This window comes from Nostoc sp. (assembly GCF_036917395.1).
In the GTDB taxonomy this organism is placed as follows: Bacteria; Cyanobacteriota; Cyanobacteriia; order Cyanobacteriales; family Nostocaceae; genus Nostoc.
This window is the reverse complement of sequence record NZ_JBALDI010000002.1, coordinates 113,368-171,038: the sequence shown is the minus strand read 5'-3', so window position 1 is coordinate 171,038 and position 57,671 is coordinate 113,368. Positions and strand designations below refer to the sequence as shown.

Sequence of the window (57,671 nt, the reverse complement as noted above, 5' to 3'; positions counted from 1 at the left end):
AGAGTCAGTTTTACCTGCGGGGACAGAGTGCCACCATATTTTGCTAGAAGATTGGGAAAAGATGACAGCAGCAGAAGGCACAGTTTTTGTTTCGATTCCCACATTGCTTGACCCAGATTTAGCACCAAGTGGATATCATATCATTCATGCCTTCACGCCTCACTGGATTGATGATTGGCAAGAACTTTCTGTGAGTGAGTATGAAGCGAAGAAAGAAGAGGCTGCTGGGCGAATTATTGACCGTCTAGAGAAGATTTTTCCCGGCTTAGATGCAGGATTGGATTATCTGGAGGTAGGCACACCCCGCACCCATCGCCGCTTTTTGGGTCGTGAGGATGGCACATATGGACCAATTCCCCGACGCAAGTTGTGGGGGTTATTGAAGATGCCCTTTAATCGCACAGCTATTCCAGGACTTTATTGTGTAGGGGATAGTACCTTTCCGGGTCAAGGATTGAATGCAGTCGCTTTTTCTGGGTTTGCTTGCGCCCACCGCATTGCTGTAGATTTAGGATTTTAACGTGCATCAATCAAGGTGATTACACCAACAGCTAGGACTACTATAGTAACCACTACATGATGATCAGGCGGTATCTTTTGAAAGAATCAGACTAGCACAAATTGCTAAATCTTTAACTCGTAAATGAAGCAGTCACAGCAAATTCACAAGCACATACAATTGACTAAATGATTAAAAAAAACTTGATTTGATATAAACCGCGTCTACCTTGAAAACCGTAGTTTTTGTGAATTAGGGTAAACCTCAGAACTCGAGCCACGAGCGAATAATACACTTCCCTTAAAAACTCCAGGTTTCAAAATAGACGGGGTTTGAATATTACTCGTTTGGATACGTCAGAGATTTAGATGGTATTTTAATTGAGATTGCAAGTCAAACGCAGACAGTTAATTTTTGGAAGTTGAAAAGTTCAATTGCTGTTGAATGCTTTGAGCGTCATTATACAGAGTTGTCACTCTCAAATCATTACTTGGACAGCTAATATCTGGAGAAGTTTGCCATTGATACCTGACTTGAGTTGACGTACCGAATGAAGCAGATTTTGCACATGCTTTATATGGTAATTTTGACAATGGTTTAGCTACTGAAATATCATTGAAAAATTTCGTAGCTGTGCTCACTTTTATTTCACCTGCACCTTTTTTGTCACAAACAGTGTAAGTTGCTTTTCCAGATGGCAATACGTGAATTATATATTTGCAGGTATTTGTAGAGCCACTATTGATAATAACTGCTGGCTGTTTTGGATTTGGAGTTTGTGCAAGTATTCTCAGAGGAAAAACACATAAGGGTGTACCTAACAATACCGAAACTAGACTAATTTTATATATGTTAAGAATTTTCACTTTCACCTCACATTAATTTTTTTAGTTACCTAAGTAGGTCAGAACTGATTTGAGATATCTTATGCAACAAAGAATTCTTTTATAGCACTTACTTGGTTAATACTTGATTAATTAATATTAAATTTGTGAGCAGTGCAATTATTAAAATTATAGTTGATTGTATACTTTTTAGATATGTCATTATGATGTCAATGTTGTGTCAGGATTACACTCATTTTTTATGTGGTATTCCTGTCGAATATCTACTCTGGATTTTGCAATAAAAGCCTTCAGTGACACAATTGTGGCATTGCAGCTCGCGCCGGAGAAACAGTCATCAGCCGCGATACGCAAACGGATTCGCACGTGGATGTGGAAGTTTACGCCACGCTCAAAATCGATACCATGCCTTTTCACCGCAACCGAGAGTGGGCTGCTTCGCTGTCTGTCTGCGATTGGCACTCTGACGAAATCGAATTGTTTCAGGAACTGACCAATCGAATTTTCCCGCGACTCGAACACGCCCGCGCTGAAATGGATTTACGTAAGTCGGAAGAAAAATATTGATCGCTGTTCGAGTCAATCAACGATCGCTTTTGCATCGTCCAGATGCTATATGACAACCACAATACGCTGATCAATGATTGCTTTCTGGAAGTGAATCCATCGTTTGAGACACAGACCGGAATCACTCAAGTCAAAGGCAAAACAGCCAGAGAAATCGATCTGAATAACGAAGCAGGATTTTTAGAGAATTACAACCGTGTTGCTGTAATGGGCGAATCCATCCATTTTCCATCCTTGTCAGGGGTACAGGAAAAATATAAATAAAGGTGGCAGTATAGACCAGTAAAGCAGTGTTTCCATATTTACAAAACTTTTCATAATTGTGCTTTAATGGTGAGCGGTTTTTGTTTTCCAAGAATCTTCCTCACACACAAAGCGATTACCGATGCTCCTCACACACAAAGAAAACATTTTAAAATTTAGCTGGCTTCTACCCAGCTTCTTAAGCTTGTTTCTGTTTGGCTCCACTGTCAAAGCTAGTGCGATCGCTAATTGGCATTTTGATAGCAATCGTAATCATCTGGATTTCACTACAGATGAGAATGTTCAACCAAAAGTAGAATTACTTACCAATCCTACCCGTCTAGTAATTGATTTACCTGGAGTTACACTAGGATATCCACAGACTAGTCAAAGAGTGGGGTTAGTAATTAAAGACATTAGCATCGGGCAGTTAAACGCAGAGACTACCCGCATGGTAGTTACTTTAGCAGCTGGTTATACCTTCGACCTAGCACAGGTGAAGCTGCAAGAGGAATCTGCAAATCATTGGTCTGTGCAGTTACCTAAACCAGTACCACTGACTGCAACCCAGCCGAAATCTCTGGAAATAACTCCTAGTATTTTTCCAACAGTAAATGATAATAGCACTCTCTTTGCTGGTGTGGTTCCCATGCATTTACCGATGAAAGTGCTGGAACCTCAAATTAAAGCCTTGATGAGTCGCTATAGTTTTCTCAAAACAGGAATGTTTTTCCTGGATTTGGATACTGGGGATTATTTGGATATTGGAGGCGATCGCGTTTTCCCCGCTGCTAGTACGATTAAATTGCCAATTCTCATCGCCTTTTTCCAAGATTTAGATGCTGGTAAAGTCAGCCTAAATGAAATGCTCACCATGCGGCGTGACTTAGTAACTAATGGTTCTGGAACTATGCAGTATGAGCGACTTGGCAATAAATATACAGCTTTGGAAACCATCACTAAGATGATAACCATCAGTGACAATACTGCCACCAACATGATTATCGATCGCTTAGGTGGAGCGGCGCGACTAAATCAGCGCTTCCATAACTGGGGACTGAAAGACACAGTAATTCGGCATCTTTTGGCTGACTTGAGAGGAACCAACACCACAAGTTCTCAAGATATGGCGCGGGTGCTGGCTTTAGTTGTGAATAACAAGCTAGTTTCTCCACAGAGTCGGGAGCAAGCCTTGGATATTCTGCGTCACACCACAATTCACACATTGCTACCCGCAGGTTTGGGGAAAGGTGCTGTCATCGCTAACAAAACCGGAGATATCGGGTTTCTCATCGGCGATGCAGGATTTGTGACTATGCCAAATGGTAAGCGTTATCTGGCGGCTATCTTCGTCACACGTCCGTATAAAGACACGAGGGGAAGAGACTTTATCCGTCAAGTTTCCCAACTTGTTTACAACTACCTGAATCAGACAAATCCAGTTGCTGCGGTTAATTCGCCTAATAGTGCTACGAGATAACAGTTCAAAATAGATATTGGTAAGGACGCACAGTTGTGCGTCCCTACGGTAATTAAATAATTTTAATTTTACTTGCGGCTCTAGTAGCTTTTTCTCTAGCCTCTTGGACATTTACACCTTTCGCTAAAGCTACTCCCATTCGCCGATATGGATGAGCATTAGGTTTACCAAATAATCTAATATCTACATCTTTTTCTGATAAAGCATCGGCTATACCACCAAAAGCAATAGAATCAGATTTTTCGGAAGCTAAAATAACGGCACTGGCTGATGCTCCTAGCTGTTCTATATGAGGAATTGGCAAGTCTAAAATAGCTCTTAAATGTAGTTCAAATTCATTAAAATTTTGTGAGATTAATGTCACCATACCCGTATCGTGCGGTCTGGGAGAAAGTTCGGAAAAAATCACTTCATCTTTGGTAATGAAAAACTCAACGCCAAAAATTCCGGCTCCTCCTAAAGCATCAGTGACTTTGATGGCTATTTCTCTTGCTCTTAATATCTTGTCTTCAGAAATTAGTGCGGGTTGCCACGATTCTTGATAATCGCCTCGTTCTTGGCGATGACCAATAGGAGAACAGAAAATAGTGGGTGCATTCCACTGTTTAATTGTCAGTAAAGTTATCTCAATTTCAAAGTTAATAAATTCTTCTACAATCACCTTTTGACTGTCACCTCTAGAATTAGCGATCGCATAATTCCAAGCTTTCTCAACTTCACTTTTTTCTTGCACCACAGACTGACCTTTACCAGAGGATGACATCACAGGTTTAACAACATTACTAAACCCAATTTCATCAGAAACTGCAATCAATTCTTCTAGAGTTGTTGCATAACCATATTTAGCCGTTCTGATGCCTAATTCTTGATGTGCCAGTTCCCGAATTCTATCGCGATTCATTGTATAGTTAGTAGCAGCTGCAGTCGGTATAACTGTAATCCCTCGCTGTTCAAATTCGAGCAGTTTTTCTGTTCTGATTGCTTCAATTTCTGGTATAATAATATCTGGCTGATGTTTTGTCACTACAGCTTCTAAATCATCAGCACTGAGCATAGAAATAACTTCATAAGCATCAGCAACTTGCATCGCTGGAGCATTAGCGTAACGGTCAACAGCAATCACATAATTACCAAGACGTTGAGCAGCGATCGCAAATTCCTTACCTAGTTCTCCTGAACCCAGCAACATCAATTTTTGGGGCAACTTAATACTCATTAACTTATCCAGGTCAATCTCAATTTAATCATCTTATAATTTGGTGTGTTTTAATTACTATCTTTTCAAGAATTAAATTTAGCTCCACGCAGTTGTAAATCTTGATGTTGTAGCTGAGTTAAACCAGTACCTAAGCCAAGCTGACACTTATTTACTAAAGTCTCGAACCAAATAGTTTCATTAAGAGTTGTACCTTGTAAATCTGCATTTCTCAAATCGGCTTTCGTAAAATTTGCAAATAAGAGGTCTGCATTGACTAAACTACTACCTTGTAGATTTGCTTCTGATAAATTTCCTCGAATCAAGTTTACCCCATCTAAAATTAAACCAGATAAATCTGCTCCTATAAGATTAGGAAACTTTAGCTGACTTGGAGATTTAAAAAATCGCATTATACAGATGATGTTTGCTTCATTTAGTCGTACTTTGGTTAAAAATTCATAACGAGCTATGCCCAGATTATTAAGAATTTCTAGACGCTGTGGGGGACTTTGTTCTAAAAACTGAATAGCTATGTTGCGTAAGTCTTGAGTCGGGAGATTTAACATGATTCTCAGATTGTCGTGCTGATTAAAAATTTAACAGCAGATGTAGGCAAATAATAGATAATATAGCAGTCTTAAATCATTCATAAAAAACAAGATCCCCGACAACTTTTACAAAGTCGGGGATCTAACATTTAACGTGTATCGATAACTACTTACCTAACGTCCTGCCAATAATGCTTTCGTAGCAGATTCGCCTGCTAATCTCACTTGCCTTGTCAACTGGAAGTTTAATAACGCTAGAACACTCAAATCAGCTAACAGTGCCATGAAAACTGTTGTCACCCCAGCAGATTCTACAGCTGCCCAAGGAAAAGTTGTAAACATCCATACAGTAGAATGTTTCCACGAGGAGATACCGATAAATTCTAGAATCATCGGTGGTAGGAACACGGCTGCACCTAAAGTCCCAATTGCCCAGAAAGAACGCTTAGGAGTTTTCAGCAAAAGTATTAATTGGGTGATGGTAGCGTAAATCATCATTAAGCTGATAGACAAAGCTATAGTTAAAAGTACTTTAAACCTGTCAATCTCGTTAACGATCCAAGTTCGGCCATCGTTTGCGTCAACAATAGATGCAAATGAAAGCCAAACTAACCAGGGAATAGTAACAATTATTAAATTAATTGCGATCGCCACGAGTGCAGGGCTTTTTTCGGCCCAAATTAAATCCTGCCAAACACTCTTGTGGCTAGAAACTCCCTGATGTCGATATCTTGCCCAATCTTGTACATCTTGACGCTGAGGGGAAAGAACAGCAATTAAACTTAAAATCAACACCAAGTTGTACAGTGCTAGCAAAACGAAATTTTCCCCAACCTGTTGATCCCATGTGTCATTATTTTTACCATTTTGTAGGGTAGCTCCCCAGATCATAAATTGGTAAAAAGTTACTAACAAATAACTTTGTTTCTTGCTGATTATTGAGGTTTTAGGATTACGGAAGCAACGTTTAAGAGCTTGCAAAATACCGTAACTGCATAATCCCAAATTTAATAAATGGAAGACAACAATACTAACAACACTTGTCCCCAGTGGAAAATAGAAAAACTGCAACTTTTCCATTATAGAACCATCGGAGAAGTGGAACAAGTTAGGAAACAAATAATTTGTTGCATCCCAAGGAGCGAACAGCCTCAACCAAGCTGTTGAATTATGCCAAGCCGTTGAATTATTAAATGATGCTATCTGAAACGTTATGCACAAGAAAAGGAAAACTGCACCACTACCTAACCAAGGCTGAAAACCACTAAACCAACGACTAACTAAGCCAAATAGTAGTGCAGCACTGTAAACGAAAACACAGCTAGCAGCAATAATAGCGTAGTAACTCAAAATGTAACTAAAGGCAATATTGGCAGAACGCCCAGCCCACAAATGTAAAGGAACTGCTACTAAGATAATGAGATAAATTAAACTCGGAACTCCTAGTAACTTGCCAGTCAATATACTTGTTTCTGATTGAGGACTGAGACGGATGAAATTCAGCGTACCGCAAGTTTCTTCTTTGGCTAAATCGTTGATTAACAAATAAGTTCCTGCAACTAATAGTGTAAATACAAAAATTACACTAAATGTTAGAAATATATATTCCCAGTGGTTTTGCCACCACAACTCCCAATCAATTTCGTTTTGAGGACAATAATTATTTGAAAGGAAATCATTTAAATGAGCAATTTGAGATTGATTTGATTGTCGATAAACCCCATTTTGCTGCTGTTCGTATAGTTTACGCAAACGACAGTATGTTCCAGTTAGTGAGTATTTATCATCAGGAAATTCCCGTAACTGATATAAAAAAACTACCAGTTGCAGCAGTAAGGACGTTGCAACCGCGATCGCTACATTAAAAAATTTCAGCCGTCCTTTGAGTTCCCGCAATAATTGCGGATTCCAATCGCCAATCTTGTCTATTAAATTGGGCATCATAGGAAAAAATTCTCCAAAAATGGGGAGTGATATTTATTGACTAATCAAGATGCTTGTTTGTGACCTAATTTTAGGAAAATACTTTCTAAGTCTTCTTGCTTACAGTGAAAATCAGTCAGGGTAATGCCTGCTTTGATCAGCGATCGCAACAACTCAGCACTATCTTCTTCTTTCCCCGAAAAATTTACCCGCACGCTATTTTTTCCTGGAATCACCTCCCACTCTTCTACTAAATGATGATGTTTCAATTCTCTTAAAAGTGCCTCTAGGTTTCCCAAAGTTGATATCACAATTTGCTGATGGGCAAGACGTTGATAAAGTTGTTGTAACGAGGTACTTTCTACCAAAAAGCCGAGTTCCATAATTCCTACAGAAGTACACAGTTCCGCTAAATCACTGAGAACGTGGGAGGAAATGATTACAGTCATCCCAGCTTCTTGCAAAGCTTTAATGATTTCGCGAAAGTGCATTCTAGCAATGGGGTCAAGTCCTGAAACAGGCTCATCCAGTAGTAGTAAAATCGGTTCGTGGATAATGGTTCGCGCTAAACTTAAGCGCTGTTTCATCCCCCGCGACAGAGTAGCTATTTGGCTATTGCGTTTATTACCAAGTTGGATTAGTTCTAAAACTTCATGCAGGCGTTGAGTACGGCGTGGTTCTCGCAAGCGATAGAGACGCGCAAAATAATCTAGGTAGTCCCAGACTGTCAGATCCTCATACAGCGGGTAGTCATCGGGTAAGTAGCCTAGACGACGCTTAAGTTTGGAATTACTCTTGTCACGAAGTAGGCGATCGCCATTAATATAAATCTCACCCGTAGTTGGTTCCTCAGCAGTTGCCAACATTCGGATGAGAGTTGTTTTACCCGCACCATTCGGCCCAATCAGTCCATATACTTCCCCCGCCTGGATTTCTAAATCAATATCATTGACAGCAATATGCCGGTCAAATTGCTTAGTTAGTCCACGGGTGCAAATTGCTAATTCTTTTACCATCGCTGCTGGGGTGCGGCTTGTAATTAACACTTAACCTAACTTTTTTTACAGCTTTTGTCAGGCTTGTTTCAGAAATTGAAACTGGCTTTAAGGGACTTCCAAAGAATAAGTTATCCCAAGAAAATCAAGAAACAATATTTAACTGATAATGATAATCATTAAAAAATTGGAAGAAAGGGTTAGCGGGAGCGATCGCTATGGTTTTTGGTCAAATTAAATCTATGATTTTCATAACTTCCACTTGCCCCAAAGGCATGAGGGCTATGACCCACTATGCCTTGTTAAAGCAATTTATACAGTTATATATCAAAAATATTAAAAATCAGATTCATTTACAGCAAAGTTTACAAGTATAAAGAATTTGGCTTAAAGAACTGCCTCTTTGTTAAAAAGCTGGAGACATGATACCAAGCGTTATAAATTTGACACAAGTTGAATCAGGGGAATACGAATAATAAACTCAGCACCAACTCCTGATTGCGAAATGCATTCTAAAGAACCGCCATGTTTTTGTGTGATAATTTGGTAACTAATAGCCAGTCCCATCCCTGTACCTTGTCCAACAGGCTTGGTCGTAAAAAAGGGATTAAATATTTGCTTTAAAGTATCTTCTGGTATTCCTAGCCCATTGTCGGCAATGCTAATAATGACTTGATCTGGTTCTAGCAATTGGGTGCGAATATAAATTCGGGGATTATCCATTAAATTGTATTTTTTTGTTGTCCACCGACCTTTAACTACTGAATCTTCTAAAGCATCGAGTGCATTCACTAAAATATTTAAAAATACTTGGTTTAACTGCCCAGGATAACATTGAACTAAGGGGAGGTTACCGTATTCTTTGATCACCTCAATTTGTCGGCGCTGGCTAGCAGGGTTGAAGCGGCTTTGAATGAGCATTATCGTACTATCAATTCCCTCATGAATATCAACTGCTTTCATTTCAGCCTCGTCTAAGCGTGAGAAAGTCCGCAGGGAAAGAACAATATCTCGAATCCGCTCTGCTCCCATGAGCATCGATTTGAATAATTTGGGGAAGTCTGACCTTAAAAAATCTAGTTCAATGAAATTTGTAAACTCCTCAATTGCCTTGATTGATTGGGGATAATGTTTTTGGTAGATATCTAATAGTGAAAATAAATTTTGGGTGTATTCATCAGCTGATTTCAGATTGCCGTAAATAAAGCTAACTGGGTTGTTAATTTCATGGGCAATTCCAGCCACTAATTGCCCCAAACTGACCATTTTCTCATTTTGAATTAACTGAGCTTGAGCCTGCTGTAAGTCTTTGAGAGCTGCGGCGAGTTCTTCTTTCTGACTTTGAGTTTGTTTGAGTAATTCCGCTTGCTGTAATGCTACACCTAGCTGAGAAGCAATTTGGCTAAGTATATATATCTCATCTGTTTGCCATTTTCGAGGTGCATCGTTTTGGTAAACTGCTAGTAGTCCCCAAAGTTGTTGACTTTGATAAATAGCAGTAATTACGTAAGCTCTTGCCTGGCATTGCTGTAAAATTTTCAGGTAGCACTTACTAAAGCCAGCACTGGAAACATCGTCACAAACACGATAAGTTTCATTTTGAGAAAAGCGTCCTCCCTGTGTGTTTTGTAAATAAGTATCCACAATTGGAGGAATAGATAAATTTTTCAAGCTACATTCGCTGACATTTTCTACTATTTCTGGTTGATCCACTTGCTGCTGAATTAGAGGTAACCACCCTTGTGCGAAAGATTCAGAGACAAATGTTCCACTCCAATCTGGATTGAAACGATATAAAATTACGCGGTCAGAGTTGAATAATTGCCTAATTTCTTGAGTAGTTGTCTGAAAAATATATTCTAAGTCAAGAGATTGACGGATTTTTTCAACGGTGATAGCAACAATCCTCTGAGAATTTGCTGCTTCGAGTGTTTCTATTTGTAGTAATTCTACAGGCTGATAACTGGCTTTTTCTAAGTTGTTATTGGGCTGTAACATGATTTTAGATAAGAGTTTAAGAGAATTAACAATCAGTCTAGTATTAAAGTTTTAAAAAGGAAACTGGCGGCAAATCTAAGCCTTGATTGTGTGAAGCCATAATTATACTAGACGCGACAAAGATCAACTCTTACCTATAGTTCCCTTATTCTGCTTCAAAATTAAAATTCTACTAAGATTGGCTTATTGATGAACTCCAAAAATCAAGATTTAGGAGTGGTCAAAGTCTTACGCTTTGCGCAAGCTCCATCTAACGACTAAGCGCACCCGCCGTCGGAAGCACAGTGAGGAACAGCAAAGCTATAGGCGGTCGGGTATAGCGCTTTGTTAAGCTGCGGTTGGGTAAGTTGCTGTTGCCGCGCCTGGTGTTTCAAAATTATGTCCCAATTTGCAAAACAATTTTGCCGCGTGTACGCCCACTTTCGGAAAGTTGGAATGCCTTTCTCACTTCTACGAGCGGCAAAACGGTTGCGACGTGCGCTTTCAATCTGCCTTCGTCAACCAATGCGCTGATGGCAGCTAATTGGTCTGCGTTTGGCTTGCAGTGGACCCGCGCGGCCTTGACGCCTAATTCCTGCGCTTTTTCTTCGGACGGAAACGCTACTGACGTTACCAGGAAGCCACCTTTTTTCAAAGTTTGGAACGCTTTCTCAAACGTGTCGCCGCCGACCGCATCGAAGACAACATCAACGTCTTTAACGACTGCTTCAAAGTTTTGCTTTGTGTAATCAACGAATTCATCCGCGCCTAAATTTCTGACGAAATCTTCATTGCGTCCTGAAGCCGTACCAATGACGTATGCGCCTTTTGCTTTGGCAAGTTGAACAGCCAGCGAACCGACTCCGCCTGAGGCACCGATGATCAAAATTCTTTGCCCACTGCTGAGATGGGCTAAATCAAAAATCGCCTGCCATGCGGTCAACGCGCCGAGTGGAACCGCCGCTGCGTTCTCGAAATCGAGACTTTGGGGTTTAGACACAATATCACCTATTTTGGCAATCGCGTATTCGGCGAAACCTCCAGAGCTTATGATGCCGTAAACCGCATCACCTTCTTTGAAACCTCTGACATTATCGCCGATTCTTTCGATTGTTCCGGCAATCTCGCCGCCGAGCATGATGGGTAGTTTCAGACCGAGCCTTTCGCCCAAACCGTTGCGGATTTTCCAGTCAACCGGATTAACCCCCGCGACGTGAACTTTAACTAAAACTTCGTCCGCCTTCGGCTTTGGGCGTTCGACATCGGCATAATTTAGAACGTCATCGTTGCCGTATTCTTTGATTACTATTGCTTTCATTTTCCTCGCTCCTGTTTAATTCAATAGATATGGACAGAGAAGAGTGTAATAAGAATGTTCAGCTTGATTATTTGCGTGCTGGTCAACGACTATAAGACTATCTATTCTTAAAGAGGTTACAGGTGTCAAGCAAAAAAATAGGTTTTTGGTCTGTGTGGGCATTGGGTGTAGGAGGCATCGTCGGTGGACTTTTTCCAGCGCTGGGAGTTGTAATTCAAATAGCTGATGCAGGCGCACCACTAGCATTTGCGATCGCCGGGACAATAGCTTTGATAACTACTTATGCTTATGCAAAACTTTCAGTAGCTCATCCATGCCGAGGCGGGACAGTAACCTTCTTAAACCAGGCTTTTGGTCTAGGGCTGTTTAGTGGAACACTGAATCTTTTACTATGGTTTAGCTATGTAGTCATGCTTTCCTTTTACTTGCAGGCTTTTGGTAGTTACGGAATTAGCCTATTCACATCTACTCAACCTATTTGGAAGCACTTACTGATTAGCTTGGCAATTTTAGGGACAACTGGACTAAATCTACTGACTGCTAATCATATTGGTAAATCTCAAATCTGGATTGTCAGCTTCAAACTGGGGATTTTGATCCTGTTCATTCTTATGGGGAGCAGTCATATCGACATTTCCCATATACAACCAGCTTCAGTGTCGTCGCTACAGTCAATTTTCGCAGGAGCAATGGTGATTTTCTTGTCTTATGAAGGCTTTGAGCTAATCGCCAATACAGCAGAGGATCTTGTCAATCCCAAGTACACTTTGCCACGAGTTTATTACTCTGTAATCGGGTTCGTTATTTTGCTTTACGTTTTAATAGCACTCGTCACATTGGGAGCAGAACCAATAGAACAGATATTGGCAGCAAAAGATTATGCTTTGGCTGAGGTTGCCAAACCAATTATGGGGCAATTCGGATCTGTTTTGATGACTATTGCTGCTCTTTTATCAACTCTCTCAGCTAGTAACGCAACACTCTACGGTTCAGCTCGTTTTAGCTCTGTTATTGCTAAATCTAGAGGGTTTGATGGCAGCGAAATAAATGGCCGTGACCAATCTTCAATTGGCTTATTTATTACTAGTGGTATTACTCTAATAATCGCCAATTTCTTTGATATAAGTCGAATCTCAACGATGGGTAGTGCCGGGTTTCTCCTGATATTTGCTGCGGTTAATTTAGCTAATGCTCGGATGCATCGTTATACCAAAAGTAAGCAGTGGATTTCACTTCTAGGTGTTGGAATATGTTTGGTAGCACTAGGAATGTTAATTTGGTTTGCTTTGCAAACAGATCCACAAACCGTCTGGGTTTTAGTGTTCATGGTAGCAGTAGCCATAGGTATCGAAGTAATCTACTACTTGTCCAAGAACCGACAGTTACACCTTTGAAGAAGCTTTGCTTAAATCTAGGACGCATTTCAAAAGTGAATCTGGGAACAGATAATGTTGATGATACGACTTACGCAAAAAACCTCTCAAACTCTTATTCCTCCGTGTTCTCTGCGTCCTCTGTGGTTCGTTCCATTACCTGTGCGTAAGTCCTGGATGGGTCTGACTCTGTTTTTCCTGGTTTTCCTTTCCTCGTTTTGGCCATTGGGGGCGAATACCTCCGAAAGCATAGGGCAGCACGTTTTTCTTTGGATCAAAAGAGCCGCACCCAAATAAATTAAAAACTCCATCGGTACATTTTGCTAGGTATGATATTTAATCTGCAAGCATTTACCGAGTAAAAACCAGTTATGACCCAGAACTACCGGATTACTCTACTCCCCGGCGATGGCATTGGCCCTGAAATTATGGCAGTGGCGGTAGATGTGCTGAAAGTCGTAGGGAATCAATTTGATCTGAAGTTTGAATTCCAAGAAGCCCTCATTGGTGGTGCAGCAATTGATGCTACAGGCGAACCCCTACCATCTGCCACTCTAGAGACTTGCCGTAACAGTGATGCTGTGTTACTAGCCGCCATTGGTGGTTATAAATGGGATTCCCTACCATCTAATTTACGCCCAGAAGCAGGTTTGTTAGGACTACGTGCAGGTTTGGGATTATTTGCCAATTTGCGCCCAGCGAAAATTTTGCCCCAGCTAATCGACGCCTCGACTTTGAAACGTGAAGTTGTGGAAGGCGTGGATATTATGGTGGTGCGCGAACTCACTGGTGGAATTTACTTCGGTAAACCTAAAGGGATTTTTGCCACAGAAACTGGTGAGAAACGCGGTGTAAATACAATGGTTTACACCGAATCAGAAATTGAACGTATTGGGAGGGTGGCCTTTGAAGCAGCGCAAAAACGCGGCGGAAAACTTTGTTCAGTAGATAAGGCGAACGTATTAGAAGTATCTCAGTTGTGGCGCGATCGCATCACCCAACTTAGTACGGAATATCCTGATATCGAACTCTCTCATCTATATGTAGATAATGCTGCTATGCAGTTGGTACGCGCTCCCAAGCAGTTCGATACCATCGTCACAGGCAATTTGTTTGGTGATATTCTCTCTGATGCTGCTGCCATGCTCACGGGTAGTATTGGGATGTTACCCTCAGCTAGTTTGGGCGCTTCAGGGCCTGGTGTGTTTGAACCAGTTCATGGTTCCGCCCCAGATATTGCCGGACTTGATAAGGCAAATCCTCTAGCACAGGTTTTGAGTGCGGCGATGATGTTACGCTACGGTTTAGACCAGCCAAAAGCAGCAGATCACATCGAACAAGCCGTATTGCAAGTTTTAGAGCAAGGCGATCGCACAGGGGATATAATCTCTCCAGGAAAAAATCTCTTGGGTTGCCGTGCTATGGGCAATGCACTGATTCTAGCTCTTGAAACAAAATAATTTCATTGTAATTAAGCATAGCGTTTGGGACCTCTACTCCCACAGGTAGTTAAGTTTTCAAGTGGGGTCTAAATCCCCTTTTTGTTACAGAATTACGAATTACGAGTTTTTAAAGTGCAACCTGGGCAATTTGGCAACCTTTGCTATAAGTTTCGGGTAAACTAGAGGGAAATCTAGCAATCAAAGAACAGTCGATAGTGTACGCATTACGACAAGGTCAAGTAAATTTTACCGCCCCGAAGAACCAATCGCCTTTGATTGATCCCGCTGTAATCAGAGCTGCTGGGCAGATATACTATACTCACTGTGAAGTACATCCCGAAATTGCTGGGCAACCTTCCGGTGTAGCAATTAATCGTGTGAATCATCGAGGTAAGGTTATTTTTACTAACCAACCAGTTCTCTTACCTCAAGAATGTTTTGTGCCCTTGAGTCAAATTGAATCGCATATGTATTAGTCATTGGTCATTGGTCATTGGTCATTAGTCATTAGCCATTGGTTAAGAGTCAATATTGATTAACTCTCGACAAAGGACAAAAGATAAACGACAAATGACACAGGACAAATGATAAAGGACTATATGGACATTTTGTTCGCCGTTTTGGCGAGTGTAATGGTCTTTGCTTTAGGTACATCTATTGGCAGTTTTATCAACGTTATTGTTTATCGGCTACCTGCTGGATTATCAATTCTTTGGCCGCCTTCTCGTTGTCCCCATTGCTTAAACCAGCTAAAAGCTTACGATAATGTACCAGTATTTGGTTGGATTTCGTTAAGAGGGCGGTGTCGATATTGCAAAAGCAAAATTTCTGTCCGTTATCCTGTAGTAGAAGGGGTAACGGGCATAATTTTTTTACTAGTTTTTTTAGTATTTCAAGTTTCGACTTTAACAATAGGCTATTGGGCTTTTTGTAGTTGGTTATTGGCGCTATCGCTTATCGACCTAGATACAATGACTCTACCCAATCCACTTACTCAGTCGGGTTTGGTGGTAGGGATTTTGTTTCAAATGGTGGTTGGTTTTTTACCAGAGGCTAGTTCGGTAACATTGGTAAATCACCTGATGATGGCGATAGTTGGTGCAATATTGGGTTTATGGCTGTTTGATGCGATCGCCATATTGGGTTCAATTGCCTTTGGTAAAGCTGCAATGGGTGCGGGTGACGCCAAGTTAGCAGCCATGATGGGAGCCTGGTTAGGTTGGAAATATTTGCTCTTGGCTAGTTTTATTGCCTGTGCGCTGGGCGCATTAGTTGGCGGCAGTGTTATTATCCGTAGACGCATTCGCAAAGCGTCTTGTAGAGAAGCCGCCAGTCAAGAGACATCACGACAGAGGTTAGGACAAAAGATGCCTTTTGGCCCTTTTCTGGCTTTAGGATCTGTGATTACCCTGTTTAGCGGCGAAGCTATTTTGTCTAGCTACCTGCGGTTATTTTTTCCAGCCTCTTGAATTGGAGTGAGGATTCAAGAAGAGGCAGGGGAGCAGGGGGCAGAGGGTAAGGGGGAGAATAATAAAATTATCTCTTTCTCCTCTGCTCCCAGCAATAACTGCCCTCTGCCTTTTCCCAATGCCCTTACATAAGAAATATTTATAATTCGTGACTGTAACCAGCATTACCCCATCTGCCCTTCATATTTTGATAATATTCAGCTTGTGACTTGTATTACCCTCTTAACGACGATTAACCGTTGGCAAGCACAACTAGTGCAATAGATGCTGGTTGCTCATAACCTAGCAATACGAATAATTGATTTGGGTAGGAGGGGAGAGCATCTTATTTGGAGGTTGGTATTCTCATAGCTTTGTCAGTACGTCCATATAATTAAGTCTGCTGAAATAAAGACTAAGAGACTTGTATTGGCATAAGTATTTTCGTTAAGCTGGCAACCAAAGATGAAAATTAAGGTCTGAATTGCTTAAAAGCGTAGTTTGACGATGTAGTCATGAGTCATTAATTAAAAATAAATGACAAAAGGCTAAGGACAACCCGATACGGTTTGACATGTTTTCGACCTCATACCCACTTAAAATAAAATAAAAAATGGCTAACAACGAAGAATCACGCGGTTTAAAGTCTCTATTTGATTGGTTTGCAAATCGACGAAAATCAGGATCTACCAGCCTGGAACGCCAAGAGCGTGAAATTGCGGATGGTCTATGGAATAAATGTTCTAAATGTGGTGTATTGACATACACAAAAGACCTGAAAGCCAATCAGATGGTTTGTGTAGAATGTGGTCATCACAATCGGGTAGACAGTGATGAGCGCATCCGTCAATTGATAGATAACAATACCTGGAAACCGCTGGACGAGCATTTGCGTCCAACCGATCCCCTGGAATTTCGCGATCGCAAACTCTACAGCGATCGCTTGCGGGAATTACAGGATAAAATTGGCTTAATAGACGCGGTTAAAACTGGTTTGGGTCAAATCAACGGCTTGCCTATTGCCCTTGGGGTTATGGACTTCCGTTTCATGGGTGGTAGTATGGGTTCGGTCGTAGGAGAAAGACTCACCCGAATGATTGAGCAAGCCACTCAACGGCGGTATCCTGTAGTTATCGTTTGCACCTCCGGTGGCGCGAGAATGCAAGAAGGAATGCTCTCCCTGATGCAGATGGCGAAAATCTCCGCAGCCCTACAGCGCCATAAAGATGCCCGACTATTATATATTCCCGTTTTGACAAATCCCACCACGGGCGGCGTTACCGCAAGTTTTGCAATGTTGGGTGATATCATTTTGGCAGAACCCAAGGCAACCATTGGTTTTGCCGGTCGGCGAGTGATTGAGCAAACCCTACGCGAAAAACTACCCGATGATTTTCAGACTGCTGAAGATTTGCTTCTGCACGGTTTTGTTGATGATATCGTACCCCGTACTCAATTAAAGAACACCTTAACCCAGCTGATTGCCCTACATCAGCCTGTATTAACAACACCTCATATGGTGTTGTGGGAAACAATGTCCTTGACTTCTACCGCAGCAGAATAGTCAAAAGTGAGCAGCTAAAAGTCAGGAGTTATGAGTATAAAACTCATAACTCCTGACTTTTAACTTCTAACTCCTCACTCTTTCATCTTCCCGGCTCTTTGATAAAAAGCAGTGGAACAAGCGCTGCTAGTCGGAATAGACTAGAGAGGGCGAACAACCCCAGTAAGCCTCCAAACTGAGCAAATTGGATAATGAAGCTGCCGATAGTTGTGCCCAAAGCACCACTCGCGCCAGCAACGGCAGCTGCGATCGCAAAATAGATAGACTGATTTTTATTTGGTGCGATCGCCAATTGTATATTGTTACTGCACAAGTCAATCGCCGCCCAAGTCCCTCCACTCAAGATGTGTAACAGGGGTAACCACAACCAAATGTCAAGGCGATTAACACCAATCCCCAGCCACAGCAGTGGTGCGGCTGCAACCAAAATCCCAATACAGATGAGGATGGGACGATTGCCTATCTTGTCTGCTAATTTGCCCCACAGGATGAGCATCAGCAAAGTTGCCCCCGCCTGAAGGCTGTTGTAGATAGTCACGTAGCTCACATCCAAATCCAGCCTGTCCAGCATGTAGAGGTTAAAAAAAGGCTCGCTGAGGCTCACAGCAAGCGCCCAGAAGCTGAAATACAGCAGAAATCTCAAAAAGTTAGAGTTTTTCCAAAAACTATCAGCTAATTGGTTTTGTGGTGGATGAATTGATTGAGCGACTTCAGAAGATTCATCTTTAGCAACCTCTGGCTGAATCTCACTTGCTTGAGGTAACTTGCCATAATAAGTATTTTCCGAGCGCGGATTTATATCCACTTGGAAATACTGACACCCTAATCCTATAATTCCAAACACGATGCCTACCAGCAAAATCACCCCATAGCCTTGCAGAGTTCCACCATACCAATGTGATACAGCTAGACCGGCCATTGGTACGCAAACCAAATTCGTGAGGCTAGCAGCACTATTGCGTATGCCAAAATACCTGCCTCGCAATTGCCGGGGAACTATCATTGCTATCCAACTTAACCACGATGCTGTTCCTAGTCCTCCTAAAAGATTGCTAAATAGGACAATCAAGAGTGTCAATATCACTAACTGGTGAGTATTAACTACTCCCCAGCTTACGCCTGCAATACTGATTACTAGAACTAGCCATAGCAGCCGACCAATTCCGTGTGTCCGAAGAGAATATTGAAAGCGGCTAGTACTGCGTTCAGACAAGTAAGCACCCAACGGCTGAACCAGATTGACCAACATGGGGATAGAGGAAACCATCCCAAATACCACTGGACTAGCACCCAATTCCACCAAGAAATTGCTGAGTAAAATCCCCCCAGTTCCAAGGGAGTAAACCGCTGCTAAGACAGAATCTGTAGTGGAGGCTCTTAGACTTGTGCGAATAGTATCCTTGGGAATTCGAGAGGTTGGAGAGAGTGCTGTTGGTGGTAAGGTAATCTGGGAAATTTCTAGAGTCAGTGGCGAAGTTGTTTCAACCTGAACAAAATCCATAATGTATGTTTAATGAGTAAAACATTCTGATATAAATCCGGTTGGGAGGAACTCAGTATGCTTTCATTAATATTCCTGATAAGTTTTGGTTATTTCAGCTTGCAATTTTTAACAAAAATTTCACAGAAGTAAATCACTCATTAATAACACAAGATATAAGTAAGGTGAGAAAGACTGTTATTTGTCTGTGAGCAAGAAAAGATTATTTAATTTTTTAGGACTGGTGATAGCGATCGCGATCACTATCATTGCTTGTCACAGTTTACAATTACCAAGCAAACCCTTAGCGTCTATCGCAGTCACCACCATTAAACTTAGTGGTTGGGGAGGTTCCCCTGTTGAGCAAAAACTTTTGAGAGAGGTGTTGCAAGACTTTGAGGCACGGCATCCAACTATTAAGGTGAAATATGAGGTAATCTCCGACCAATACATGGATGTAATCAAAACTCGTTTGGTTGGGGAAGCTGCGCCTGATGTCTTTTATCTGGATGCGCTGGAAGCTCCTTTCTTGATGAGTCAGAATGTTCTAGAACCATTAGATGCTTACATCACTCCCGAATTTGACCTAACGGATTTTGAGGATACCCTACTCGACAGCTTCAAATACCAAAACCAGATTTACGGTTTTCCTAAAGACTATTCTACCCTTGCTCTGTTTTATAACAAAAAAGCATTCGCCGCCGCAAGCTTGAGTAATCCGCCAGCTACTTGGGAGGAATTACGTAACTACTCAAAACAATTGACAGGCAAAATTAACAAATACGGCTTTGGAGAAATTCCCGAATTGGCGCGTCAGGCTTATAAAATTAAAGCCTTTGGTGGACAACTTGTTGATCAAAATGGTTATGCTAACTTTGCCAGTGCGGCAAGTTTGCAGGGTTTAGAGTTGGTAATAGACCAGTATCAAAAAGACCACTCCTCTGCCCAAAAATCTGATGTGGGGACAAACTCAGGTAGTGAAATGTTTGGTCAGAGTAAAGTGGCAATGGTGATTGAAGGTAACTGGGCAATTCCCTATCTAATTGAAACTTTTCCCGAACTAGAGTTTGCTACCGCACCAGTACCTACTATTAATGACAAAAAAGGCACGATGGTGTTTACCGTTGCCTATGTGATGAACAAGCAAGCACAGCACAAAGCCGAAGCTTGGGAGTTGATTTCCTATCTCACGGGTAAAGAAGGGATGCAGAAGTGGACAGGAAAAGGGTTTGCTTTACCAACACGTAAATCAGTTGCAAAGAATTTGGGCTACGACCAAGACCCATTGCGATCGCCATTAGTCGCGGGAGTTGATTATGCTACACCTTGGCGGGTAGGTAAATATCCAGGGGCGATCATGAATAACTTCGATAATCAGTTTGTCAGCGCCTTGCTTGGACAACAACCATTAAATCAAGCGATGCTGAAGGCACAGAATGATGCGAATCAGCAGATTAAGGCGATGGAGTAAGTAATCTTTCTTACCTTTACCAAATCACTTCTGAGTAGAAATTTGCGATCTCTTTATCGGCTGTAATTATTGCAGCTTGATTACTTCTGGCTAGTGCGCTGCGATCGCTCTTGGAACCAGTGCCAGGTATTGGAAAATCCCCAAGTGCAAGAGATTGCAGAAAAGTTTACTCGTGCCAATTGCTTCAGACGTTGAAAATTTGTTATCTTTATTTTGGTTGCTTTCCTCCGTCCTTGGGTCACGTTTACGTTTAACGAGAACGCCCGCAGCATATGGGTCTATTCACAAAGTCAGTCGTCTGTGCCAAAAAGTAGGACGGAAAAAGGGAAAGGAACCGTGAATGCTGCTTAGGTGTTCGTTCATTCAACCAAACTTCAGGCCTAGCCTTGAAGAAGCGTAGGATAACTGTATTTTATATGCAGATGTCCACTGCTTGTCACATAATTGCTGTTGCAATCTGTGATTTGAGTTGTATGCACGAATACCCGGTCAAATAAAGCAGTATAAAATTAAGCTTTTAGCTACCGGAATTATTGCAAACGCTCTCTTCAAGGCAAGCCTCCTAGATTAAACCCAAGGAGGTCAAAAAAGTGCAACATTCTATCAAATCTGTAAGCAGTAGCAATAAGAGCGCATTCAAGGCGATCGCCTCAGGCTGTCTATGTCTGGGGCTTTTGCTTTTGCAGTTTCTATTCACAAAAAAAAGCCCGGAATCTCTCCAGGCCGAATTTCAATTAAACTCACTCTCATCATAAAATCATGTTCCTTAAAAATAAAAACTCATCCCTACCTCCCAAGGGAAACTTGCCTCCTGGGAAGCATTCTTACTTGTTGCTTGCCCTTGTAGTAATCGCTCCTATCTTTGCTGCCCTGCTATCCGGCTGTAACCCTGTGACCTTTTATTTAAGAGGGCTAGGAATTGAGTACCAGTTCCAAAAGGGGACTTGTCAGCTTCCCCCAAATCAGCCACAGAAGTAGAATGACGTAATCATCAAAATGCCTAGCGGTGTGTAGCTTACCGCTGTAGGCATCGCTGGGCATCCCAATTTATAAACTCAATGAGGTTCAAGCGATCGCGTAATTGAGTATATTTGTTTGAGCAGTAAAACACTAACTCTATGACTGTAACTTCTGCCACTGAAGACTTTATTTCATTCCGTGGTCATCAGGTATGGTATTACATCGTTAAACCAGACCAAGAAGAACCTGGCAAGCTACCCTTGTTATGTCTTCACGGAGGGCCAGGAGTCCCCCACGACTACTTAGAACCATTAGAAGCGTTGGCTTCGCCCGCCGCAGGCATCGCTGCAACCGGAAGGCGAGTTATTTTTTACGATCAATTAGGGTGTGGTAATAGTGATCGCCCCACAGATCCCACTTTATACTCGATAGATTTGTTCAAAGAAGAACTCGTCGCCGTCCGCAGCGCATTGGATTTAGAACAGGTTCATCTTTTTGGGCAATCATGGGGTGGTTGTTTAGCCTTAGAACATGCTCTTTGCCAACCGACTGGGTTAGTCAGTCTCGTTTTAGCTAGTACACCTTGCAGTATTCAACAATTTGTTACTGAAGCTTATAGCCTAATGAATGAGCTGCCAATTGAAGTACAACAGGTCATTCGTAAGCATGAAGCTGACGGTACAACTCAAGACCCCGAATATAAACAAGCAATGGAAGTGTTCAATCATTCTTTTCTTTGCCGAGTAGACCCTTGGCCGAGTAGCTTAACTAGAGCCTACAGCAAAGTTGGTAAAGAGTTTCGGGGTGCAGGCAAAATCATCGACTGGAATATTGAAGATCGTCTAAGTGAAATTATCGTGCCGACACTGCTACTTTCAGGTCGCTACGATGAGGTTACGCCTACTTGTGTTAAAACAGTTCACCAGGGTATTTCTGGCTCTGAGTGGGTACTGTTTGAAAATAGTTCACATATGCCTCATCTGGAAGAGACGGAACGATTCTTGCAAGTCTTGAGCGAATTTTTGAATCGTGTCGAAACAGCTCTGTAAAGGTGAGATTGTAAGTTGAGTCTCATATTCCTTAAAGCTAACTCTTCACTTATTCTGGAATTCTGGAAGTTCCAAGTTCTGAACACGGAGTTTCGAGTTCTGAGCATAAAATTCTGAGAAAAAAGCTTGGCGTTTCGAGTTCTGAACACGGAGTTTCAAGTTCTGAAGACGAAGTTCCGAGTTCTGAACACGGAGTTCCGAGTTCTAAGCACAAAGTTTCGAGTTCTGAGCATAAAGTTTCGAGTTCTGAGCATAAAGTTTCGAGTTCTGAGCATAAAGTTTCGAGTTCTGAGCATAAAGTTTCGAGTTCTGAGTATAAAGTTTCAAGTTCTAAACACAAAATTTCGAGTTCTGAACACGGAGTACGATAAATAATCATGCACAAGCCATCGCTACAGTCCGGTTAGTGCGAGATTAGGTGGAGGTTCAGTAATGTTTGAAATCAGCAGGCGGCAAAGTAACCCCAGGTGGCAGATCACAGAAAACATGGCTGGGTATATGTTTATCATGCCTACCATTCTGGTCTTAGGAACTTTTGTAGTCTTACCCATTCTCTACGCCGTTTTTCTTTCCTTGCAAAAAGTTAAACTCCTCGGCGGTATTGAATACGAGTTCATCGGTTTTCGGAACTTTACACGATTAGCTGAAGATGAAAGGGTTTGGATTGCTTTGAGAAACACAGCAGAATATGTAGCCATTGTTGTGCCAATTCAAACAGTCCTAGCTTTAATTTTGGCGGTAACTCTGAATTCTGGGATTCGCGGTAAAAACTGGTGGCGCATCCTCTACTTTTTGCCCACAGTCACTTCTTCAGCAGTGCTGACGCTCATCTTTATGTGGATTTATAACACTAATGGGCTACTAAATGATTTTCTCGCTTTTATGGGGCTACCTACTTATAACTGGTTGGGTGACCCAGCAGTTGCGCTCAAAGGGATTATGATCATGAACATTTGGTCAACTGCGCCGTTTTTCATGGTGATTTATCTGGCGGCGTTGCAGGATATACCCCAAACACTTTATGAGGCGGCGGAACTCGATGGGGCGAATGGATGGCAGCAATTTATTTACATTACTCTTCCCTTGCTGAAGCCTGTAACCTTCTTTGTGGTAGCAGTGGGGGTGATTGGGACTTTTCAACTTTTTGACCAGTCTTACATCTTTTCTGGCGGTACTGGCGGGCCAAACAACGCTACCTTAACTGTGGTGCTGCTAATTTACCAAGCTGTGTTTCGGAATTTACAAATGGGATATGCAGCTGCGATCGCATTTTTGTTAGCAGCAGTGATTATTGCCATCACTTTGATTCAGCGGCGACTTTTTGGAGGCGAACGGATTTGACTAACATCTCTGGTTTATCCTGGCTCAAAGTCTTGTTATACGTCTTGCTGACACTCTATGCGATCGTCACCTTAATTCCCTTCCTCTGGGCACTTTCAGCATCATTTAAGCCGCTAACAGAGATTGTCAGTGGTGAACCCAACTTTCTCCCTAAGAATTTTACTTTTGACAACTACAGGCAAATTTTTCTGCAAGAACCGCTGTTTTGGCGCTGGTTGCTCAACAGTGTGGTGATTGCCGTCAGCGTCACGCTTTTAAACTTGTTGTTAAATTCAATGGCTGGTTATGCTTTGGCAAGACTGCGTTTTGTGGGCAAGCGCTTTTGGTTCTTCCTAATCCTGGCAGTACTGGCAGTACCAGCGCAAATCACCCTAATTCCGACATTTTTGATTTTGAAAGCAATCGGCTGGCTGAATTCTTACCAAGGCATGATTGTGCCTAGCATGGTCAATGCCACTTTTATCTTCATGATGCGGCAGTTTTTCGTTAATTTTCCTAAAGAACTAGAAGAAGCAGCCCAGCTCGATGGCTTAAATACTTTTGGAATTTTCCGACATATTGTTTTACCTTTAGCAAAACCAGCACTAGCAGCACAGGCAGTTTTTGTGTTCATGGGGAGTTGGAATAATTTTTTACTGCCTATAGTTATCCTATTTGACCCAGAAATGTTTACTCTCCCTTTGGGGCTGAACACCTTCAAAGGTCAATATATCAGCTACTGGAACTACATTATGGCGGCTTCTATGGTCTTCACCCTGCCAGCTTTAGGCATTTACGCCTTTTTTAATCGTTACTTTATTCAAAGCGTTACCTTTACCGGGGGAAAAGGTTAATAGGCATAGGGCATTAGAAAACTCTTCCCTTGTCCCTACTCCCCACTCCCCTGCTCCCCACTCCCCTGCTTCCCTGCCCTCTTCCGCCCTCCCGAGCCCCAAACCGTATTTCGGGCAACAAATTGCACTCCTAACGTGATATTGGTATTACAGCGACTCAATCTCTATCTATCAGTAAACAAGCATTATGGGTTTTGTAGACCTATCGATCGCAGAGATAGCAGCCGACTACAGTATTCCTGTAGAAAAAGTGTTTTCTCTGTGCAACCAACTGGGAATTGCCTACAGACACCAAAAGACCCGTTTGGCGTTAGAAGATGCAAAGGCAATTATTTCCCAAATATCGTCTGAAATACGCCCAAAAGGTACTAGCAACTTGGTGGGTGATAACGAGATCACCTGAAGGGTTATCTCGGACTTTGGCTAATCACTGATAGCTAATGATAAAAAACAATGAGTCATTAGCAATTAGTAGCTTGGAGATTGAGAATCGCTTTCTTAGCTGTGTTGAGCGTCAAAATTTTTAAGGGGAAACATGTTTAGAAAACTAATTGGCGTTGTTGTGGCCACTGTTTTACTCTCGTTTCAGTTGTTTGTCGGTAGCGCGACAGCGGTGGAACTAGATAAAGCTACCCGAACAGTGCCATTCAATACTGAAGGTGAAACCACTGTACTTAGCCTTAAACAAGTCAAAGAAGGCAAACGCTTATTTAATTACGCTTGCGCCCAATGTCATGCTGGGGGAGTTACCAAGACAAACCAGAACGTGGGACTCACTCCAGACGATCTGGCATTGGCAACACCCAACCGTAACAACGTTGAAGGCTTGGTGGATTACCTGAAAAATCCCACTACTTACGACGGGGAAGAAGAGATTTCCGAAATACACCCCAGTATCAAAAGTGCAGATATTTTCACAACAATGCGAAATCTGACGGATGATGACTTGGGGGCGATCGCCGGTCATATTCTCTTACAACCCAAAATCGTTGGCACTAAGTGGGGAGGCGGAAAAATCTATTACTAAATCCCGTAATTAGTACTGAGTCATTGGGTATTGGGTACTGGGGATTAGGGATTGAAAAGAATTCAGTCCCTAGTCCCTAGTCCCTAGTCCCTAGTTTTCACCAAAGTTTAGCTGCTTTCCTTCTCACCGCAGCACAAAATGTTCCTGGTTGGTGCATAAAAAACTTCTGAAAAGTAAAAATATTCCTAAAGAAAAAATAAAAATCTCTTGTTTGACTGTTTACCTTTCTTCACAGGCTTTTTCGGCGATCGCAATCTAGTATTTATTAGTGATTGCACAGCTTTTGGCAATAAATTGCTGCCTATTCTTAAAAAAAAAATTGTATCTATGACAGATTGTCATATTTGGTGTTGATTTTATTTAAAATGAGGAAAGGAAAAAAATTATTTGTTAGGAGAGAGCCATGAAATTGATTTCAGCAAGCTGGCGACGTCTTGGTTTAGCTGTGTTGACAATCCTTTTAGTTGTTAGCAGCTTTGCTGTTTTTACTCCCAGCGCTTCCGCTGAAACCTACCAGGTGAAATTGGGTAGTGATAAAGGATTGCTAGCATTTGAACCGAAAAAGTTGACCATTAAACCAGGTGACACAATTGAATGGGTGAACAACAAAGTTCCCCCCCATAATGTTGTGTTTGATGCTGCCAAAAACCCCGCTAAGAGCGCCGATACAGCAAAATCTCTGTCTCATAAGAAGTTGCTGATGAGTCCTGGTCAAAAGGAAACAACCACCTTTCCAACAGACGCAGCTGCTGGTGACTACACCTTCTACTGTGAACCTCACCGTGGTGCTGGTATGGTTGGTACAATCACTGTCCAAGGCTAGAAATACCAACCTTTGACACAAAATAATTTCTCAGTGAAATTAGCTCATAGCAACACGCCACACTTCTAGAGTGACGCACAAAATGCATAAATGGCGGTAATAAGTTCTATCCTCCCTTAAGACGCTAAACAACCAGTGGCGATGGAGGTGTGAACTCGTTACCGCCACTTTTGATCAAATTTGACTTAATCAGGGATTAATCACGTTTATACTCTTGCTGGAGGCTTGTTGCGAGGAAATACTGTTGAGAATACTTTTATTAATCCTAGTGTTAGCGATCGCCCAATTCAAATTAACATTCATTAGTCCAGCACTAGCTGCCGAAACATCTAACGGTGCTAAAATTTTCGAGGCTAACTGCGCTTCTTGTCATATAGGTGGCGGTAACATCCTTATTAGCCAGAAAACCTTGAAAAAGGAAGCATTGTCAAAGTACCTAGAAAATTATGATCGTGACTCAATCGAGGCGATTATCCACCAAGTGCAAAATGGAAAAAATGCTATGCCTGCTTTTAAAAGCAAGTTAAGTCCTGAGGAGATTTTGGAGGTAGCTGCTTACGTTTTTCAGAATGCAGAACAAGGCTGGTAAAGTAGGAATACCGTTTAGTTCTTGTGGGGTGGGTGTCTTTGCCTACTTTTAATTATTGGCAGGCGAGACGCCCACCCCACAACATTAGAGAATTTATTTGTAGGAAATCCCTGAGTGCATTTCCTTCTTATATCAAGTTCGGGTGATTACTTATAATAAAATCTATTAATGTAGGCTGGGTTGAGTTTAATTATACCTACATAATTAAGTGTGACGAACTCGCGATCACCAGTTCGTCAACTTCTAAAAACGATATTTTAAAGATAAATGATAAATTCAGAATCTTTATCATTCATAGCTTTTAGCTTTTTCTTAATCCAAGATCACCCGCTGGTAATTATTTTTCTGGATTAGACTTTTCTCTGTTTTCCTTCACTTCGCGCAACCGTTCTACTAATTTTTGATCTGATTTAGCAGAGGGTGTAGGCTGACTATTATTGACTCTCGGCAGCAATAACATTTCAGAAGTAGTAGCTGGTGATGAAGGCGTGGGCTGGTTTATGATTTGCTGTTCAGATGATGGTTTAGAAGTAACTGCTGGTGAGGGCGTAGGTTGATTGCTATTAACTCCCGGTGCAGATAATGGTTTAAGAGTACCTATCGGCAAGGAGGCAGGCCGATTATTTCTGATTCGCAGTTCTGGAAATGGTTTAGAAGTAGCTGCTGATGAGGGGGTAAACTGATTATTGATTATCGGTGCAGATAATTGAGTAGTCCCTGTGGTGTTGCTAGTGTTGTTTTGGAAACGTAGGTTAAATGGATAGGAACTAATCTGTTTATCTCCCTTGGGGGATTGCTTGTTGAAGTATTCCCTTGCTTTAACAAGCAATTCAGGGGAAACTAACTTGTTTTGAAACTTGATATCTAAGACCTTACCATCAGGAGCTACCACTAATACACCCAAAACAGCACCTTCAAGATTCGGCTTATCTGTGGGTAATGTTTGGCGGATGACTGGTTTTTGTTCAGCATTAGGGTATTGTTGCTGGACTTCTTTTCTCAGGTTTGCGTAAGAGTCTAACTGGGCGATCGCCAGTTCAGATCCTTTTCCAGAAAAATCGGGTGTCTTGAGCATGGTTCCCCTACTTCGGGTTAAACCATCCCCAGCCCTTGGAGCTTGTTTTAGAGAATTCATCAACGGGTTTTGAGCAATTCTAGACGCATCATTACCCGGTTGCATCATCTGTAAAGTCCTATTTCCCTGTGCTGTTGGAACGGGGGTAGCCTCAGATAGGTTTGGAGATTGGGCATTTTGCAGAATATCATCAGGTATTTTCTGCGACTGCAACTCTGGCAACCTATTAATAGGCAGTGGCTTAACTATCTGGTATTTGGTGTCACTATTATTCAAACTTACAGCCAGTGGCTTAACTACCTGGTATTTGGTGTCACTATTATTCAAACGAGGAACTGATGGCGAGAATTTGGGGCTGGTATTGAATTTAGAACTGTCAAATTTAGAAGCGTCAAATCGCAAATTTTCACTAGGAATCATCCGCAAAGACTGCCTTGTAGGCAAGGAGGAGACTCGATAGTTATTCGATGATGGAGGTAGCGGAGGCAGTATTAGCTGACTGGATGGGGCTGGTGCCAATGGGGGCAATCCAGTTTGGGCGCTAAAGTTAGGGGCAGAAAGTGGCGCTACTGGAGGAAATTGTTGTAAACCAACTTGGGATGGGCTTTGCGGCAAACGGTTTTGGTCGGCTTGGCTCAATTCCAAAAGTCCGACTGTTTTGGATGATGCTGTTTCTTTGGGCTTGTTAGAGTCCATAGGCATCAATGGCACAATCATCGCAATAGCACCGTGGATGCCAAGAGAAGCTATAGCTGCTATCCCAATTGGCTGGCTTAAGATTTCTGGTATATTTTTAAACAGGGAGACGTAAGACATAGCTGTTATCGTTCACTCGGCTCAGTTGCAGTTGACTAGCGATTTTATCTTTTCGACTTGCAGGATATTGTAAGAGATGCGTCCCTCTAAGGAAATAGTAACTTCCGATGCTGGCAATCAAAACGCCAAAATTGCCATTTATTCAGGTTTTTAATTTATCAGTGACGCTAGATCATATTTTCAAATTTGACCTTGCTAAAGAGATATTTGAAAAATTACTACTTTTAATTTTTTACTGTTATGACGCACACAATTAAAATTAATATCTAGGGTATTTATAAAGTTTAAGTGGTACAAGCCTGAGTACATCACAACATGTGCTGAAGTTGCCTGGTTTTGTCTACTGTTCTCCAGTCTAACTACGCTTTTGTAACAGATGGCACACTTGCTTGTGCGAATCTAAGTCCTATGTGAAAATACTACCACATCAGCAGCCCCTAAAACTGTTGCACATTGTACAATTTTATTGACATTCTAGTATCTACTAAAGCTATTTGAGTTTTTATAAAAGGAGTCAGTCATCAAATCGCAATTCTAGCTTCTGAATCTGACTACTTCTTCGTAAAAAAGTTTCAAACCATCAATCAGTGCATCCAAAATTTAAAATGCCGTTACCGACAGTTATTGTGCCTGGATATCTAGAAAATGCGATCGCTTACCGCCAACTAGAACAATCCCTACAAGAGTTAGATTTTCCCACAGTTACAGTACCACTACGACGCCGTGACTGGCTACCCACTATTGGAGGAAGATCAGTAACACCGATAGTGCAACAACTTGATTTTACAATCAAGCATACATTGCAGCAACATAATGCTACTCAAATTAACTTGATTGGTCACTCAGCCGGAGGTTGGATATCCCGCATCTACATGGGAGAAAAGCCCTACTTGGCACGCGGTGATGTCAAACCATTTCTCTGGGAAGCGCATCCCTTGGTTGCTACTCTCATCACCTTGGGGACACCCCATATTAGCCAAGAACGCTGGACACGCTCCAATCTAGATTTTGTGACCAATAACTACCCAGGAGCTTTTTACAAAAACGTTCGTTACGTTTGTGTGGCTGGCAAAACTATCTTTGGGGAAAGGCGGCGCGGTAGCTGGTTAGCTTACAGTAGTTACCAATTAACCTGTGGCAAGGGTAACACTTGGGGAGATGGAATCACACCGATTGAAGCTGCTCACTTAGAAGGCGCAGAAAATATTGTTATTCAAGGTGTGAAGCATTCTCCGAGAAGTCCTGGGATTTGGTATGGTTCAGCAGAACCCTTAAAAGCTTGGGTGCAATATTTAATTTAACTGATGATATCTTGCACTAGTACACTGTGGCGTCAGTTTGCCTACCTTTAACCAGTTGCTCAATCAATTGTCTGGTTAATTGAAATGGTAGCTGGATTTACGTGCCCGCTCTACTAGTCCAACAATCGCCTAGTAGTGAATTACTAGGCTAATAGCTAAAGTCGTCTAAAGACCACTAGTAAACGGTTTTAGTCCATTTAAGTGGACTTGGATTATTAGCCTCAGACTTAAGTCTGAGGCGGGCTAGTTGGCTCTTCGAGAGTGGTGCAATATATCAGATTTAAAAAACTTTATCTTCTTTTGAGAATTGCAACATTTATTAATATTTATTAGCTAAAATTGTAATAAGAATAAATACTTAGTTAAGAACAGGAGGGGTGAGCCATGCAAAGCACCCAGTTCGACAATATTTTGCGACGAATAGCGACTATATTATCGGTCGTTATTGTTACTTTGTGCTTAATTTATGTATCTACGGGAGTTTTGCTGTCTTTTTACTATGAACCGACAGCAGGCGGAGCTTATAACTCATTGAAGATGATTAATACACAACTGCCATACGGCTGGTTGTTTTGGAGAGCGCATGATATTGCTGGTAACGCAGTAATTGCGATCGCTCTGATTCAAATTGTGGTGATGTTTTTAGGTCGGCAATTTCGCAAGAGTTGGCTGACTGCTTGGATTAGTGGGATTTTGTTAACTTTAAGTGCGATCGGGCTGGACTGGACAGCGATGATCCTAGATTGGACTCAGAAAGGATACTGGCGTTTTAACATTGAGTTGGGAACCATCGAAGCTATTCCTTTCATTGGTGGACAACTGCGCGACATTTTGACTGGGGGTGGAGCGATTAACACAGTTACTGTCGAACACCTTTACACAATACACAGTTATCTAATTTCGATGGCGACGCTAGTTCTTGCCATAGTTCATTTATCTGCTTTACTGTGGCAAGAATGGCAAATGTATCAAGAAGCGCCAAAACCAGGAATTGGTAATTTGCAACAACCACCAGAAGGCGAGTTTATTCCTTCCCAAAGCTAATAAAGAGTGCTGTTAGCGGATAGCTATGGTTGAGCCAGTGCTGAGTTAAGAGTTATATTCTTCCTCAGCTTGCTCATCCTCCAGGAACCTCACTAGCGGAAACTTCAGATAATTGGGCAAGGGATAAGTCTTCAACCTCTGGTAACTTTTCTAGAGAGAGGGGAGTGGATTGGGTAGCACCAGATAAGCGTTTTAAAAGGCTAGGTCTGGGATCATGCAATAGGTAAATAACCTGATCGCCAACTTCCCACTCTTGGTTAGCTGGTATTACCTGTAAGCGTTCTTCTCGTTCTACCAATAGCGGTATCAACACCCCAGTCTGAATCTTTTCTTGGATGCGATCGCATTGAGTGGAAAATTCCAACTCATTTAGCGTAGTTGTCCCCAGCTTGACTCGCCCATCATTCAAATATTCATTCCAAGTCTTAATCGCTAAGTCTGGGATAAAAGCTTGATTAACTTTATTACTAACCGAGGTACTTGCTTGCGGATCACGGGGGAAAACAGCTAAGACACGCGGCGGCTTAAATTCCTCAGCCGCCCGTTGAGCCAAAACAAAATTCACCTCGCCATTATTTGTCATAGCCAAAAAAGTACCCATAGAGGCAAGTCCTGCCTCTTCCAAAACAGCAGCATCCAGCCCGCTGCTGGCAATCACCCGCAGATTTTGTGCCTCAGCTTGAACAAGATATTGGGGGTCAGTATCAATCATGACCACGTTTTCTCCCCGTTCTTGAAAAAATCGGGCAATCAAAAGACTCAAGGGATTACAACCCACAATCACTGCCCCAGTTACGTCTTTAGAGGTAATTTGCAGCCATTTAGCAACCCAGCCAGCTGTTAGACCTTGACAGACAACAGTCATGATAATTGTCAGGAAGACTAGAGCTTTGATAGAATCACCGCCGTTAATGCCACGCTGTGTCAGCGAAATTGCAAAAAAAGAAGCTACCGAGGCGGCAACAATTCCTCTAGGAGCAACCCAGCTTAAAAATAGTTTCTGTCGCCAGTTTAGGTCACTGTTCCAGGTACACAAGAGGATATTAATTGGGCGAACGACAAACATTAATACCAAAACAGTGAATAAACTACCCCAACCCAAAGCAAACACACTGGCAATGGATAAATCAGCCGCTAATAAGATAAATAGCACTGAGACGCTGAGAATTGTCAGCTGACCCTTGAAGCTCCGTAACAGACGTTCTTCTGGGACTGAGGAGTTAGCAAATACTGCTCCTGCAACCACTGTTGTCATTACTCCCGATTCGCTGCGGATGATTTGCGATAAGGTAAACAGGCTCCAAAGTATTGCCAACACCACTAAGTTTTTTAGCTCAAATGACAGAAAACTGGCGCGTTTGAAAATCAAGCTCATCAGATAACCGCCTGCACCACCAATTGCCGCACCAACGCCCAGGCGCATGAGTAAACCGATGATCGCATTGATGGGCCCAGCATCGCCGTTCAAAATGGTATCGAGGACAACGAAGGCAAGGATAGCTCCTACAGGGTCAATTAAAATCCCTTCCCCTTCCAAAAGTGTTGCTACTTGGCGATCTACATTGATTTGTTTGAGCAAGGGGCCAACGACAGTTGGGCCTGTCACCACGACTATGGAAGCATAAAGAAAAGCTATATTCCAGGGAAATTCACCCAGCCAGTGAGCAGCTATACTCCCACCAAGCAATGTGATCAGCGTTCCTAGAGTAACGAGCAATTGTAGGCTGACTGAAACTCTGCCTAACTCTTGCAGATCCAAGTTAAGTCCGCCTTCAAACAAAATTATTGCCGTTGCTAGGGCGACAATAACTTCCAGTCCGGTGCCTAGCAAATGGGGATGCAACAGTCCTAGTCCATCAGAGCCAAAGAGGATACCCAACAGCAATAACAAGACAATGCTGGGTATCCGAAAGTATGCAGCCAGCACTTGGGCACTAATGCCTGCAAGGACAGCGATCGCCATCTGTAGCGTGATTTCAAAAGATGCTTCCATGTTGTAGATTTTGAGCGATTTATTTCAAAATCTTTTGTAAAAAATCGGAGATATTAACTCTACAGGCTACAACATCATACCCTTTGCCCCTCGCTGAATTTAGCGTTTTTTCTCTCTGGGCATCCCCTTAAATTCCAAGTGCCAAACGCTGACACACCTTGCAGCTTCCCGCACAAGCGTCTACGAAATTCTTTTTGTGTCTCCATGTTTTTGTATTCTCTTCAAGCTTTTGCCTCCACCTAGTTTAGCTGCCACAAACTTTTTTTGGCAAAAGCTGTTGACAACGGCAAGGAAATTCGTTACCTTATAAAAGGTCTGAGTTCGATGCCCCCATCGTCTAGAGGCCTAGGACACCTCCCTTTCACGGAGGTAACGGGGATTCGAATTCCCCTGGGGGTACTTAAAAGAGTAGAAGTGTATTTCTCTGAAAATTTACAAATTAAAACTATCATCCAGGATTTTCCTGAATGATAGTTTAACTATTGAACATAAGGTTCTTTGCTGGCTAACTCTTCTACACGTTGGTAAATAGCTAAAAGATTTAGCCGCAGGTCTTTGCTCAGGCGGTTTTCAATGATTCCCACTGGCATAGTGAGTTTAGGCCAAACTTGAATTGTGTAGCAAAGATTTGTTCCTACATACTCACCCAGGGAATAAGGCTCTAAACACCAGCTACCAGAAAAGCCTTTAAAATCTCCCTCTACCATGCGGAAATTAATTTCTTTGGGGAAGCATTCTTCCAAATCCAGAACTACCCGCGCCCAAAAGTTGAAATTCAGTAAGCGCTGGGAGCCTACTTGCTCAAGTCGAATTCCACCATTGGGATGCTCGATTAGACGACTCTTGGCGAGGTTAGGGAGAAAGTCAGGTAAGGCTTCATAATCTGTCAGAACCTTCCATATCAGTTCCACTGGTTGGGGAATTTGGACTTTAGCGCTGATTTGTCGCTGTCGCTCTGCTATTTTCTCAATTTGAATTTCTACCTTAGCTGCCAAAGCGACTGCATCAGCAGTCAAATCCCCTTCGAGGATGATGTCATTACTAAGAGACTGGAAATCAAGGTTCTGGGTTATGTTCTGTTTTTTAGTCACTTTCAGAATTATGGTTTGCTTTCGTCACAAAATTGGGGCAGAGTCAGGGTGAAGCAAATTTCGCTCTGTTCAGAATCCGAGATTTGGAGACTCTCAACTGCGATCGTTCCATTCAAATGTTGCACTAAAGACTTGACTAGAGCAAGTCCCAAGCCAGCCCCTGGAGTCCAGCGTCCTTTTCCGCGACGGAATTTGTCAAAGATGTAGGTCGCTTCTTCTTCAGAGATGGCACGTCCTGTATTCGTCACTTTTATGATAACTTGATCAATTTGTTGATCAACTCGGTGAACAGCTTCCAAATGGACGGTGGTATCATGCTCTGTGTATTTACAGGCATTAGTTAACAGTTCTTGGAGGATGCGATCAAAACTCTCCAGTTCCGTTTGCAGTTTTAACGACTTCTGTGGTAAATCTACAGAAATCTTTAATCCTTTCTCTAGGAATTTTTTCTGAAAAGATGCTGCTATATCCTGGATTCTAGTATTTAAATCTATAGTTTCTAATTGTGGAGCTTCGTGAGGCGACTCTAGTTTCTGGAGTGTCAACAAGTCATTAATCAAGTTGATTTCCTTTGTGCATTCCTGCTCAAGGATATCCATGTATCGAACCTGACGCTCTGGCGCGATTCCTGGCAAACGTAAGTTACGAATTGACATCAGCATGTTTGTCAAAGGATAGCGCAAGCGATCGCTCATGTTGCTCAAAAATTCATCTTTGAGTTCGTTGAGTTTCCGCAGTTGCTCAACGTACTGCCGGGTTCTATCATGCAATTTTGCCTGGAGTTCGAGACTACTCTGGAGTTTCGCCGTCCGCTCATCTACCAAAGTTTGCACTTGGCGCAATGTCTGTGACTGAATTATGGCGTTACTTACTTGAGCACAAACCATTTCTACAAGATTTAATTCTGCTGCTTGCCAACTGCGAGTGACAGATTGCTGTAGCACCAAGAATCCTAAGATTTTACCTTGATTCTCTAATGGCACTAATAATACCGCAGGCAATTCCTTTATTGCAAATAATGGAGCCGCACAGGAGGTATCGTTTTGTTCTGTATAGTCATCAAAAATTACTGGTTTTACAGAATCTATGAAGGCACGCTGGCATAAACCACACTCTGATATCAAGAAAGACTGATTCAAGATATCTGGTTTAGTAGTGCTGTAATTTCGTGTTTCCCTAGCCCATTCACCAACCACGGTAGCTTTCGCTTTGGGGATTTGTTTTTTAGCTTGAGTCCTAAATAGTGGATCTGTATATTTTAGTAGTATAAGCAAACCCCGATCTGCCTGTAGAGATTCGGCAGTAGAGGCGATAACTAACTGGAGCATTTGATTGAGTTCCAAGTTGCTCCGACTCAGTAAAGTCAATTGCTTGATCAAGCTTTGATACTGATTGCTCTTTTGCAAATACTGTTGTTGATGAGTAATTAGTTTAGCTTGTGCCACTTGAGAAAAAGCGATCGCGCAAGACGACTCCACCTCTTTGAGCAGTTGTTTTTCTGATTCACTCCAATCATAGGGTTGGAATTTAATCAGACTAATCACCCCATTATTATTGCCACCAAACCGGGTGGGAATTGCCAAAACAGCTTTTATCGGTAGTGGCAAATACTGACAGCCAATTACCAGACTATTCTGAATGATGGAAATATCTTGAATAGTCAATGGTTCAGCAGCACATTGCAGCACTGGCGAGTGCATAAGCAACTGTTCCATCGAAAACATCTCTTCTGGGTGTGGTAACCCTAGATACTCATCAGCACACCAATTAGTAGTAGTCGCTTCGTCGGATTTCTCACCCGTTACTGAAACCAAGCAGCAGCAATCTACTTGAAAAGTAACTCCTAGCAATTGGGCAATATCTTGCACCATCAATGCCATCGTTGAACTGTTGGCAATGATTTGGTTAATCTTTTGCACCAACTGGCGGGTAGGTTCTTCCTGATGCTGCATCAGCTTAACTTGGTAAGGTTGTAGTCGATCTATGTCATCTACGTAATGTGGCGGCGACGATAAAGGCTTTTTCATTCTTGGCACGCCCTCGGATGATAACCCCATTCTTCTTGCACCCAACCTTTTGGCATATTCTTCAGCGTTATGTGTTGATACACCTGACAATTGACAAATCTTGTATGAATACTTTCTCTCACCTGTTATAGCCCTTTTCTATCTCAGATGGCCAAGTTTACGCTTGAGCAAGTAAATTGCTACATTCCTAGATAAGTAATAAAATACTTAAAATATCCTATAAATACTTCAGTTACCTTGTTTTTGACTGCTCTATGTTGAAATAATTTACTAACTTTATCCTGTCTTTAAGTATACATAAACCGTAATTACTCTGGAATTACAGCAAAATTGCCCTTAAATATTACGTAAAATTATTTCGCTTACTTAATAAATTTTTATTACATTTTTTTTGAAACTAGTAGGTTTAACAACCTACTCTTTTATCTCCGTAACTCTCAGTAAAATATTAATAAGGCTAAATTATAAATGCAGCCCAATTATTTTTACAATAACTGGGCTGCATTCGCCTGAATATAAGACTATCCAGCCAAGCTCTCGACACTCAGAGGAACCATATCGCCATTCCTGGTCAGTCCTAACAACATTGGTTGTTGGGGTTGAATTAGTTGACCTGTGAGTACACAGCGTTCTTCTTGCTGAGCTGTGGCAGCTATGCTAGCTCGAATGTCAGTTCGCGAAAATCGAGGCTTCCACTCACCTGATTTTTGCTGGACATAATTCCAAAGAATATCTCGGATCAAAGCTTGATATCCCTGATTGCCAGCTATTTCTTTGAGCTTATCTTTGAGTTCCCGCTCTAGGCGGATACTGGTAACTTCCATATCGGTAGTTGGGGTGCGAGCGATCGTATGCATCACTATTTCTCCTTAAAGGTATAGACAGGACAGTAATACAAGTGTAGTATGTTTAAAGGAATGTTCAATAGGTGAAATTTTCTGTGAAATCCATTTACCCCATCTCCACTTCTTTGTACGCTACCAATTTCCGAGCCGGTTGGGAATCAGCTGCTATGGAAGTGGAGTATTTATTTATGGGCGATGGTAGCCGGAATTATGGGCAAATCACAGAAGGTAATTATGATTTTAGACATCTCAGCATTAGTGGGCTGATTGCAAAACCACAAATAGATGAAGAAAGCGGGGGGTACAGGCAAAAGAATACTGTACCAATATGAGACCAGAAAATTTTCCGGTCAATTCTAACCCCCGCTTCACTTAAAACTTGAAGCGGGGGTTTTTTATAAGGAGTTAAGCTGTGACGATATCTTCAATGCGCGGCGCGAACGCAATGCAAGTGTTAGAGCAATCTGTGGTGGTGTTTTCTCAAAATTACTTGCCACTGTGTCGGATCAATATCAAGCGGGCGATTGTGCTGTTAGTAACCAACAAAGCTCAACCGCTGGGTTTTACCACAGAAGGCGGATGGCGAGTTCACTCACCCAGTTTCGTAATTGATGTGCCAAAACACATTCGCTTGACAATCACTTCTAATGAGCGGATGTGGAGAGTTCCGCCAGTCAATCGGCGGGAAGTGTTGCGGCGAGACTATCACAGTTGCCAATACTGCGGTGGCGGCAAACATCTAACGCTAGATCATGTGATGCCGCGATCAAGAGGCGGTTCTCACACTTGGGATAACGTAGTCACAGCTTGTGAAAGATGTAACTCCCGTAAAGGCGATCGCACCTTATTTGAGGCTGGTATGCAACTGCGTACCAAACCGAAAGCACCAATCCACCCCGCGATTTCTTTTGCCGAACAGTTTTGGATAGATATGCAAGCAAGCCTGGAATAGCAGGAGAGCATAAGGAATGCTGAAATTAACTTACACTGAAAGCAGTTTTGATTTGGAATGTTTCACTCTGTCGCTAGAAGAATGGGTAGCGCAGCGAGTGATTTTGGCCCTGCGAGTTGGGCAAAGTTTGTGCATTGAACCCAGTAGCGCTTCCTTTTTGCTTCCTGTTGATTTGCCAGAAGTAGAAGTGCTTAAATCTGAGGTAAAAAGAGATGACAGAGAAATCATAGCTCTGTGTGCCTGCGATACCCAATATATGGAAGTCACTCTGCAAGGTTCTTGGCTATCAGATAGTTCTAAGGATGTTGTAGGTGTGTTTGTCACCACTATGAGCGATCGCGCTGAGTTCTTTTTGCACAAACTTTGGCAGGAAGCTCAAGAGAGCAGTGCTTCTGTCATGAGCGAATAAACGAAATCATCGGGTGAGGAGAATTTCTCACCCTTTATTGCCCCATTTTTAGAAGTTCGGGAATTGTCACAAATCGGTAGCCTTGCTGTTTGAGTCCGCTGATGATTTGTGGCAAAGCTTCTACAGTTCTGTGGCGATCGCCACCACCGTCATGCATCAAAACAATAGAACCTGGTTTCGCGCCTTTCAAGACATTATTTACAAATGCTTGCGGTTTCGCGTGAGGGTCAGTATCAGCTGAAGTTAGCGACCACATAATTACAGCATCTTTCTGGCTTTTAGCGTAAGCGGCTAGTCCGTTATTTAAAAAGCCTCCAGGAGGACGAAACAGAGCAGTTTTCACTCCTGTAGTTTTGTATATCAAGTCAGATGTGCGATCAATTTCACTTTTGGCTGTGGCTTCATCCATTCGCCGATACCAATGATGCCAAGTATGGTTACCAATGGCGTATCCTTCAGCTACTTCGCGCTTGGCTAGGTCGGGATTTGCTTGTAAGGCTTGTCCTACCCAAAAGAATGTTGCTTTAACATCATTTTGCTTCAGAATATCCAGCATTTGTAAGGTTGTCTTTGGCCAGGGTCCATCATCAATGCTTAGAGCAATAACCTTCTCGTTGTTCCTGGGATGCACCTGATAAACTGTTTTTCCCTGAAATTTAGCTGGGACTGTAAAGGTAGGGTTTTCTACTTTGGCTGATGACGGTAGTTGGGCATTAATTTGGCCCTTTACTGGATGATTTTGAACTTGTGCAGTATGGCTTTTGCTTAAAGGCTTGTTCAACCCCAATTGTGGGGAAGTGCCAGGAGCCATACTACAAGCTGTAATCGTAGAGGCGATCGCGACAAAACTAATTATCTTTTGTCGCTTGAGGTGGTTGTCTGTCACGTCAGGCTTTTAAAAACTCACCCAATCATAAGCTGTAGTTTGACTTTTAAGAGGGGTTAGCAAGTTCAAATCTAAGTACAGCAGCTTTTCTAGACAATTTCAAAAAAATTTTCTGAAACCCCTTGACACCTCTTGTAGTATTTTGTAGTATAAATGTAGTGAAGTGAAAGACAAAGCTTCTCAAGGGTCAAAATCATGTTCTACATACAACTAAAACAGAGGCGTTGGAATAAACCAGAGTCCCCAGTCAACAAAGCTGCTCTTACTTGCAAACCATCGGAAGTAGAGGCAATAAACGAAAAAAGTTCTAAGTTTGCACTCATCAAAACCACTGAAGACATCCGGAATATACAACAGGCTTGCTACCTAGAGTTTCGGTTGTTTTCCTAACAGTTTCTAACAGTAAAAAGTAAATTTTCTGAACCTTGAAAACTAAATAAGAAATGGGCAAGTTCACCAAAAATCTGTGCCTCAAAACCTAAAAGTTTAGGCACAGATTCCAAAAAATCGGGGTGTAGCTCAACTGGCTAGAGCGTTCCGTTGTCTGCGGAAATGTTGCGGGTTCAAATCCCGTCACCCTGGTTGCAGTCCTGTAGGCGAATAGTTTAAGCCGTCAGTTTACGGCAGTCGCTACAACTCTGGGAACCAGAGCAACGCGCTGCCTTCTCAAACTGAAAATTGCGAGTGCGAATCTCGTCGGGACTTCCAAATGGCTGAGTAGCCAAGTGGCCGAAGGCGTCGGTCTGCAAAACCGATATCGTGAGTTCAAATCTCACCTCAGCCTCTGGTGCGATCGCAGCGTAGCTTAACCAGAAAAGCCCCAGGTTCATACCCTGGTATATGCGGGTGCAAATCCCGCCACTGCCACCAAATGCAGGGATGGTGTAACGGCAACACCTCGTGACTCCAAATCCGATGTTCTAGGTTCAAATCCTAGTCCCTGCGTCAGACAATTTTGGATTTTAAATTTTTTAATCCAAAATCTAAAATTTAAAATCTAAAATTCAGTCACTTATGCCCTCGTGGACGAATGGTTAAGTCAGTGTTCTTTCAAAGCACAGATGCGAGTTCAATTCTCGTCGAGGGAATGATTATGGGTCGGTGGCCGAGTCTGGCTGAAGGCGACAGTCTGTAAAACTGTTCTTTTTTGCACGCAGGTTCAAATCCTGCTCGACCCACTATGGAGAGGTGGCTGAGTGGCTAAAAGCGTCCTCCTGCTAAGAGGAAACGGGTAGTCAATACCCGTCGCAGGTTCAAATCCTGTCCTCTCCGTTTTGAGAGTGTGGTGTAACTGGATAACATCTCAGTCTGCGAAACTGAAGATTTGAGGGTTCGATTCCCTCCGCTCTCGTTACATTTCTCCTATCCCCCGGTACCTCAGTTGGTAGTTAGCGCCTGTCTGTTCGCGTAGCGTGTCTGAAAGACAAGAACAGGAGGTCGTCGGTTCGATTCCGACCTGGGGGGCTTCGTTGCCTCATAGCTCAATGGTAGAGCAAGCGGCTGTTAACCGCGCGGTTGTAGGTACCCTGCGGGAAGCCGCTTCGCGTCTACGAGTCCTACTGAGGCAGCCATTCATTGCCGGGTGGACGAATTGGTAAGTCGCATCGCTCTGAACGATGAGGTTGCAGGTTCAAACCCTGCCCTGGCAATAAAGTCCTGTGGTGTAATTGGCAACATAGCGCCCTTTGAAGGCGAAGATTCCAGGTTCGAGTCCTGGTCGGGCTGCCAAACTCTGCTCTTGTAGCCCAACTGGAAGAGGCTGCCGTCTCAAAAACGGTATGTTGTGGGTTCAATTCCCACCAAGAGTACCAAAACTTGCTCCTGTAGCCCAATTGGAAGAGGTGGCAGACTTAAAATCTGTTTGGTTGTGGGTTCGACTCCCACCAGGAGTACCAACGGGATGTAATTCAGTGGCGAGAAGCCATGCTTTGGGAGCATGGAGTCGCAGGTTCGAGTCCTGCCATCCCGATATGCCGCTGTCACGGAACGTGGCATAAGTGCTGGAATCAGAGTCCAGATTTTGCAGGTTCAAATCCTGTCAGGGGTACTAAGCTCTTGTGGCGGAATGGAAGATGCACGCTTACCGAGGATCTAGTTTTTTGCAGGTTCAAATCCTGTCGGGAGTACCAAAATATCTGGGTGTAGCGCAGTTGGAAGCGCGGGAGTTTCGGTAACTCCAGGTCGCAGCTACCCTACGGGAAGCCGCTAGGGCGTCTACAATCCCTGCCACTCAGACTTTGCCCTTGTAGCCCAACGGAAGAGGCGCTTCGCTTAGAACGAAGAGGTTGCTGGTTCAAATCCAGTCAGGGGTATTGATGATTTTGCGGGGATGAAGCAAGAGTGGCTTGGAGGTCTCATAAGCCTCACATCAACAGATGCAATTCCTGCCCCCGTTACCAAAAACAGTGCTGGTGTAGCTCAATTGGCAGAGCAACTGACTTGTAATCAGTAGGTTGCAGGTTCAATTCCTGTTACCAGCTTGACTAATGCGGATGTGATGTAACGGCAGCATGAGACGCTTCCAACGTCTTCGTGCGAGTTCAAATCTCGCCGTCCGCTCTGAAACTTGCGGGTGTGATGTAGTCGGTAGCATCTAAGTACGCCATACTCAGTGCGTGGGTACTCTTCTCCTGACGGAGACGCTGCGCGAACGAGAACGCTGCGCGAACAAGTCCCTCTACTCGCTTGCGTAGTCCTGTAGCTCAACGGTAGAGCAGTTACCCTACAAGCAAAGGGTTGCAGGTTCGATTCCTGCCAGGATTACCAAATATTGGGAGTGTAGCTCAATGGAATAGAGCTTCGAGCTTCTACCTCGAAAGTTGTGGGTTCAAGTCCTACCACTCCCGCCTGAAGCAAGTCAAAAGTTAAAAGTCAAAATTTAATTATTTCTCTTTCTTTCTACTTTTTACTTGTTTGATGGGGTCATAGCTCAAATGGCTAGAGCGCCTGCCTTGCAAGCAGGAGGTTATGGGTTCAATTCCCATTGATTCCACTGATGGTGTCTGAAGCCAAAGTGGTCGAGGCGCTGGTTTGTGGAACCAGTCATAGCGGGTTCAAGTCCCGTCAGGCACCCCTCAATGGAAGATGCTGCTGAATGGATGGCAACTGGTCTTGAAAACCAGAGTATGGGCAACTGTAGGGGTACCCTACGGGAAGCAAGCTACGATTCCTCCATCTTCCTCTTTTCCACCTGAAGCCGAGAAGCGAGGCGCTGTGCTGATAACACAGAAATAGGAGGGGCAGTACCTCCCAGGTGGATTTATATCTAACATTGGTGTTACAACGCTTGCGATGTAATACGATCGCAGCGGCTCATTTCTTTATTCACAGGACTTATGCACAGGTAACGGAAAATCTAACCGCAGAGGACGCAGAGAAGCCAGGGCGTTGCGGGGGTTCCCCCCGTTGTAGCAACTGGCGCGACACGGAGAAATAAGAGTTTCAGAGAGTTCTTGCGTAAGTCCTAATTTAAATTAACCAGGGTGGTTGGCATAACGGCTGTGCAGCGGGCTTTTAACCCGCATAAATAGGTTCGACCCCTATACCACCCATTATGAATAGGAACTAGCGATCGCTAGTTGAGCATGTTCCAGGAGTATACTTTTATCCAAAGCATAGATGGGATATTGCGGTGTTAGTGCCAGTAGTTTATCGATTCTTTCTCTGGCTGCTTCCACTACTGATTCGTCTAAGCTACCCTTGCTGAGGGAATCAAGGAAATCTTCAGCAATCTGATAGGTTCTTTCAATAGATGATGAATTGATATTGCGTGAGACAATAAACAAGTCGCAGCCTGCATGAAATGACCGCGCCACAGTACCAGCTTTAGTAAACATATCTGAGATAGCTTTCATATCCAAGTCGTCAGATACAACCACTCCCTTAAAGCCAAGTTCCTCTCTAAGTATGGTTTTGAGGATAGCCTCAGAAAGGGTTGCTGGTACATCAGCATCTATCTTGGGAAATAAGATATGGGCAGTCATTATCAAAGGAATCTGTAATTCGATTAGTGCTTTGAAGGGTATAAGTTCTCGAAGTCGCAGGTCTTTTAGAGTCAGACTAAGTATTGGTAGCTCGATATGAGAGTCGTTGCTGGTGTCTCCATGTCCAGGGAAGTGCTTGGCGCATCCCAAAATTCCTGACTCTCGAAGTCCAAGATAGTAGTCACAGGCACCTTGAGTAGCACTATCAGGAGTGTTACCAAAAGCGCGAGGCCCAATCACGGGGTTGTTGGGATGGGAAAAAACATCTGCTACAGGTGCCCACGATAAATTTATTCCCAGTGATTTGAGTTCTACAGATGTGGCTTTTGCTACTTCACGGGCGTGCGATCGCAGCAACAAGGCATGAGGAAATCGGGTAATCGGCAGTGGTGTACGAATTACACGACCTCCTTCATGATCTAGAGTCACAAACATGGAATCACGTTCAGTATATTCTCGTATCTGGCTGTTCAAATCCTTGAAGCTCTCCAGCCAAAGCTCATAAGGGGTGCCATCCAGAAAGTTTTTAGCAAAAAAGATCACCCCAATCGGTCTTAATTCATTGAGTGCACGTTTATCATCATCGCTTAATGTAGTGCTGGAAATACCTAGAATCAAGTGATGTCCAAAGCGCTTTAGCTGCTGCGATATTGGCATAATCCTTTACCTATAGTTGTGTAGCAAACAACTTGGGATGTTCAACCTAGAAGACATAAACCCTGATTTTACACCCTTATAGAGAGTGGGGACTTTTAAGAGGCAGGGGGCAAAGGTGCTAAAGAAGAAGAATTTTCTGTTTGTCCCGCTTCTTGAATAATGCTTTATGCTCAATACCCTTCAACCTCTGACTAACTCTTTAAAAAATACTAACTTTGTAAAAAGAAACAGTAAATATACTCTCAGCAAGTATTGTTATTGATTTTTAACAATTAAAATATATATTACATGGTATTACTTACGTAAGTATAAATTAGTTTTTTGCAAAAGCATTTTTGTGATCCTCCTTCAGATATCTCCGAAAAAGAATATCAAAGCCTTGTGCAGTCAGGGTCAATATCTCATTTCCGGAGATGTTTTTTGGAGTCACTCCGTGAACGCATCCTACCATCTAAATCTCAGGAGACTTATGTCTATAAGTTTATTCAATAATTATCTAAACAGAATTTATTCAAAATTTTATGATATTTGTTATGAAAATTACAAAGGATTGACTAAAAATCCTAGATGGCTTTTAATGCGTAAAATTGCTCGATTTAAAACTGGGCGAGCTATGATGATATTTTTCTTAAAACGTTCAGTTAAATTATATTCATCCGTTCTCAGTGAGAGCGATTGTTATTTTCCAGATGTGAATGTAGATGACGTTGTTAACACCCTGAAAACCGAAGGGTTATATTTAGAAATTAATTTACCCCAAGATATTGTTAAAGAAATAATCGAGTTTGCTCATTCAACAGTTTGTTATGGCAATAGAAAAACAAATATGGGGTTTTTTTATGCTCAAAAGGAACAAGCACAAACTAAGTCAGGAAAGCATTTTCTCATTGGTAGTTATTTTAATACGTCTTTACTCTGCCCTGCTATAAAAAAACTTCAAAATGATCCAAAGTTATTAGCAATAGCTACTAAATATTTAGATGCTCAAGCAGTACATCAAGGAAATCTGATGTGGTGGAGTTTTTCAGGTGACATAACATATCGTCAAAAAAGTCAAGCTGCTCAATTATTTCACTACGATATAGACGATTATCGTTTTCTGAAGTTTTTCTTTTATTTGACTGATGTAGATGATCAAAGCGGCCCTCATATATGTGTTCGTGGTAGTCACAATAAGAAGAAGCTGTCACATCTTTGGCTACGTAAACGAGAGACAGATCAAGATATTAGCGATTATTATGGTTCTGAATCTTTAGTAAAGATTTGTGGCAAAGCTGGTTTTGGATTTGCGGAAGATCCACTTTGTTTTCATAAAGGAATTACTCCTACTCATAAAGACCGTTTAATATTACAAATAGAATTTGCCCGAACTGACTATGGGATGCAGCAAGATTTCCGAGCAGCTTCTCTACTGAAATATATTTAGTAACTTGTGTGGTATAATTCTCCCCTTCAGTTTCCACAATTATAACTCAATTGCTTCAGCAAAAACACTTAATTGAAAATATATTTAGTCTTTATATTTACATTAATCAAGTGTTTGCCGATTGAAAGTAACCTGGATATCAACTAGCAGGCTTTACCAATGCCCTAGATATTTCCTCAGAGCAGATACACGGATTACCAAAGAAATCAACTACTTTAAGACAAGAGTTTGTAACGACGTATTCTCAGTCAAAGGAATGACTTTTGTTTGTTGAGATTTGGTAACGTAAATCTAGATGAAATACACGTCGCAAACCCATTGCTGACAATGATATTGGCAATTTATTCTGGTAGGTGTATATCAGGTAAAATTCGCTTTTACAAAAGTTTTTTGGGGAAGCGATTGCACAATAACTGCCAAATGTAACGGATTGCAACGTATAATGAAAACGACAAAACCATTAAGAAATATTGAAGGGCATTAGGGTTAAATGCGAGTAGCGATCGCGGGTGCTGGTCTAGCAGGACTTTCCTGCGCGAAATATCTCACGGACGCAGGTCACACTCCCATTGTCTTGGAAAGCCGGGACGTACTGGGTGGTCTTGTTGCGGCGTGGAAAGACTCTGATGGCGACTGGTACGAAACCGGGTTACACGCCTTCTTTGGGGCATATCCCAATATGCTCCAATTGCTCAAGGAGTTGGGCATTGAGGACAGACTTCAGTGGAAAGAGCATACGTTGATTTTCAATCAACCGGATAAGCCTGGGACACTATCACGTTTTGATGTTCCAGATATTCCATCTCCTTTCAACGTGATTGCATCGATTCTTCGCAACAAAGATATGTTGACTTGGGAGCAGAAGATTCGGTTTGCAATTGGACTACTTCCAGCAGTGGTGCGGGGTCAGAAGTATGTTGAAGACATGGACAAGTACAGCTTCTTAGAGTGGTTGAAAAGGCAAGGTGTTGACGAGCGAGTAACTAGTGACGTTTTTATCGCCGCATGTAAAGCACTCACCTTTGTCAATCCTAATGAAGTTTCTGCAACGATCCTGTTAACTGCACTGAATCGCTTTCTGCAAGAACGATATGGCTCCAAGATTGCATTTTTGGATGGTTCTCCAACAGAACGTCTATGCAGCCCGATCGTAGATTACATCAGAGAACGTGGTGGGGAAGTACGGTTGAATGCCCCGTTGAAAGAAATTTTGCTCAACGCCGATGGCACGGTGAAAGCATACTTGATTCGAGGGTTAAATGGGGCAGAAGATGAAGTTTTCACAGCTGATGTGTATGTATCTGCTATGTCGGTTGACCCATTAAAGGTGATGTTGCCTAAGCCTTGGAAGCAAATGGAGTTTTTCAAGAAGCTAGAAGGTTTGGAAGGAGTACCAGTGATTAACCTGCATCTGTGGTTTGACCGGAAACTTACAGAAATTGATCACTTGCTATTTTCGCGATCGCCCCTCCTAAGCGTTTATGCTGATATGAGCAATACCTGCCGTGAATACGCCAACCCCAATCGCTCGATGCTGGAATTAGTTCTAGCTCCGGCAAAAGATTGGATTGCCAAATCCGATGAGGAGATTGTGGCTGCAACGATTGCCGAGTTAGAAAAACTCTTTCCCGACCACTTTGGGGGAGACAACCCAGCAACCTTGCTAAAATCTCATGTGGTGAAAACGCCGCGTTCAGTTTACAAAGCGACCCCTGGTCGTCAACAGTACCGTCCCGCACAAGTTACGCCCATTGCCAACTTCTATCTCGCCGGAAGTTATACCATGCAACGCTACTTAGGCAGTATGGAAGGTGCCGTACTTTCTGGTAAGCTGACAGCGCAGGCAATTTCTGAGGCTCTCCCGGTAGCAAATCCCTCAAACCTGCAAACGCTCACCCGACCGCCCGCAACGAATGCTGCAACTGCCTGATTCCCCCCCGCGCATGAAAACGCTGGTCTCTGTAGACGAGTCCTACAAACTTTGTCGGCATCTCACAGCAAAGTATGCCAAGACTTTTTACCTGGGTACTTTGCTTATGAGTCCGGTAAAACGTCAATCTATTTGGTCAATTTACGCTTGGTGTCGCCGTACAGATGAATTGGTGGATGGGCCCGCATCTGCTATTACCACGCCAGAAACCCTAGACCTATGGGAACAGCAGCTGGAATCGATTTTTGCGGGACGCCCATTAGAAAATTACGATGTCGCTTTAGCTGATACCCTCCAACGCTTTCCAATGGACATTCAACCCTTTCGGGATATGATTGCCGGTCAGCGGATGGACTTATATCGCAGTCGTTATGAAACCTTTGAGGACTTATACCTCTACTGTTACCGCGTTGCTGGCACTGTTGGCTTAATGTCAACAGCAGTTATGGGTGTGGATAGCACCATATATACAGCTCCGTGGCGTCAGAACAAACAACCATATATTCCCACAGAAGAAGCGATCGCTCTGGGAATTGCCAATCAACTCACCAACATCCTGCGGGATGTGGGAGAAGATGCCAGACGGGGACGAATCTACATTCCCCTTGAGGATTTGGCAAAATTCAACTACACCGAGCAAGACTTCTTCAAAGGTGTGGTAGATGAACGTTGGCGGGCATTGATGCGCTTTCAAATTGATCGGGCCCGCCAATTCTATACTACGTCAGACCAGGGAATTACTTATCTAGCACCGGATGCCCGTTGGCCCGTGTGGGCAGCATCAATGTTGTACGGTCAGATTTTGGAGGTGATTGAACGCAACAATTACGATGTATTCAGTCAGCGGGCTTACGTTCCCCAGTGGAAAAAATTACGCACTTTGCCCGTAGCTTGGATGCGATCGCAAGTCCTTTGAGCAATTAGTCATTTGTTGTTACTGATGACAAATGACTATTGACTCTTCCCAACAAGTCTGCTAACATTGATGTTCGTAAGTCAGGAGAGGTGGCTGAGTGGTCGAAAGCGGCAGATTGCTAATCTGTTGTACGGCAGGCAACTCCGTACCGAGGGTTCGAATCCCTCCCTCTCCGTTTTTCAGCCTTTGATACACGCAGTATATTCTGTGTACAAAAGTAAATATTAATGTAGGGGTAAATACTTCTACTCCCAAAGATGGATGATATGATTTATCTTTTGGAGTCTTGATAAGATCCAGCTAAGTTATAAATCTAGTTTGAATCTTACTTTTAGGCTCCTAAATATCTGAGGAGTAAAAGTGATTTATGAAAAAAATTAGCGCCGCCTTAACCTTCAGTATAGCTACCCTAGCAATTGGGTTCTTAGTTGGGGCTTGTGGTGATACTAGTACCCCCAATGGCACAGCGAACAATGGAAGTACCGCTACCCCAGCGGCAGATTCAACTACTACAAGCAGTGCTAAAGGGTTAAAAATTGGTTCCCTGCTACCGACAACAGGCGACTTGGCTTCCGTCGGACAACAGATGCTAGGTTCTGTCCCTTTACTTGTCGATACAGTCAACGCTTGCGGTGGTGTCAATGGCGAACCAGTGACCTTGGTGCAAGTAGACGACCAAACCGACCCCAAAGCTGGTGCTGCGGGTATGACCAAACTAGCAACTTTAGATAAGGTAGCAGGTGTAGTTGGTTCCTTTGCCAGTAGTGTTTCTAGTGCAGCAGTCTCCATTGCCACGCCGAATAAAGTCATGCTGGTTTCTCCTGGTAGTACCAGTCCCGTCTTTACTGAAAAGGCCCAAAAGGGTGACTTTAAAGGCTTTTGGGCGCGTACTGCTCCCCCCGATACTTACCAAGCACTGGCATTAGCCCAACTTGCCAATCAAAAAGGTTTCAAGCGAATTTCTACAGTCGTGATTAATAACGACTATGGCGTTGGCTTTGAAAAAGCATTTGTGCAAACTTTTGAAAAATTGGGTGGAACCATCGTTAATAAAGATAAGCCTGTTCGCTACGATCCAAAAGCACAGACTTTTGATACAGAAGCGGCTGCTGCATTTGCTGGTAAGCCAGATGCAGTGTTGGCCGTATTATACGCTGAAACTGGCAGTCTGTTCTTGAAAGCCGCCTATCAGCAAGGCGTGGCGAAGGGTGTGCAGATTCTGCTTACAGATGGTGTGAAATCACCTACTTTCCCAGAACAAGTTGGCAAAGGCAGTGACGGCAAGTATATCTTAACCGGAGCGATCGGTACAGTACCTGGTTCTGATGGTAAAGCATTAGAGGCTTTCAACAAGCTGTGGAAGGATAAAAAGGGTAGTGCACCAGGGGAATACGCTCCTCAAACTTGGGATGCAACTGCGTTATTGACGTTGGCAGCGCAAGCTGCTAAAGAAAATACAGGTGTTGGTATAGCCAGCAAAATCCGTGAAGTCGCTGATGGACCTGGCACACAAGTTACTGATGTCTGCGAGGGACTGAAGTTACTTAAAGATGGTAAGAAGATTAACTATCAAGGAGCTAGTGGCAACGTAGATGTTGATGCTAACGGCGATGTTGTCGGTGTATACGATGTTTGGACAGTAGGAGACGATGGCAAAATCAAAGTAATTGGCAAAGTTACCCCCAAATAGAAAGTTAGCAGTTATGAGTTATGAGTTATGAGTGAAATATTACTAACTCTTAACTTCTAACTCATAACTCCTAACTCTTAGCTCGACTTTATCCAAAATTAAGAACTTGGTTTTCTTTATCCGGCAAAAACCCTGGCTTTTCGGCAAATACTTTTTCCACGTCACAGATTATCGATGAAGTTAAAAAAGTAAAACTACTGGACCCCAGAGGTTTCAGCGATAGCAATCACGTTGCGAAAAAAATGGATAAAGTCGAGCTTAAAAGCCAGTGAAGTTGTAACCAACTCCTAACAACAAGCCTACATCAGTTTTATCGAAAAATCCGGCATTCACAGCGGCCGTTGCCGTGAATTGAGGAGTTAGAGGCACATCAATGCCACCAGTTACTAAAAAGGCAAATTGCGAATCATCACCAGTTTTGTAAGCTCCACCCACTCCGACGTAAGGTGCAATACCTAACGGTTCGCTGAAAGCATCTGCTGATTTGAAGGTAAAATCGTAAGTGATCGGAAGCAGAATAGTAGTGTTGTCCCCAAATACGGCTGAGGGTCGCACCGATATAGAATTTGTCAGCCCGATTTTGCTGACTACCGCGAAGTTACCGTCGGCCAAAGACGAGTCAGCATCACCACTCAAACCAATGTTAGCAGCGACGCCAATATAGCTGCTGCCACCACGACGGGTAGTTCTACCTAAATCAATATCCGATTGCGCCACTTTGGTAACAGGTGGTTGAGCAGTAGTTTGAGAAGTTGGTTGTACAAACTCAGAAGTGAGCGTCGCAGATGAGGTTGGCACTGTGCCTGGAATGGGTGTAGGCGTTACACTGGCGTTTTCCTGTATTGCAGCGTTGGGGGGCTGCTGTACCTTAGCTAAATTTGTGACTGTAAATGTTTCAGTTGTTTCTGTAGAGAGATTTTGGCTTGCAGTGTCTAGTTCTGTACTAAAGTCGTTGGGGGACGCCACGGTTGCGGAAGGGTCGGTTAATGGCTGACTGCTCACCTTATCAACTGTCTGGGCAATTGCAGATAAGCCGCTACTCAGGACTGTAAGAGCAGCTATACTTGGCAACCAAAAAACACCTTTACGAAGAAAAATAGTATTCACATTCACTCCTAAAACAATATTGCCACGAAAAATAAAGGGTTCTGTTGATTTAAGTCAACAAATTCGGGCAATACTCAAAATTTAACATCAAAAAATCGGTTTTTACATCCTGACTTTGCTGGATTTCTCTAGTTAATATTTCCCAGCAAAAAATTAAATACTATATCCTAAATATCCGGAATTTGACAAATGACAAAAATTATCTTGGCTTTAAGCAAACAGTCTATTTGTTGAGGAGGTGGTCAGGATTGCAAAAACTTTTACCAAAAAACTTAGTCTATATCAACACTGAGCTTTCTTAATCCAGTTTTGCGTAAAAGCGTAGCGTTTTTAATGCAAGGGAACACATTAACATTAACATTGCATCGGGATGCATTAACATTGCAAGGGGACACATTCACAATGTGGCCAACGCATTAACATTGTATTGGGATACATTGGCATTGCAAGGGGACACATTCACAATGTGGCTGACGCATTAACATTGTATTGGGATACATTGGCATTGCAAGGGGACACATTAACAATGTGGCCGACGCATTGGCATTGCATTGGGATGCATTGGCATTGCAAGGGGACGCATTCACAATGTGGCCGACGCATTGGCATTGCATCGGGATACATTGGCATTGCAACATATTACTAAATTTAGTTCGCTATAGAATTAATGAAATGCTGTACTTAGTCTTTGTGCCAACTATTCAGGACATCGGCTTGAATCTAGGATGGTGCGTTAGCCTACGGCATAACACATTGCATTAGTAGGTTTTTAGGACTTGTGTGTACACCATAGTACAAGGGAAGGGGGAGAATTCCAAGCTGCGATGACTACAGGAGAAGGGTTTCCCATAGAGTATGGTTGGTCTATTTACGCCATGCTGTACTAGGAGTTGTGTTTTGTAACAACAGGAAAAGTTGATTGTGAAGTGATATTACGAAGCTTGCAAAAATATTTAGAAATTGTCTAGAAGGTAAACATGGTTCTAACGTAGAACCTATTAGGAGAGACTTGAGGCAAATGTGATGAGCGGAAATAATACTCAAAAGTATCGGTTTGTCTGTACCCTGACTTTCGGTGATATCTACGGTCAAATAATTGTTTGGTTGATTACAATTACCTTAAGTTTGGCATCAGCCTTGGCGCTGATGGGTGCCAAGCGACCCGTGTACGCTTTAGCAACAGCGGGTCTTGTCGTTCTGCTTTCGCTACCTTTCTTGTTGTTTGCGTTTGTCACTACCTTGTTAAATCATATTGAAGTCACTCCTGTAGGGCCGGGAACCAAAATGGAACCCATACCAGGTAATGTGTCTCAGCAACAACCTGTACAAGCAACTAGCTAAAGACAGACGCGATTAATCGCGTCTGTACAGGAGTTAGGAGTAGAGACGCGATTAATCGCGTCTCTACTCCATCTGTCCCATAACCCTTCATTTTTAACTTTTGACTCTTAATTTCAAAATTTGTAATAACATCCCTGTCTATAGGCAGGGAATTTTTTTGGAGAAACGCCACTGTTGCAACGCACGGGAGCCTCCCAAATATGCAAGTTTACTTTCCTTCATAAATATTTTGACTTAGACAGGAGAATGAAATAATCAACTGCGCTGGCTTTTCAACGCACTGGCTCCCCGTGAGCGAGTGCCGTCACAAAGAACACAAAGGAAAGAGTTTATAAAGGGTTTTTGTACCAATCCTGTGTATTTTGGCAAAATTGGGATGCTCCCCAATGCACTGCCTGATTAATCACGTCTCTACAATAGAACAGCAGTGGTTTGCAGTCGGGGGCTAATTATGCTGGAACATGATGTGATTATTGTCGGGGGTGGATTGGCGGGATGTCGCGCTGCTGTGGAAATTGCCCGCACTGACCCTAGTTTAAATATTGCTGTGGTTGCTAAAACCCACCCAATTCGTTCCCACTCGGTCGCGGCTCAAGGTGGTATGGCTGCATCACTGAAAAATGTTGATTCAGAAGATAGTTGGGAGGCACATGCCTTTGATACTGTCAAGGGTTCTGATTACTTGGCAGACCAAGACGCTGTGGCAATTCTCGCCCAGGAAGCGCCAGATGTGGTGATTGACTTGGAACACATGGGCGTTTTGTTCTCTCGCTTACCTGATGGGCGCATTGCCCAACGGGCTTTTGGCGGACATTCCCACAACCGCACTTGCTACGCTGCGGACAAGACCGGTCATGCGATTTTACACGAATTGGTTAATAACCTGCGGCGTTATGGCGTACAAGTTTATGAAGAATGGTACGTGATGCGTCTGATTTTGTCAGAAAATCAGGCCAAGGGTGTGGTAATGTTCAATCTTTTGGATGGACATATCGAGGTGGTGCGGGCTAAGGCGGTGATGTTTGCCACCGGAGGCTATGGTCGCGTTTATAATACTACATCTAATGATTACGCTTCTTCGGGTGATGGTTTGGCAATGACTGCGATCGCAGGTTTGCCTCTTGAAGATATGGAATTTGTCCAATTTCATCCCACTGGTTTGTATCCGGTAGGGGTGCTGATTTCGGAAGCGGTACGGGGAGAAGGGGCGTATCTGATTAATAGTGAAGGCGATCGCTTTATGGCGAACTACGCACCCAGTCGCATGGAATTGGCTCCTCGTGATATTACCTCAAGAGCGATCGCTTATGAAATTCGCGCTGGTCGTGGTATTCATCTCAATGGTAGCGCTGGTGGCCCCTTTGTCTATCTGGATCTACGGCACATGGGCAAAGAAAAAATTATGAGTCGCGTCCCCTTCTGTTGGGAAGAAGCACACCGTTTGGTAGGTGTTGACGCGGTAACTCAACCGATGCCAGTCCGCCCGACAATTCACTATTGTATGGGTGGTATCCCAGTTAATACTGATGGGCAAGTCCGCAGCAGTGGTGATGGTCTAGTTGATGCTTTCTTTGCAGCTGGCGAAACATCTTGTGTTTCCGTACATGGTGCTAATCGCTTGGGGAGTAATTCTCTGCTGGAATGTGTCGTTTATGGCAAGAGAACTGGGGCTGCGATCGCCCAATTTGTGCAAAAACGGAAGTTGCCTTCTGTAGATGAGCAACGCTATGTAACGGAAGCCCAGCAACAAATTCAAGCTTTGCTAGAACAACCAGGGCAGTACCGCATTAACCATGTCCGTCAAGCCTTCCAGGATTGTATGACTCAGTACTGCGGCGTTTTCCGCACTGAGGCATTAATGAGTCAAGGGTTACACAAATTAGAAGAAATACAACAGCAATTTCCGCAAATTCATTTAGATGATAAAGGCAGTTGCTGGAATACGGAACTTGTGGAAGCTTTGGAATTGCGTAGTTTGATGGTAGTGGGACAGACGATTTTGGCATCAGCCCTGAATCGCCAAGAAAGTCGTGGCGCTCATTTCCGCGAAGATTATTCCCAGCGAGATGATGCTAATTTCCTCAAACACACAATGGCTTACTATTCACCAGCAGGAATTGATATACAGTATCGGCCGGTGGCGATTACCATGTTTGAGCCAAAAGAGCGGAAGTATTAGCCAAAGATAAATTTATGTGAGAAATCGAGGGGACTACAAAAATTTTGTCCACCTCGATTAAAAATATGAAATGATTAAGTTATCAATCAGAACCTAATTGTTTCTGAATCACAGCTATTATCTTTTCTTCCCAAGCCGGATCATTTAATTGTATTGCAGCATCACGATGACGAGATTTTCGTCTATCCATGTAAGCATAAAAGGCTTCCTTATCATCCTTGTGGGTAAGAAGGTAACTCTTTAGCTCTTGGTTGCTCATTGCTGTATAGTTTACCTGATTCATAGTTCTATACTACATTCATGGTTCTATACTACCATCTGGCTTAATTTCTAGCTCTATTCCTTCATCTTGCCCAGCTAATATAAATATATTGAGCGATCGTTCATCTAATCGCACGATGTGAATTGGCTGAAACATCACATTTGTAAGTTGATGGCAAAGTCTATATAAGGATTGTAGCTGTTCTAATCTTGGTTGTAGCTCGTCATCTGCTAGTTTTTTTATCATAAATATTTATATATACGTAACAAATAGAATATAGATATATCTAGTAATTTTTTCACAGTTGTGACTCTCACATGCTACTTAAACTTCCAAATTAGCTGACCTTTCTCACCGGGATGTGCTGCTCCCTCTTTGTCACGCCACTCGAAGTGTATTTCAATTGGCATTTTCAAATTCTTCATTAAGTGCAAAGTGTTACGCCAAGCAAGATTTGAATCTACACCTTGTATTGAAATGTTTACCTCTGGCAGGTAATGAAAACCAGAGTTAATTTTTTCACCCTTAACAACATGAGCAAGGGTTAGCTTCATGAGTTCGTCTACACAAACTCCCTGTCTAATAGCAAGTTCGTGTGCTGCATCGACGATTTTGTTCCAGTTCGGTTGATGAATTTCCTCACCACCCATAATGGCTCGAAGCACTCTGGTATGCTGCAAATTGCTTACCCCAGGTTCAATAACTCTATCGTTTTCAGTTTCAGAAATTTGCTGAGACTGGTGATGTGCTTCATATTCATTCAGTAACTTCTCAATAACAGTGATAGGTGTATCCTCAAAAGGTACGGCGATCGCTTGGAGCCTCTTGTAAATAGGATCGGGTATTCTGATAACTGGCATCGTATATATTATGTTATATTTACATTAAAATTGTAACGTATACACATTAGAATGGCAGCAGCCACATCATGCCAACACAGAAGCAATCGGATACAGCGATATTCCTTTGTCAGTTACTTTCTAATCTGTATCAGTCCATTCAGGTTTTCCGATACGACCAAAAGTTGAAAACGCTTTATATTCAAGCTGGTTTGAACGATGAGATTGCAGTCATAATTGATAAATATGGGAATTGGAAATTTGTTGTATGATGCAGAACCTAAACCAGATGACCAATACTGAACTGAAACGATATCTTTCAGAACATAGAAATGAGGAAGAAGCGTTTCGGGCTGCATTGCAAGTATTGATGAGTCGTTGTGACTCCGCTACACAACACCCTTATCCTTTTGATCTTGACAATCCTGAGAGCGAAGTAGAAGCTCTTTTTTTAGAGAAACTCAATCGAACTGAGTGAGAAGCGATCACCTATAATTCAAATTGGGGCTTAGATGAATAAGCTAGGTGAAACCTTGAAAACCGTAGTTTTTTGGAATTAAGGTAAAGCTCAGAACGCAAGCCACGACAGAATAATATGCTCTCACTCAAAAACTCCTCCTTTTCAAAATGGATGGGGTTTAAACAGTCGTGTAGGATTGGCGACAACTATTTCCAGAAGAAATTATGCAAGAGTCTGTGATTTATCAAGATATCCTTCAGAGAGGAAGACAGGAAGCGCTAGCACTGATAAAATGCGAACAATTGCCGAAATTAATGAGAAAATCAGCCGCCAACGTGCGGTAGTGTTGACAACTGAAGAATTAAAAGCACGAGTTGTAGAAATCGGTGTTACTAAAGCTGCTAAAGAAGTTGATGTAATTACCACTGGCACGTTTGAGCCGATGGAATCAAGTGGTGCAATCATCAATCTTGGACACACTGACCCCCCGATAAAAATTCGCCGTTGCTGGTTAGATAGCGTGCCAGCATACTCTGGTTTTGGGGCAGTAGATTTATATTTGGGTGCGAGTTGTGCTGTGGAAACGATGGACGGGGAAGAAGTCCGAGAACGCGGTGGCGGTCATGTAATCGAAGATTTGATCGCTGGTAAACCTATACACGTCAAAGCACAGGGACAAGTAACAGATTGTTACCCTAGAGCAACTTTTGAAACTACAGTTACTAGAGACACGATTAATCAGTTTTATTTATTCAATCCGCGCAATCTTTATCAAAATTTTATTGTTGGGGTAAATGGTGGCGATCGCCCTCTCTTCACCTATCTCGGCCCTTTACAACCGCGTCTGGGGAATGCCGTTTATTCCAACCCCGGTGCTATTTCCCCCTTATTCAACGACCCCGATTTGCAACTCGTTGGTATAGGTACAAGAATTTTTTTAGGCGGCGGTGTTGGCTATGTCGCTTGGGAAGGCACTCAGCACTTCCCTTTACAAAAGCGTTTAGCTAATCGGACACCGATTGGACCTTCCGCCACTTTAGCTTTAATTGGTGATGCCAAGCAAATGGATGCTCATTGGGTGCGAGGTTGTTATTTCAAAAGTTATGGCCCTTCTTTAATGTTAGGCGTTGGTGTACCACTGCCTGTATTAAATGAACAAGTAGTTGAACACTGTGCCGTGCAAAATAAAGACTTAGTAGCCCCAATAGTAGACTTTTCGATTCCCCGGCGCGTCCGTCCTACCTTTGGTTTGGTGAGTTACGCTCAACTCAAGTCGGGGAGTATCACTATTGAGGGCAAAGCAGTACGCGTTGCCCCTTTAGCGAGTTTGTTTTTTTCTAGGCAAGTCGCCCTAGAGCTGAAAAAGTGGATCGAAGCAGGTACGTTTACTCTTACAGAACCAGTTTCCCCAATTCCGATGGAGCGATCTTTTCTACCCCAAGACCGTCG

50 protein-coding genes and 26 tRNA genes (2 of these 76 only partly in view) are annotated in these 57,671 nt (G+C 42.8%); 57 read left to right on the top strand and 19 right to left on the bottom strand.

Annotated features, from left to right (window positions below; all coding sequences use genetic code 11):
- A protein-coding gene (gene crtH / locus V7K46_RS01015) for a carotenoid isomerase (RefSeq protein ID WP_335110176.1) crosses the window boundary here: on the top strand, positions 1-520 show its 3' portion. Its footprint begins 974 nt before the window's first position; the window shows 520 of its 1,494 coding nt (coding positions 975-1,494); its start codon lies off the left edge, out of view; its stop codon occupies positions 518-520.
- Between the two features lie 386 nt (positions 521-906).
- On the opposite strand, the gene V7K46_RS01010 is transcribed toward crtH, so the two are convergent.
- Positions 907-1,365: a hypothetical protein gene (locus V7K46_RS01010; RefSeq protein WP_335110174.1), complete on the bottom strand. Its 459-nt coding sequence runs from the start codon at positions 1,363-1,365 to the stop codon at positions 907-909.
- 345 nt (positions 1,366-1,710) lie between these two features.
- On the opposite strand from V7K46_RS01010, the gene V7K46_RS01005 reads away from it, so the two are divergent.
- From V7K46_RS01005 to V7K46_RS00995, 3 genes are all read left to right on the top strand, one after another.
- Positions 1,711-1,911: a hypothetical protein gene (locus V7K46_RS01005; RefSeq protein ID WP_335110172.1), complete on the top strand. Its 201-nt coding sequence runs from the start codon at positions 1,711-1,713 to the stop codon at positions 1,909-1,911.
- Positions 1,912-1,953: 42 nt separating this feature from the next.
- Positions 1,954-2,175, top strand: coding sequence for a hypothetical protein (locus V7K46_RS01000; RefSeq protein WP_335110169.1), 222 nt, complete (start codon positions 1,954-1,956; stop codon positions 2,173-2,175).
- A 121-nt stretch (positions 2,176-2,296) separates the two neighbouring features.
- Positions 2,297-3,634 carry a serine hydrolase gene (locus V7K46_RS00995; protein ID WP_335110167.1) on the top strand — a complete coding sequence of 446 codons (1,338 nt, stop codon included), beginning with the start codon at positions 2,297-2,299 and terminating at the stop codon, positions 3,632-3,634.
- Positions 3,635-3,686: 52 nt separating this feature from the next.
- Here V7K46_RS00995 and purT read toward each other — a convergent pair whose 3' ends face one another.
- From purT to V7K46_RS00965, 6 genes are all read right to left on the bottom strand, one after another.
- Entirely contained in the window at positions 3,687-4,850 is a 1,164-nt protein-coding gene (gene purT / locus V7K46_RS00990) for a formate-dependent phosphoribosylglycinamide formyltransferase (RefSeq protein WP_335110165.1), read from the bottom strand.
- Positions 4,851-4,915: 65 nt separating this feature from the next.
- Positions 4,916-5,398: a pentapeptide repeat-containing protein gene (locus V7K46_RS00985; protein WP_335110163.1), complete on the bottom strand. Its 483-nt coding sequence runs from the start codon at positions 5,396-5,398 to the stop codon at positions 4,916-4,918.
- A gap of 156 nt (positions 5,399-5,554) precedes the next feature.
- A complete protein-coding gene (locus V7K46_RS00980) occupies positions 5,555-7,324 on the bottom strand; it encodes an ABC transporter permease subunit (protein ID WP_335110161.1) in 1,770 nt (589 codons plus the stop codon).
- Between the two features lie 44 nt (positions 7,325-7,368).
- Complete coding sequence (locus V7K46_RS00975; protein ID WP_335110300.1) at positions 7,369-8,319, bottom strand: ABC transporter ATP-binding protein; 951 nt, start codon at positions 8,317-8,319, stop codon at positions 7,369-7,371.
- A gap of 414 nt (positions 8,320-8,733) precedes the next feature.
- Positions 8,734-10,296 (bottom strand): GAF domain-containing sensor histidine kinase, encoded by a 1,563-nt coding sequence (locus V7K46_RS00970; RefSeq protein WP_335110159.1) that lies wholly within the window; start codon positions 10,294-10,296, stop codon positions 8,734-8,736.
- Positions 10,297-10,672: 376 nt separating this feature from the next.
- Positions 10,673-11,593, bottom strand: coding sequence for an NADP-dependent oxidoreductase (locus tag V7K46_RS00965; protein WP_335110157.1), 921 nt, complete (start codon positions 11,591-11,593; stop codon positions 10,673-10,675).
- Positions 11,594-11,715: 122 nt separating this feature from the next.
- On the opposite strand from V7K46_RS00965, the gene V7K46_RS00960 reads away from it, so the two are divergent.
- The 5 genes from V7K46_RS00960 (at position 11,716) to accD (ending at position 17,420) form a co-directional block, all read left to right on the top strand.
- Positions 11,716-12,987 carry an APC family permease gene (locus V7K46_RS00960; protein WP_335110155.1) on the top strand — a complete coding sequence of 424 codons (1,272 nt, stop codon included), beginning with the start codon at positions 11,716-11,718 and terminating at the stop codon, positions 12,985-12,987.
- 350 nt (positions 12,988-13,337) lie between these two features.
- Entirely contained in the window at positions 13,338-14,426 is a 1,089-nt protein-coding gene (leuB, locus tag V7K46_RS00955) for a 3-isopropylmalate dehydrogenase (RefSeq protein WP_335110153.1), read from the top strand.
- A gap of 197 nt (positions 14,427-14,623) precedes the next feature.
- The gene (locus V7K46_RS00950; protein WP_094329947.1) at positions 14,624-14,884 is read left to right on the top strand and encodes a hypothetical protein; all 261 of its coding nucleotides are present in this window, start codon (positions 14,624-14,626) and stop codon (positions 14,882-14,884) included.
- Between the two features lie 123 nt (positions 14,885-15,007).
- On the top strand, positions 15,008-15,877 hold the full coding sequence (locus V7K46_RS00945; protein ID WP_335110297.1) for a prepilin peptidase: 870 nt from the start codon (positions 15,008-15,010) through the stop codon (positions 15,875-15,877).
- Between the two features lie 592 nt (positions 15,878-16,469).
- A complete protein-coding gene (accD, locus tag V7K46_RS00940) occupies positions 16,470-17,420 on the top strand; it encodes an acetyl-CoA carboxylase, carboxyltransferase subunit beta (RefSeq protein WP_335110151.1) in 951 nt (316 codons plus the stop codon).
- An 82-nt stretch (positions 17,421-17,502) separates the two neighbouring features.
- Here accD and V7K46_RS00935 read toward each other — a convergent pair whose 3' ends face one another.
- The gene (locus tag V7K46_RS00935; RefSeq protein WP_335110149.1) at positions 17,503-18,921 is read right to left on the bottom strand and encodes an MFS transporter; all 1,419 of its coding nucleotides are present in this window, start codon (positions 18,919-18,921) and stop codon (positions 17,503-17,505) included.
- Positions 18,922-19,108: 187 nt separating this feature from the next.
- Between V7K46_RS00935 and V7K46_RS00930 the strand changes: the two genes are divergently transcribed.
- The 8 genes from V7K46_RS00930 to petJ all read left to right on the top strand — a co-directional run bounded on the left by V7K46_RS00930 (position 19,109) and on the right by petJ (position 26,993).
- Positions 19,109-20,371: an ABC transporter substrate-binding protein gene (locus V7K46_RS00930; RefSeq protein ID WP_335110147.1), complete on the top strand. Its 1,263-nt coding sequence runs from the start codon at positions 19,109-19,111 to the stop codon at positions 20,369-20,371.
- A 1,118-nt stretch (positions 20,372-21,489) separates the two neighbouring features.
- Positions 21,490-22,380 (top strand): proline iminopeptidase-family hydrolase, encoded by an 891-nt coding sequence (locus V7K46_RS00925; RefSeq protein ID WP_335110145.1) that lies wholly within the window; start codon positions 21,490-21,492, stop codon positions 22,378-22,380.
- A 432-nt stretch (positions 22,381-22,812) separates the two neighbouring features.
- Positions 22,813-23,721: a carbohydrate ABC transporter permease gene (locus tag V7K46_RS00920; RefSeq protein ID WP_335110142.1), complete on the top strand. Its 909-nt coding sequence runs from the start codon at positions 22,813-22,815 to the stop codon at positions 23,719-23,721.
- Positions 23,718-24,554 (top strand): carbohydrate ABC transporter permease, encoded by an 837-nt coding sequence (locus V7K46_RS00915; RefSeq protein WP_334870035.1) that lies wholly within the window; start codon positions 23,718-23,720, stop codon positions 24,552-24,554. The genes V7K46_RS00920 and V7K46_RS00915 overlap by 4 nt, the downstream gene beginning before the upstream one ends.
- A gap of 187 nt (positions 24,555-24,741) precedes the next feature.
- Entirely contained in the window at positions 24,742-24,957 is a 216-nt protein-coding gene (locus V7K46_RS00910; RefSeq protein ID WP_273765979.1) for a hypothetical protein, read from the top strand.
- A 132-nt stretch (positions 24,958-25,089) separates the two neighbouring features.
- Positions 25,090-25,581 (top strand): photosystem II cytochrome c-550, encoded by a 492-nt coding sequence (gene psbV / locus V7K46_RS00905; RefSeq protein ID WP_335110140.1) that lies wholly within the window; start codon positions 25,090-25,092, stop codon positions 25,579-25,581.
- A 403-nt stretch (positions 25,582-25,984) separates the two neighbouring features.
- On the top strand, positions 25,985-26,404 hold the full coding sequence (petE, locus tag V7K46_RS00900; RefSeq protein WP_335110138.1) for a plastocyanin: 420 nt from the start codon (positions 25,985-25,987) through the stop codon (positions 26,402-26,404).
- A gap of 244 nt (positions 26,405-26,648) precedes the next feature.
- Complete coding sequence (petJ, locus tag V7K46_RS00895; RefSeq protein WP_335110136.1) at positions 26,649-26,993, top strand: cytochrome c6 PetJ; 345 nt, start codon at positions 26,649-26,651, stop codon at positions 26,991-26,993.
- Between the two features lie 337 nt (positions 26,994-27,330).
- Here the strand turns inward: petJ and V7K46_RS00890 are convergent, their stop codons facing one another.
- Positions 27,331-28,884 (bottom strand): hypothetical protein, encoded by a 1,554-nt coding sequence (locus V7K46_RS00890; RefSeq protein ID WP_335110134.1) that lies wholly within the window; start codon positions 28,882-28,884, stop codon positions 27,331-27,333.
- A 605-nt stretch (positions 28,885-29,489) separates the two neighbouring features.
- Here V7K46_RS00890 and V7K46_RS00885 point away from each other — a divergent pair.
- The gene (locus V7K46_RS00885) at positions 29,490-30,185 is read left to right on the top strand and encodes an esterase/lipase family protein (protein ID WP_335110132.1); all 696 of its coding nucleotides are present in this window, start codon (positions 29,490-29,492) and stop codon (positions 30,183-30,185) included.
- A gap of 384 nt (positions 30,186-30,569) precedes the next feature.
- The gene (locus tag V7K46_RS00880; RefSeq protein WP_335110130.1) at positions 30,570-31,229 is read left to right on the top strand and encodes a cytochrome b N-terminal domain-containing protein; all 660 of its coding nucleotides are present in this window, start codon (positions 30,570-30,572) and stop codon (positions 31,227-31,229) included.
- A gap of 73 nt (positions 31,230-31,302) precedes the next feature.
- Here V7K46_RS00880 and V7K46_RS00875 read toward each other — a convergent pair whose 3' ends face one another.
- Entirely contained in the window at positions 31,303-33,222 is a 1,920-nt protein-coding gene (locus V7K46_RS00875) for a cation:proton antiporter (protein WP_335110128.1), read from the bottom strand.
- A 326-nt stretch (positions 33,223-33,548) separates the two neighbouring features.
- Between V7K46_RS00875 and V7K46_RS00870 the strand changes: the two genes are divergently transcribed.
- Positions 33,549-33,621, top strand: a tRNA-Glu gene (locus V7K46_RS00870).
- A gap of 80 nt (positions 33,622-33,701) precedes the next feature.
- Here the strand turns inward: V7K46_RS00870 and V7K46_RS00865 are convergent.
- The 3 genes from V7K46_RS00865 to V7K46_RS00855 form a co-directional block, all read right to left on the bottom strand.
- Positions 33,702-34,313: an SRPBCC family protein gene (locus V7K46_RS00865; RefSeq protein ID WP_335110125.1), complete on the bottom strand. Its 612-nt coding sequence runs from the start codon at positions 34,311-34,313 to the stop codon at positions 33,702-33,704.
- A gap of 8 nt (positions 34,314-34,321) precedes the next feature.
- The gene (locus V7K46_RS00860) at positions 34,322-36,340 is read right to left on the bottom strand and encodes a sensor histidine kinase (RefSeq protein WP_335110123.1); all 2,019 of its coding nucleotides are present in this window, start codon (positions 36,338-36,340) and stop codon (positions 34,322-34,324) included.
- 521 nt (positions 36,341-36,861) lie between these two features.
- On the bottom strand, positions 36,862-37,197 hold the full coding sequence (locus V7K46_RS00855) for a hypothetical protein (protein ID WP_273765967.1): 336 nt from the start codon (positions 37,195-37,197) through the stop codon (positions 36,862-36,864).
- A gap of 71 nt (positions 37,198-37,268) precedes the next feature.
- Here V7K46_RS00855 and V7K46_RS00850 point away from each other — a divergent pair, with 71 nt between their 5' ends.
- From V7K46_RS00850 to V7K46_RS00840, 3 genes are all read left to right on the top strand, one after another.
- A complete protein-coding gene (locus tag V7K46_RS00850) occupies positions 37,269-37,517 on the top strand; it encodes a hypothetical protein (RefSeq protein ID WP_335110121.1) in 249 nt (82 codons plus the stop codon).
- A 113-nt stretch (positions 37,518-37,630) separates the two neighbouring features.
- The gene (locus V7K46_RS00845; protein WP_335110295.1) at positions 37,631-38,137 is read left to right on the top strand and encodes an HNH endonuclease; all 507 of its coding nucleotides are present in this window, start codon (positions 37,631-37,633) and stop codon (positions 38,135-38,137) included.
- Between the two features lie 16 nt (positions 38,138-38,153).
- Complete coding sequence (locus tag V7K46_RS00840) at positions 38,154-38,546, top strand: alr0857 family protein (RefSeq protein ID WP_335110119.1); 393 nt, start codon at positions 38,154-38,156, stop codon at positions 38,544-38,546.
- A gap of 34 nt (positions 38,547-38,580) precedes the next feature.
- Here the strand turns inward: V7K46_RS00840 and V7K46_RS00835 are convergent, their stop codons facing one another.
- Entirely contained in the window at positions 38,581-39,432 is an 852-nt protein-coding gene (locus tag V7K46_RS00835) for a polysaccharide deacetylase family protein (protein WP_335110117.1), read from the bottom strand.
- 508 nt (positions 39,433-39,940) lie between these two features.
- On the opposite strand from V7K46_RS00835, the gene V7K46_RS00830 reads away from it, so the two are divergent.
- The 24 genes from V7K46_RS00830 (at position 39,941) to V7K46_RS00715 (ending at position 42,983) form a co-directional block, all read left to right on the top strand.
- Positions 39,941-40,014 (top strand) — tRNA-Asp (locus V7K46_RS00830).
- 129 nt (positions 40,015-40,143) lie between these two features.
- Positions 40,144-40,216: transfer RNA gene (locus V7K46_RS00825), tRNA-Cys, on the top strand.
- A 10-nt stretch (positions 40,217-40,226) separates the two neighbouring features.
- A tRNA-Met gene (locus V7K46_RS00820) sits at positions 40,227-40,302 on the top strand.
- 3 nt (positions 40,303-40,305) lie between these two features.
- A tRNA-Trp gene (locus V7K46_RS00815) sits at positions 40,306-40,377 on the top strand.
- 72 nt (positions 40,378-40,449) lie between these two features.
- Positions 40,450-40,520 (top strand) — tRNA-Glu (locus V7K46_RS00810).
- 7 nt (positions 40,521-40,527) lie between these two features.
- Positions 40,528-40,610: transfer RNA gene (locus V7K46_RS00805), tRNA-Tyr, on the top strand.
- Between the two features lie 4 nt (positions 40,611-40,614).
- A tRNA-Ser gene (locus tag V7K46_RS00800) sits at positions 40,615-40,704 on the top strand.
- A 4-nt stretch (positions 40,705-40,708) separates the two neighbouring features.
- A tRNA-Arg gene (locus V7K46_RS00795) sits at positions 40,709-40,783 on the top strand.
- Between the two features lie 15 nt (positions 40,784-40,798).
- Positions 40,799-40,896, top strand: a tRNA-OTHER gene (locus V7K46_RS00790).
- Positions 40,897-40,902: 6 nt separating this feature from the next.
- Positions 40,903-41,003, top strand: a tRNA-Asn gene (locus tag V7K46_RS00785).
- Between the two features lie 5 nt (positions 41,004-41,008).
- Positions 41,009-41,081, top strand: a tRNA-Gln gene (locus V7K46_RS00780).
- A 3-nt stretch (positions 41,082-41,084) separates the two neighbouring features.
- Positions 41,085-41,160: transfer RNA gene (locus V7K46_RS00775), tRNA-Gln, on the top strand.
- A gap of 6 nt (positions 41,161-41,166) precedes the next feature.
- Positions 41,167-41,243: transfer RNA gene (locus V7K46_RS00770), tRNA-Leu, on the top strand.
- Between the two features lie 6 nt (positions 41,244-41,249).
- Positions 41,250-41,327 (top strand) — tRNA-Leu (locus V7K46_RS00765).
- A 1-nt stretch (position 41,328) separates the two neighbouring features.
- Positions 41,329-41,401 (top strand) — tRNA-Pro (locus V7K46_RS00760).
- 3 nt (positions 41,402-41,404) lie between these two features.
- Positions 41,405-41,479 (top strand) — tRNA-Leu (locus tag V7K46_RS00755).
- Positions 41,480-41,671: 192 nt separating this feature from the next.
- A tRNA-Leu gene (locus V7K46_RS00750) sits at positions 41,672-41,744 on the top strand.
- 95 nt (positions 41,745-41,839) lie between these two features.
- A tRNA-Thr gene (locus V7K46_RS00745) sits at positions 41,840-41,912 on the top strand.
- A gap of 8 nt (positions 41,913-41,920) precedes the next feature.
- Positions 41,921-41,991: transfer RNA gene (locus V7K46_RS00740), tRNA-Gly, on the top strand.
- Positions 41,992-42,123: 132 nt separating this feature from the next.
- A tRNA-Val gene (locus V7K46_RS00735) sits at positions 42,124-42,198 on the top strand.
- Between the two features lie 6 nt (positions 42,199-42,204).
- A tRNA-Arg gene (locus V7K46_RS00730) sits at positions 42,205-42,278 on the top strand.
- Between the two features lie 72 nt (positions 42,279-42,350).
- Positions 42,351-42,424: transfer RNA gene (locus V7K46_RS00725), tRNA-Ala, on the top strand.
- 6 nt (positions 42,425-42,430) lie between these two features.
- A tRNA-His gene (locus V7K46_RS00720) sits at positions 42,431-42,504 on the top strand.
- Between the two features lie 408 nt (positions 42,505-42,912).
- A tRNA-Lys gene (locus tag V7K46_RS00715) sits at positions 42,913-42,983 on the top strand.
- On the opposite strand, the gene V7K46_RS00710 is transcribed toward V7K46_RS00715, so the two are convergent.
- Positions 42,984-44,072 (bottom strand): glycoside hydrolase family 3 protein, encoded by a 1,089-nt coding sequence (locus tag V7K46_RS00710; RefSeq protein ID WP_335110115.1) that lies wholly within the window; start codon positions 44,070-44,072, stop codon positions 42,984-42,986.
- Positions 44,073-44,541: 469 nt separating this feature from the next.
- Between V7K46_RS00710 and V7K46_RS00705 the strand changes: the two genes are divergently transcribed.
- From V7K46_RS00705 to V7K46_RS00685, 5 genes are all read left to right on the top strand, one after another.
- The gene (locus tag V7K46_RS00705) at positions 44,542-45,498 is read left to right on the top strand and encodes a phytanoyl-CoA dioxygenase family protein (RefSeq protein WP_335110113.1); all 957 of its coding nucleotides are present in this window, start codon (positions 44,542-44,544) and stop codon (positions 45,496-45,498) included.
- A 490-nt stretch (positions 45,499-45,988) separates the two neighbouring features.
- Positions 45,989-47,428, top strand: coding sequence for a 15-cis-phytoene desaturase (gene pds / locus V7K46_RS00700; RefSeq protein WP_335110111.1), 1,440 nt, complete (start codon positions 45,989-45,991; stop codon positions 47,426-47,428).
- Positions 47,412-48,344 carry a 15-cis-phytoene synthase CrtB gene (gene crtB / locus V7K46_RS00695; RefSeq protein WP_335110109.1) on the top strand — a complete coding sequence of 311 codons (933 nt, stop codon included), beginning with the start codon at positions 47,412-47,414 and terminating at the stop codon, positions 48,342-48,344. The genes pds and crtB overlap by 17 nt, the downstream gene beginning before the upstream one ends.
- Positions 48,345-48,427: 83 nt before the next feature.
- Positions 48,428-48,519 (top strand) — tRNA-Ser (locus V7K46_RS00690).
- Between the two features lie 192 nt (positions 48,520-48,711).
- Positions 48,712-50,034: an ABC transporter substrate-binding protein gene (locus V7K46_RS00685; RefSeq protein ID WP_273765959.1), complete on the top strand. Its 1,323-nt coding sequence runs from the start codon at positions 48,712-48,714 to the stop codon at positions 50,032-50,034.
- A 258-nt stretch (positions 50,035-50,292) separates the two neighbouring features.
- On the opposite strand, the gene V7K46_RS00680 is transcribed toward V7K46_RS00685, so the two are convergent.
- Positions 50,293-51,141 (bottom strand): hypothetical protein, encoded by an 849-nt coding sequence (locus V7K46_RS00680; RefSeq protein WP_335110106.1) that lies wholly within the window; start codon positions 51,139-51,141, stop codon positions 50,293-50,295.
- A gap of 1,023 nt (positions 51,142-52,164) precedes the next feature.
- Between V7K46_RS00680 and V7K46_RS00675 the strand changes: the two genes are divergently transcribed.
- Both V7K46_RS00675 and V7K46_RS00670 read left to right on the top strand, forming a co-directional pair.
- Complete coding sequence (locus V7K46_RS00675; RefSeq protein ID WP_273765957.1) at positions 52,165-52,482, top strand: hypothetical protein; 318 nt, start codon at positions 52,165-52,167, stop codon at positions 52,480-52,482.
- Positions 52,483-52,933: 451 nt separating this feature from the next.
- Positions 52,934-54,661 carry a succinate dehydrogenase/fumarate reductase flavoprotein subunit gene (locus tag V7K46_RS00670; protein WP_335110104.1) on the top strand — a complete coding sequence of 576 codons (1,728 nt, stop codon included), beginning with the start codon at positions 52,934-52,936 and terminating at the stop codon, positions 54,659-54,661.
- Positions 54,662-54,743: 82 nt separating this feature from the next.
- On the opposite strand, the gene V7K46_RS00665 is transcribed toward V7K46_RS00670, so the two are convergent.
- From V7K46_RS00665 to V7K46_RS00655, 3 genes are all read right to left on the bottom strand, one after another.
- Positions 54,744-54,944 (bottom strand): DUF6887 family protein, encoded by a 201-nt coding sequence (locus V7K46_RS00665; protein WP_335110102.1) that lies wholly within the window; start codon positions 54,942-54,944, stop codon positions 54,744-54,746.
- Between the two features lie 15 nt (positions 54,945-54,959).
- Positions 54,960-55,169 carry a DUF6888 family protein gene (locus tag V7K46_RS00660; protein ID WP_335110100.1) on the bottom strand — a complete coding sequence of 70 codons (210 nt, stop codon included), beginning with the start codon at positions 55,167-55,169 and terminating at the stop codon, positions 54,960-54,962.
- 74 nt (positions 55,170-55,243) lie between these two features.
- A complete protein-coding gene (locus V7K46_RS00655; RefSeq protein ID WP_335110098.1) occupies positions 55,244-55,783 on the bottom strand; it encodes a T4SS efffector SepA family protein in 540 nt (179 codons plus the stop codon).
- A 68-nt stretch (positions 55,784-55,851) separates the two neighbouring features.
- On the opposite strand from V7K46_RS00655, the gene V7K46_RS31900 reads away from it, so the two are divergent.
- The 3 genes from V7K46_RS31900 to V7K46_RS00645 all read left to right on the top strand — a co-directional run.
- Positions 55,852-56,034: a DUF6888 family protein gene (locus V7K46_RS31900; RefSeq protein ID WP_442939786.1), complete on the top strand. Its 183-nt coding sequence runs from the start codon at positions 55,852-55,854 to the stop codon at positions 56,032-56,034.
- Positions 56,031-56,240, top strand: a complete 210-nt coding sequence (locus V7K46_RS00650; RefSeq protein ID WP_335110096.1) for a DUF6887 family protein — start codon at positions 56,031-56,033, stop codon at positions 56,238-56,240. Before V7K46_RS31900 ends, V7K46_RS00650 begins: the two co-directional genes overlap by 4 nt.
- A gap of 274 nt (positions 56,241-56,514) precedes the next feature.
- On the top strand, positions 56,515-57,671 hold the 5' portion of the coding sequence (locus V7K46_RS00645) for a homocysteine biosynthesis protein (RefSeq protein ID WP_335110094.1). Its footprint extends 13 nt past the window's final position; only the first 1,157 of its 1,170 coding nucleotides appear in the window; its start codon is at positions 56,515-56,517; the stop codon falls past the right edge of the window.

What these genes read in the sequence shown, in the direction of transcription:
- V7K46_RS00980 (WP_335110161.1), bottom strand. Translation starts at nt 7,324, where the DNA reads ATGATGCCCAATTTAATAGACAAGATTGGCGATTGGAATCCGCAATTA.
- V7K46_RS00875 (WP_335110128.1), bottom strand. Translation starts at nt 33,222, where the DNA reads ATGGAAGCATCTTTTGAAATCACGCTACAGATGGCGATCGCTGTCCTT.
- crtB (WP_335110109.1), top strand. Translation starts at nt 47,412, where the DNA reads ATGCTGCAACTGCCTGATTCCCCCCCGCGCATGAAAACGCTGGTCTCT.
- V7K46_RS00945 (WP_335110297.1), top strand. Translation starts at nt 15,008, where the DNA reads ATGGACATTTTGTTCGCCGTTTTGGCGAGTGTAATGGTCTTTGCTTTA.
- purT (WP_335110165.1), bottom strand. Translation starts at nt 4,850, where the DNA reads ATGAGTATTAAGTTGCCCCAAAAATTGATGTTGCTGGGTTCAGGAGAA.
- V7K46_RS00855 (WP_273765967.1), bottom strand. Translation starts at nt 37,197, where the DNA reads ATGCATACGATCGCTCGCACCCCAACTACCGATATGGAAGTTACCAGT.
- V7K46_RS00910 (WP_273765979.1), top strand. Translation starts at nt 24,742, where the DNA reads ATGGGTTTTGTAGACCTATCGATCGCAGAGATAGCAGCCGACTACAGT.
- V7K46_RS00665 (WP_335110102.1), bottom strand. Translation starts at nt 54,944, where the DNA reads ATGAATCAGGTAAACTATACAGCAATGAGCAACCAAGAGCTAAAGAGT.
- V7K46_RS00975 (WP_335110300.1), bottom strand. Translation starts at nt 8,319, where the DNA reads ATGGTAAAAGAATTAGCAATTTGCACCCGTGGACTAACTAAGCAATTT.
- V7K46_RS00660 (WP_335110100.1), bottom strand. Translation starts at nt 55,169, where the DNA reads ATGATAAAAAAACTAGCAGATGACGAGCTACAACCAAGATTAGAACAG.
- V7K46_RS00860 (WP_335110123.1), bottom strand. Translation starts at nt 36,340, where the DNA reads ATGAAAAAGCCTTTATCGTCGCCGCCACATTACGTAGATGACATAGAT.
- V7K46_RS00965 (WP_335110157.1), bottom strand. Translation starts at nt 11,593, where the DNA reads ATGAAAGCAATAGTAATCAAAGAATACGGCAACGATGACGTTCTAAAT.
- leuB (WP_335110153.1), top strand. Translation starts at nt 13,338, where the DNA reads ATGACCCAGAACTACCGGATTACTCTACTCCCCGGCGATGGCATTGGC.
- V7K46_RS00705 (WP_335110113.1), top strand. Translation starts at nt 44,542, where the DNA reads ATGTCTATAAGTTTATTCAATAATTATCTAAACAGAATTTATTCAAAA.
- V7K46_RS00935 (WP_335110149.1), bottom strand. Translation starts at nt 18,921, where the DNA reads ATGGATTTTGTTCAGGTTGAAACAACTTCGCCACTGACTCTAGAAATT.
- petE (WP_335110138.1), top strand. Translation starts at nt 25,985, where the DNA reads ATGAAATTGATTTCAGCAAGCTGGCGACGTCTTGGTTTAGCTGTGTTG.
- V7K46_RS31900 (WP_442939786.1), top strand. Translation starts at nt 55,852, where the DNA reads ATGCCAACACAGAAGCAATCGGATACAGCGATATTCCTTTGTCAGTTA.
- V7K46_RS00655 (WP_335110098.1), bottom strand. Translation starts at nt 55,783, where the DNA reads ATGCCAGTTATCAGAATACCCGATCCTATTTACAAGAGGCTCCAAGCG.
- V7K46_RS00970 (WP_335110159.1), bottom strand. Translation starts at nt 10,296, where the DNA reads ATGTTACAGCCCAATAACAACTTAGAAAAAGCCAGTTATCAGCCTGTA.
- V7K46_RS00840 (WP_335110119.1), top strand. Translation starts at nt 38,154, where the DNA reads ATGCTGAAATTAACTTACACTGAAAGCAGTTTTGATTTGGAATGTTTC.
- V7K46_RS01000 (WP_335110169.1), top strand. Translation starts at nt 1,954, where the DNA reads ATGCTATATGACAACCACAATACGCTGATCAATGATTGCTTTCTGGAA.
- V7K46_RS00925 (WP_335110145.1), top strand. Translation starts at nt 21,490, where the DNA reads ATGACTGTAACTTCTGCCACTGAAGACTTTATTTCATTCCGTGGTCAT.
- V7K46_RS00885 (WP_335110132.1), top strand. Translation starts at nt 29,490, where the DNA reads ATGCCGTTACCGACAGTTATTGTGCCTGGATATCTAGAAAATGCGATC.
- V7K46_RS00710 (WP_335110115.1), bottom strand. Translation starts at nt 44,072, where the DNA reads ATGCCAATATCGCAGCAGCTAAAGCGCTTTGGACATCACTTGATTCTA.
- V7K46_RS00920 (WP_335110142.1), top strand. Translation starts at nt 22,813, where the DNA reads ATGTTTGAAATCAGCAGGCGGCAAAGTAACCCCAGGTGGCAGATCACA.
- accD (WP_335110151.1), top strand. Translation starts at nt 16,470, where the DNA reads ATGGCTAACAACGAAGAATCACGCGGTTTAAAGTCTCTATTTGATTGG.
- V7K46_RS00985 (WP_335110163.1), bottom strand. Translation starts at nt 5,398, where the DNA reads ATGTTAAATCTCCCGACTCAAGACTTACGCAACATAGCTATTCAGTTT.
- V7K46_RS00890 (WP_335110134.1), bottom strand. Translation starts at nt 28,884, where the DNA reads ATGTCTTACGTCTCCCTGTTTAAAAATATACCAGAAATCTTAAGCCAG.
- V7K46_RS00685 (WP_273765959.1), top strand. Translation starts at nt 48,712, where the DNA reads ATGAAAAAAATTAGCGCCGCCTTAACCTTCAGTATAGCTACCCTAGCA.
- psbV (WP_335110140.1), top strand. Translation starts at nt 25,090, where the DNA reads ATGTTTAGAAAACTAATTGGCGTTGTTGTGGCCACTGTTTTACTCTCG.
- V7K46_RS00845 (WP_335110295.1), top strand. Translation starts at nt 37,631, where the DNA reads ATGCAAGTGTTAGAGCAATCTGTGGTGGTGTTTTCTCAAAATTACTTG.
- pds (WP_335110111.1), top strand. Translation starts at nt 45,989, where the DNA reads ATGCGAGTAGCGATCGCGGGTGCTGGTCTAGCAGGACTTTCCTGCGCG.
- V7K46_RS00650 (WP_335110096.1), top strand. Translation starts at nt 56,031, where the DNA reads ATGATGCAGAACCTAAACCAGATGACCAATACTGAACTGAAACGATAT.
- V7K46_RS00995 (WP_335110167.1), top strand. Translation starts at nt 2,297, where the DNA reads ATGCTCCTCACACACAAAGAAAACATTTTAAAATTTAGCTGGCTTCTA.
- V7K46_RS00880 (WP_335110130.1), top strand. Translation starts at nt 30,570, where the DNA reads ATGCAAAGCACCCAGTTCGACAATATTTTGCGACGAATAGCGACTATA.
- V7K46_RS00675 (WP_273765957.1), top strand. Translation starts at nt 52,165, where the DNA reads ATGAGCGGAAATAATACTCAAAAGTATCGGTTTGTCTGTACCCTGACT.
- V7K46_RS00670 (WP_335110104.1), top strand. Translation starts at nt 52,934, where the DNA reads ATGCTGGAACATGATGTGATTATTGTCGGGGGTGGATTGGCGGGATGT.